General features: G+C 66.2%; 57 protein-coding genes (2 of these 57 cut by a window edge). 37 read left to right on the top strand and 20 right to left on the bottom strand.

Features of this window, described 5'->3' with window-relative positions; translation table 11 throughout:
• The 5 genes from clpS to BoBH3_RS12325 all read left to right on the top strand — a co-directional run.
• A protein-coding gene (gene clpS / locus BoBH3_RS12345; RefSeq protein WP_262331197.1) for an ATP-dependent Clp protease adapter ClpS crosses the window boundary here: on the top strand, positions 1 to 93 show its final stretch. 249 nt of this gene lie to the left of the window's left edge; 93 of the gene's 342 nt are visible here — the last part of the coding sequence; its start codon lies beyond the left edge, outside the window; its stop codon occupies positions 91 to 93.
• Positions 94 to 138: 45 nt separating this feature from the next.
• Complete coding sequence (gene clpA, locus BoBH3_RS12340) at positions 139 to 2,679, top strand: ATP-dependent Clp protease ATP-binding subunit ClpA (RefSeq protein ID WP_262331078.1); 2,541 nt, start codon at positions 139 to 141, stop codon at positions 2,677 to 2,679.
• Between the two features lie 4 nt (positions 2,680 to 2,683).
• Entirely contained in the window at positions 2,684 to 2,971 is a 288-nt protein-coding gene (locus BoBH3_RS12335) for a hypothetical protein (RefSeq protein WP_262331077.1), read from the top strand.
• Between the two features lie 167 nt (positions 2,972 to 3,138).
• Positions 3,139 to 3,864, top strand: a complete 726-nt coding sequence (locus tag BoBH3_RS12330) for an AzlC family ABC transporter permease (protein ID WP_262331076.1) — start codon at positions 3,139 to 3,141, stop codon at positions 3,862 to 3,864.
• Positions 3,861 to 4,220, top strand: a complete 360-nt coding sequence (locus tag BoBH3_RS12325) for an AzlD domain-containing protein (protein WP_262331075.1) — start codon at positions 3,861 to 3,863, stop codon at positions 4,218 to 4,220. The genes BoBH3_RS12330 and BoBH3_RS12325 overlap by 4 nt, the downstream gene beginning before the upstream one ends.
• Here BoBH3_RS12325 and BoBH3_RS12320 read toward each other — a convergent pair.
• The 5 genes from BoBH3_RS12320 to BoBH3_RS12300 all read right to left on the bottom strand — a co-directional run bounded on the left by BoBH3_RS12320 (position 4,217) and on the right by BoBH3_RS12300 (position 7,958).
• Entirely contained in the window at positions 4,217 to 4,645 is a 429-nt protein-coding gene (locus BoBH3_RS12320) for an HIT family protein (protein ID WP_262331074.1), read from the bottom strand. The two genes, BoBH3_RS12325 and BoBH3_RS12320, sit on opposite strands and share 4 nt — an antisense overlap.
• A gap of 83 nt (positions 4,646 to 4,728) precedes the next feature.
• The gene (locus BoBH3_RS12315; RefSeq protein ID WP_262331073.1) at positions 4,729 to 5,499 is read right to left on the bottom strand and encodes a 2'-5' RNA ligase family protein; all 771 of its coding nucleotides are present in this window, start codon (positions 5,497 to 5,499) and stop codon (positions 4,729 to 4,731) included.
• On the bottom strand, positions 5,492 to 6,730 hold the full coding sequence (locus BoBH3_RS12310; protein WP_262331072.1) for a GNAT family N-acetyltransferase: 1,239 nt from the start codon (positions 6,728 to 6,730) through the stop codon (positions 5,492 to 5,494). Before BoBH3_RS12310 ends, BoBH3_RS12315 begins: the two co-directional genes overlap by 8 nt.
• Positions 6,727 to 7,485: a glycerophosphodiester phosphodiesterase family protein gene (locus BoBH3_RS12305; protein ID WP_262331071.1), complete on the bottom strand. Its 759-nt coding sequence runs from the start codon at positions 7,483 to 7,485 to the stop codon at positions 6,727 to 6,729. The genes BoBH3_RS12310 and BoBH3_RS12305 overlap by 4 nt, the downstream gene beginning before the upstream one ends.
• Positions 7,485 to 7,958 carry a RidA family protein gene (locus tag BoBH3_RS12300; RefSeq protein ID WP_262331070.1) on the bottom strand — a complete coding sequence of 158 codons (474 nt, stop codon included), beginning with the start codon at positions 7,956 to 7,958 and terminating at the stop codon, positions 7,485 to 7,487. The genes BoBH3_RS12305 and BoBH3_RS12300 overlap by 1 nt, the downstream gene beginning before the upstream one ends.
• Positions 7,959 to 8,174: 216 nt before the next feature.
• Between BoBH3_RS12300 and BoBH3_RS12295 the strand changes: the two genes are divergently transcribed.
• Positions 8,175 to 9,029, top strand: a complete 855-nt coding sequence (locus tag BoBH3_RS12295) for a cell envelope integrity EipB family protein (protein WP_262331069.1) — start codon at positions 8,175 to 8,177, stop codon at positions 9,027 to 9,029.
• On the opposite strand, the gene BoBH3_RS12290 is transcribed toward BoBH3_RS12295, so the two are convergent.
• Positions 8,986 to 10,320 (bottom strand): DNA polymerase IV, encoded by a 1,335-nt coding sequence (locus BoBH3_RS12290; protein ID WP_262331196.1) that lies wholly within the window; start codon positions 10,318 to 10,320, stop codon positions 8,986 to 8,988. The two genes, BoBH3_RS12295 and BoBH3_RS12290, sit on opposite strands and share 44 nt — an antisense overlap.
• Positions 10,321 to 10,331: 11 nt before the next feature.
• On the bottom strand, positions 10,332 to 10,622 hold the full coding sequence (locus BoBH3_RS12285; RefSeq protein WP_262331068.1) for a DUF3572 domain-containing protein: 291 nt from the start codon (positions 10,620 to 10,622) through the stop codon (positions 10,332 to 10,334).
• A 134-nt stretch (positions 10,623 to 10,756) separates the two neighbouring features.
• Between BoBH3_RS12285 and BoBH3_RS12280 the strand changes: the two genes are divergently transcribed.
• Together BoBH3_RS12280 and BoBH3_RS12275 are read left to right on the top strand one after the other, a co-directional pair.
• Complete coding sequence (locus BoBH3_RS12280) at positions 10,757 to 11,128, top strand: response regulator (RefSeq protein WP_262331067.1); 372 nt, start codon at positions 10,757 to 10,759, stop codon at positions 11,126 to 11,128.
• An 18-nt stretch (positions 11,129 to 11,146) separates the two neighbouring features.
• Positions 11,147 to 12,523, top strand: a complete 1,377-nt coding sequence (locus BoBH3_RS12275) for a PleD family two-component system response regulator (RefSeq protein ID WP_262331066.1) — start codon at positions 11,147 to 11,149, stop codon at positions 12,521 to 12,523.
• A gap of 335 nt (positions 12,524 to 12,858) precedes the next feature.
• Here the strand turns inward: BoBH3_RS12275 and BoBH3_RS12270 are convergent, their stop codons facing one another.
• The 5 genes from BoBH3_RS12270 to rnr form a co-directional block, all read right to left on the bottom strand.
• A complete protein-coding gene (locus BoBH3_RS12270; RefSeq protein WP_262331065.1) occupies positions 12,859 to 13,014 on the bottom strand; it encodes a hypothetical protein in 156 nt (51 codons plus the stop codon).
• A 196-nt stretch (positions 13,015 to 13,210) separates the two neighbouring features.
• Complete coding sequence (gene rpmG, locus BoBH3_RS12265) at positions 13,211 to 13,378, bottom strand: 50S ribosomal protein L33 (protein ID WP_038367996.1); 168 nt, start codon at positions 13,376 to 13,378, stop codon at positions 13,211 to 13,213.
• Between the two features lie 139 nt (positions 13,379 to 13,517).
• Positions 13,518 to 14,252 carry an NUDIX hydrolase gene (locus tag BoBH3_RS12260; RefSeq protein WP_262331064.1) on the bottom strand — a complete coding sequence of 245 codons (735 nt, stop codon included), beginning with the start codon at positions 14,250 to 14,252 and terminating at the stop codon, positions 13,518 to 13,520.
• Complete coding sequence (locus BoBH3_RS12255) at positions 14,249 to 14,695, bottom strand: DUF983 domain-containing protein (RefSeq protein WP_262331063.1); 447 nt, start codon at positions 14,693 to 14,695, stop codon at positions 14,249 to 14,251. Before BoBH3_RS12255 ends, BoBH3_RS12260 begins: the two co-directional genes overlap by 4 nt.
• Positions 14,695 to 17,091: a ribonuclease R gene (gene rnr, locus BoBH3_RS12250; RefSeq protein ID WP_262331195.1), complete on the bottom strand. Its 2,397-nt coding sequence runs from the start codon at positions 17,089 to 17,091 to the stop codon at positions 14,695 to 14,697. The genes BoBH3_RS12255 and rnr overlap by 1 nt, the downstream gene beginning before the upstream one ends.
• A 656-nt stretch (positions 17,092 to 17,747) precedes the next feature.
• Between rnr and urtA the strand changes: the two genes are divergently transcribed.
• The 5 genes from urtA (at position 17,748) to urtE (ending at position 23,447) form a co-directional block, all read left to right on the top strand.
• Positions 17,748 to 19,034: an urea ABC transporter substrate-binding protein gene (gene urtA / locus BoBH3_RS12245; RefSeq protein ID WP_410050587.1), complete on the top strand. Its 1,287-nt coding sequence runs from the start codon at positions 17,748 to 17,750 to the stop codon at positions 19,032 to 19,034.
• 148 nt (positions 19,035 to 19,182) lie between these two features.
• Positions 19,183 to 20,784, top strand: a complete 1,602-nt coding sequence (urtB, locus tag BoBH3_RS12240) for an urea ABC transporter permease subunit UrtB (protein ID WP_262331061.1) — start codon at positions 19,183 to 19,185, stop codon at positions 20,782 to 20,784.
• On the top strand, positions 20,781 to 21,920 hold the full coding sequence (gene urtC / locus BoBH3_RS12235; RefSeq protein WP_262331060.1) for an urea ABC transporter permease subunit UrtC: 1,140 nt from the start codon (positions 20,781 to 20,783) through the stop codon (positions 21,918 to 21,920). Before urtB ends, urtC begins: the two co-directional genes overlap by 4 nt.
• Before the next feature lie 5 nt (positions 21,921 to 21,925).
• Entirely contained in the window at positions 21,926 to 22,690 is a 765-nt protein-coding gene (urtD, locus tag BoBH3_RS12230; protein ID WP_262331059.1) for an urea ABC transporter ATP-binding protein UrtD, read from the top strand.
• Between the two features lie 61 nt (positions 22,691 to 22,751).
• The gene (gene urtE, locus BoBH3_RS12225) at positions 22,752 to 23,447 is read left to right on the top strand and encodes an urea ABC transporter ATP-binding subunit UrtE (protein WP_262331058.1); all 696 of its coding nucleotides are present in this window, start codon (positions 22,752 to 22,754) and stop codon (positions 23,445 to 23,447) included.
• Positions 23,448 to 23,555: 108 nt separating this feature from the next.
• Here the strand turns inward: urtE and BoBH3_RS12220 are convergent, their stop codons facing one another.
• Positions 23,556 to 24,020, bottom strand: coding sequence for an Lrp/AsnC family transcriptional regulator (locus tag BoBH3_RS12220; RefSeq protein ID WP_262331057.1), 465 nt, complete (start codon positions 24,018 to 24,020; stop codon positions 23,556 to 23,558).
• A 158-nt stretch (positions 24,021 to 24,178) separates the two neighbouring features.
• Here BoBH3_RS12220 and BoBH3_RS12215 point away from each other — a divergent pair, with 158 nt between their 5' ends.
• From BoBH3_RS12215 to BoBH3_RS12200, 4 genes are all read left to right on the top strand, one after another.
• Positions 24,179 to 25,189 (top strand): 1-aminocyclopropane-1-carboxylate deaminase, encoded by a 1,011-nt coding sequence (locus tag BoBH3_RS12215; protein ID WP_262331056.1) that lies wholly within the window; start codon positions 24,179 to 24,181, stop codon positions 25,187 to 25,189.
• Between the two features lie 6 nt (positions 25,190 to 25,195).
• The gene (locus tag BoBH3_RS12210) at positions 25,196 to 25,501 is read left to right on the top strand and encodes a hypothetical protein (RefSeq protein ID WP_262331055.1); all 306 of its coding nucleotides are present in this window, start codon (positions 25,196 to 25,198) and stop codon (positions 25,499 to 25,501) included.
• A gap of 97 nt (positions 25,502 to 25,598) precedes the next feature.
• Positions 25,599 to 26,585, top strand: coding sequence for a phosphogluconate dehydrogenase (NAD(+)-dependent, decarboxylating) (gene gnd, locus BoBH3_RS12205; protein ID WP_410050586.1), 987 nt, complete (start codon positions 25,599 to 25,601; stop codon positions 26,583 to 26,585).
• Between the two features lie 3 nt (positions 26,586 to 26,588).
• Positions 26,589 to 27,113: a gluconokinase gene (locus BoBH3_RS12200; RefSeq protein WP_316045098.1), complete on the top strand. Its 525-nt coding sequence runs from the start codon at positions 26,589 to 26,591 to the stop codon at positions 27,111 to 27,113.
• Positions 27,114 to 27,161: 48 nt separating this feature from the next.
• Here BoBH3_RS12200 and BoBH3_RS12195 read toward each other — a convergent pair whose 3' ends face one another.
• From BoBH3_RS12195 to BoBH3_RS12165, 7 genes are all read right to left on the bottom strand, one after another.
• On the bottom strand, positions 27,162 to 28,583 hold the full coding sequence (locus BoBH3_RS12195; RefSeq protein WP_262331053.1) for an amidase: 1,422 nt from the start codon (positions 28,581 to 28,583) through the stop codon (positions 27,162 to 27,164).
• Complete coding sequence (locus BoBH3_RS12190; RefSeq protein WP_262331052.1) at positions 28,580 to 29,323, bottom strand: aspartate/glutamate racemase family protein; 744 nt, start codon at positions 29,321 to 29,323, stop codon at positions 28,580 to 28,582. The genes BoBH3_RS12195 and BoBH3_RS12190 overlap by 4 nt, the downstream gene beginning before the upstream one ends.
• 83 nt (positions 29,324 to 29,406) lie before the next feature.
• Complete coding sequence (locus BoBH3_RS12185) at positions 29,407 to 30,333, bottom strand: allantoinase PuuE (protein ID WP_262331051.1); 927 nt, start codon at positions 30,331 to 30,333, stop codon at positions 29,407 to 29,409.
• Position 30,334: 1 nt separating this feature from the next.
• Positions 30,335 to 31,135 (bottom strand): ABC transporter permease, encoded by an 801-nt coding sequence (locus BoBH3_RS12180; protein ID WP_262331050.1) that lies wholly within the window; start codon positions 31,133 to 31,135, stop codon positions 30,335 to 30,337.
• Entirely contained in the window at positions 31,132 to 31,962 is an 831-nt protein-coding gene (locus tag BoBH3_RS12175) for an ABC transporter permease (protein ID WP_262331049.1), read from the bottom strand. The genes BoBH3_RS12180 and BoBH3_RS12175 overlap by 4 nt, the downstream gene beginning before the upstream one ends.
• Positions 31,959 to 33,035: an ABC transporter ATP-binding protein gene (locus tag BoBH3_RS12170; RefSeq protein ID WP_262331048.1), complete on the bottom strand. Its 1,077-nt coding sequence runs from the start codon at positions 33,033 to 33,035 to the stop codon at positions 31,959 to 31,961. The genes BoBH3_RS12175 and BoBH3_RS12170 overlap by 4 nt, the downstream gene beginning before the upstream one ends.
• 199 nt (positions 33,036 to 33,234) lie before the next feature.
• On the bottom strand, positions 33,235 to 34,284 hold the full coding sequence (locus BoBH3_RS12165; protein ID WP_262331047.1) for an ABC transporter substrate-binding protein: 1,050 nt from the start codon (positions 34,282 to 34,284) through the stop codon (positions 33,235 to 33,237).
• Positions 34,285 to 34,558: 274 nt separating this feature from the next.
• On the opposite strand from BoBH3_RS12165, the gene BoBH3_RS12160 reads away from it, so the two are divergent.
• The 20 genes from BoBH3_RS12160 to BoBH3_RS12065 all read left to right on the top strand — a co-directional run.
• The gene (locus BoBH3_RS12160) at positions 34,559 to 35,269 is read left to right on the top strand and encodes a GntR family transcriptional regulator (RefSeq protein WP_262331046.1); all 711 of its coding nucleotides are present in this window, start codon (positions 34,559 to 34,561) and stop codon (positions 35,267 to 35,269) included.
• Positions 35,270 to 35,313: 44 nt separating this feature from the next.
• Positions 35,314 to 36,723, top strand: coding sequence for a dihydropyrimidinase (hydA, locus tag BoBH3_RS12155; RefSeq protein WP_262331045.1), 1,410 nt, complete (start codon positions 35,314 to 35,316; stop codon positions 36,721 to 36,723).
• Between the two features lie 275 nt (positions 36,724 to 36,998).
• The gene (locus BoBH3_RS12150; RefSeq protein WP_410050585.1) at positions 36,999 to 37,379 is read left to right on the top strand and encodes an NADH-quinone oxidoreductase subunit A; all 381 of its coding nucleotides are present in this window, start codon (positions 36,999 to 37,001) and stop codon (positions 37,377 to 37,379) included.
• An 84-nt stretch (positions 37,380 to 37,463) separates the two neighbouring features.
• A complete protein-coding gene (locus BoBH3_RS12145) occupies positions 37,464 to 38,048 on the top strand; it encodes a NuoB/complex I 20 kDa subunit family protein (RefSeq protein WP_262331044.1) in 585 nt (194 codons plus the stop codon).
• Between the two features lie 42 nt (positions 38,049 to 38,090).
• Complete coding sequence (locus BoBH3_RS12140; RefSeq protein ID WP_262331043.1) at positions 38,091 to 38,696, top strand: NADH-quinone oxidoreductase subunit C; 606 nt, start codon at positions 38,091 to 38,093, stop codon at positions 38,694 to 38,696.
• 12 nt (positions 38,697 to 38,708) lie between these two features.
• Positions 38,709 to 39,899: an NADH-quinone oxidoreductase subunit D gene (locus BoBH3_RS12135; RefSeq protein WP_262331042.1), complete on the top strand. Its 1,191-nt coding sequence runs from the start codon at positions 38,709 to 38,711 to the stop codon at positions 39,897 to 39,899.
• Positions 39,899 to 40,411, top strand: a complete 513-nt coding sequence (locus BoBH3_RS12130; RefSeq protein ID WP_262331041.1) for a hypothetical protein — start codon at positions 39,899 to 39,901, stop codon at positions 40,409 to 40,411. Before BoBH3_RS12135 ends, BoBH3_RS12130 begins: the two co-directional genes overlap by 1 nt.
• Positions 40,412 to 40,425: 14 nt before the next feature.
• Complete coding sequence (nuoE, locus tag BoBH3_RS12125; protein ID WP_262331040.1) at positions 40,426 to 41,355, top strand: NADH-quinone oxidoreductase subunit NuoE; 930 nt, start codon at positions 40,426 to 40,428, stop codon at positions 41,353 to 41,355.
• Positions 41,356 to 41,366: 11 nt separating this feature from the next.
• Positions 41,367 to 42,671, top strand: coding sequence for an NADH-quinone oxidoreductase subunit NuoF (gene nuoF / locus BoBH3_RS12120; protein ID WP_262331039.1), 1,305 nt, complete (start codon positions 41,367 to 41,369; stop codon positions 42,669 to 42,671).
• A gap of 4 nt (positions 42,672 to 42,675) precedes the next feature.
• On the top strand, positions 42,676 to 44,739 hold the full coding sequence (gene nuoG / locus BoBH3_RS12115; protein WP_262331038.1) for an NADH-quinone oxidoreductase subunit NuoG: 2,064 nt from the start codon (positions 42,676 to 42,678) through the stop codon (positions 44,737 to 44,739).
• 6 nt (positions 44,740 to 44,745) lie between these two features.
• Positions 44,746 to 45,798 (top strand): NADH-quinone oxidoreductase subunit NuoH, encoded by a 1,053-nt coding sequence (gene nuoH / locus BoBH3_RS12110; protein ID WP_262331037.1) that lies wholly within the window; start codon positions 44,746 to 44,748, stop codon positions 45,796 to 45,798.
• Positions 45,795 to 46,031, top strand: coding sequence for a hypothetical protein (locus BoBH3_RS12105; protein WP_262331036.1), 237 nt, complete (start codon positions 45,795 to 45,797; stop codon positions 46,029 to 46,031). Before nuoH ends, BoBH3_RS12105 begins: the two co-directional genes overlap by 4 nt.
• Positions 46,032 to 46,050: 19 nt before the next feature.
• Positions 46,051 to 46,539, top strand: a complete 489-nt coding sequence (gene nuoI, locus BoBH3_RS12100; protein ID WP_262331035.1) for an NADH-quinone oxidoreductase subunit NuoI — start codon at positions 46,051 to 46,053, stop codon at positions 46,537 to 46,539.
• Between the two features lie 138 nt (positions 46,540 to 46,677).
• Positions 46,678 to 47,301: an NADH-quinone oxidoreductase subunit J gene (locus BoBH3_RS12095; protein WP_262331034.1), complete on the top strand. Its 624-nt coding sequence runs from the start codon at positions 46,678 to 46,680 to the stop codon at positions 47,299 to 47,301.
• Positions 47,301 to 47,609, top strand: a complete 309-nt coding sequence (gene nuoK / locus BoBH3_RS12090; protein WP_262331033.1) for an NADH-quinone oxidoreductase subunit NuoK — start codon at positions 47,301 to 47,303, stop codon at positions 47,607 to 47,609. The genes BoBH3_RS12095 and nuoK overlap by 1 nt, the downstream gene beginning before the upstream one ends.
• 29 nt (positions 47,610 to 47,638) lie before the next feature.
• Positions 47,639 to 49,672, top strand: coding sequence for an NADH-quinone oxidoreductase subunit L (nuoL, locus tag BoBH3_RS12085; protein ID WP_262331032.1), 2,034 nt, complete (start codon positions 47,639 to 47,641; stop codon positions 49,670 to 49,672).
• 4 nt (positions 49,673 to 49,676) lie between these two features.
• Positions 49,677 to 51,188, top strand: a complete 1,512-nt coding sequence (locus BoBH3_RS12080; protein ID WP_262331192.1) for an NADH-quinone oxidoreductase subunit M — start codon at positions 49,677 to 49,679, stop codon at positions 51,186 to 51,188.
• A gap of 9 nt (positions 51,189 to 51,197) precedes the next feature.
• Positions 51,198 to 52,625: an NADH-quinone oxidoreductase subunit NuoN gene (gene nuoN, locus BoBH3_RS12075; protein ID WP_262331031.1), complete on the top strand. Its 1,428-nt coding sequence runs from the start codon at positions 51,198 to 51,200 to the stop codon at positions 52,623 to 52,625.
• 104 nt (positions 52,626 to 52,729) lie between these two features.
• Positions 52,730 to 53,485: a biotin--[acetyl-CoA-carboxylase] ligase gene (locus BoBH3_RS12070; protein WP_262331030.1), complete on the top strand. Its 756-nt coding sequence runs from the start codon at positions 52,730 to 52,732 to the stop codon at positions 53,483 to 53,485.
• A gap of 199 nt (positions 53,486 to 53,684) precedes the next feature.
• Positions 53,685 to 54,804, top strand: the 5' portion of a protein-coding gene (locus BoBH3_RS12065; RefSeq protein ID WP_262331029.1) for a ribonuclease J. It continues 551 nt past the right edge of the window; the window shows 1,120 of its 1,671 coding nt (coding positions 1-1,120); its start codon is at positions 53,685 to 53,687; the stop codon falls past the right edge of the window.

Here is a 54,804-nt window from a genome sequence, read left to right as displayed (position 1 = left end):
ACCTACGAGGTCGCCGAGACCAAGGTCACGCTCGTCATGGATCTGGCACGCAAGCACATGCACCCGCTGCAATGCGTGATGGAGAAGAAGTAGCCTTGGGCCAAACAGCACACTCCCGAAACAGATAGGAGCGCTCCCTTGCCGAGTTTCTCGCGCAGTCTCGAACAGGCGCTTCACCGGGCTCTGGCCCTCGCCAATGAGCGCCGTCACGAATACGCCACCCTCGAACACCTGCTGCTCGCCCTGGTCGACGATCAGGACGCGGCGGCGGTGATGCGCGCCTGCAGCGTCGATCTCGACCTACTGCGGCGCAACCTCGTCGATTATATCGACTCCGAGCTGACCAACCTCGTCACCGACGGGCGCGACGATTCGAAGCCCACCGCCGGCTTCCAGCGGGTGATCCAGCGCGCGGTCATCCACGTCCAGTCGTCCGGTCGCGAGGAAGTGACCGGGGCCAACGTGCTCGTCGCGATGTTCGCCGAGCGCGAGAGCCACGCCGCCTATTTCCTGCAGGAGCAGGACATGACCCGCTACGACGCGGTCAACTACATCAGCCACGGCATCGCGAAGCGCCCCGGCTCGGCCGAGAGTCGCCCTGTCCGCGGCTCCGAAGAGGAGGGCGAGCCCCAGCGCGAGCAGCGCTCCGAACAGGGCAGCGATCCGGACAAGGACAAGAAGAAGAAGGAAAGCGCGCTCGAGGCTTACTGCGTCAACCTCAACCGCAAGGCGAGGGATGGGCGTATCGATCCGCTGATCGGCCGCGAGGCCGAGGTGCAGCGCACGATCCAGATCCTCTGCCGCCGTCAGAAGAACAACCCCCTTCTGGTGGGCGATCCCGGCGTCGGCAAGACGGCGATCGCGGAGGGCCTCGCCCTCAAGATCATCCGCGGCGAGGTGCCGGAGGTGCTGCACGACGCCACCGTCTTCTCCCTCGACATGGGCACGCTTCTCGCCGGCACCCGCTATCGCGGCGACTTCGAAGAGCGCCTCAAGCAGGTGATGAAGGAGATCGAGCAGCACCCCAAGGCGATCATGTTCATCGACGAGATCCATACGGTGATCGGCGCCGGCGCGACCTCGGGCGGCGCGATGGATGCCTCGAACCTGCTCAAGCCGGCGCTCGCCTCGGGCACGCTGCGCTGCATCGGCTCGACCACCTACAAGGAATACCGCCAGTATTTCGAGAAGGATCGGGCGCTGGTGCGCCGCTTCCAGAAGATCGACGTCAACGAGCCGTCGGTTCCGGACACGATCGAGATCCTCAAGGGCCTCAAGCCCTATTTCGAGGAGTTCCACAAGCTGCGCTACACCAACGATGCCATCAAGGCGGCGGTGGAACTCTCGGCGCGCTACATCCATGACCGCAAGCTGCCGGACAAGGCGATCGACGTCATCGACGAGACCGGCGCCTCGCAGATGCTGGTGGCCGAGAACAAGCGCAAGAAGACCATCGGCGTGAAGGAGATCGAGGCCGCGATCGCGACCATGGCGCGCATCCCGGCCAAGACCGTCTCCAAGGACGACGCCGAGGTGCTGCGCAACCTCGAGAACACCCTGAAGCGCACTGTCTACGGGCAGGAGAAGGCGATCGAGGCGCTGTCCTCCTCGATCAAGCTCGCCCGGGCCGGCCTGCGCGACGGCGAGAAGCCGATCGGCTGTTATCTCTTCGCTGGCCCGACTGGCGTCGGCAAGACTGAGGTCGCGCGCCAGCTTGCCTCTTCGCTCGGCGTCGAGCTGATCCGCTTCGACATGTCGGAATACATGGAGCGCCACACCGTCTCGCGGCTGATCGGCGCCCCTCCGGGCTATGTCGGCTTCGACCAGGGCGGGCTGCTGACCGACCAGATCGACCAGCATCCCCACAGCGTGCTGCTGCTCGACGAGATCGAGAAGGCTCATCCCGACCTGTTCAACATCCTCCTGCAGGTGATGGACCACGGCAAGCTGACCGACAACAACGGCAAGCAGGTCGATTTCAGGAACGTCATCCTGATCATGACCACCAACGCGGGAGCTGCCGACATGGCGCGCAACGCTTATGGCTTCACGCGCCAGAAGCGCGAAGGCGACGATGCCGAGGCGATCAACAAGCTCTTCGCGCCGGAGTTCCGCAACCGTCTCGATTCGGTGATCTCCTTCGGCCATCTGCCGAAGACGGTGGTGGCGCGCGTCGTCGACAAGTTCGTGCTCCAGCTCGAGGCGCAGCTCGCCGACCGCAACGTCACCATCGAGCTCTCGGAAGAGGCGCGCGAATGGCTGGTCGAGAACGGCTATGACGAGGCGATGGGCGCGCGGCCCATGGCGCGGCTGATCCAGCAGACGATCAAGACGCCGCTCGCCGACGAGGTGCTCTTCGGGCGCCTCAAGAACGGCGGCGCGGTCAAGGTCGTGGTGGTCCAGTCCGAGACGGGCATCAAGGTGCTCGGCCTCGAATTCCCGGACGGGCCGGTCAAGCCCAAGCCCGAGAAGGATGTCGCGGCAGCCACCGCCAAGCGTCAGCCGAAGACGCGCGCTAAGGCTGCTGCCGACGGCAAGCCGGCCAAGACCTCGCCGCGGCGCGGCCCCAAGGGGCGCTCCGCGGGTGGCGGGGGGCCGGACGACGGCCCGGCTGAGCCGCCGAAGGCCGCCGGCCGGGCTGTTCGCACCGTGCCGAAGGTTCCGCTGACAAAGGCCTGAGATCGTGCTGTTCAAACGGAAAACCGCCAGCCTCGCGGCCGAGACGGCAGAGACTGCGCCTCAGGCGCAGGCTCCCGTTCGGCCGCCGAAGGAAAAGCTGGGCTGGTTCGAAAGGCGCGACCGTCGGCGCCGGCGGCGCAAGATTTTCGAGGAAGTGCTGGGCTGGATTCTGGTTCCGGCCTTTATCTACCTGATCTATCTCGGCGTGCAGGCGGTCGGCGGCATCCCGAAGGAGCTGATCGATTTCGCCAACGAGCTGATCGCCTTGGCGATGAAGGGCGGCAAGGGCTGAGTCTCGCCGCCTCGGCGCGCCCGACCCTGGCCCTGCGGGCCGTGCAGGTCCGCTCATCCACCGCAGGTCTTGGCGAGCGTTGCGTCGCCGGGCCATAGGTCGGTGCGGTTCGCCTGTCGTCTCCGGACCGCCCAGCCGTTCCCGGGACTGCCCTTGTCGATGACCCCATGAGCGTATCCGCCGACTGGAGCTGGCCGCGTGTGGCGCTGGCGGGCGCACGCGATGCCCTGCGCCTGCCGGCCTGGATTGTGGGTTTGGGCCTGATCGGCATCGGTTCGCTCGCGCGCGACGTCGGCTACCCGGTCGATGTCGCGGTCCTTTCGACCATTCTGGTTTGGGCCGGTCCTTCGCAGGTTCTGTTCTTCGCTTCGATCGCCGCCGGTGCCGCCTGGAGCGCGATCGCCATTGCGGTCGGTTTCGCCTCGCTGCGCTTCCTGCCGATGACGATGGCGATCATGCCGCTGCTGCGCCGCCCGGGCCAGAGCGTCTGGCTGCAGATCTGGCTCGCCCATTACGTCGCCGTGACCGCCTGGACAGAGGGCTTGCGCCGCCTGCCGGGCATCCCGCCGCATCAGCGCGCGGTCTATTTTCTCGGCTTCGCCAACACCTGCATGGTGGTGAGTTCGATCGGCACCTTCAGCGGCTACTACCTGCTGGGCGCCCTGCCGACGCCCCTGGCCGCGGGACTGCTCTGCCTCACCCCGATCTTCTTTCTCGTCTCGCTCACCGCGGGCCTGCGCCACGTCGCTGACGTCGTGGCCGTTGGGCTGGGGCTTGCGCTGGCGCCGATCTGCGAACGCTTCATCGGCGGCGGCTTCGATCTCATCGTGTCCGGCCTGATGGCAGGCAGCATCGCCTTCCTGATCGGCCGCAGGCGCAAGGCCGCCACATGACCCAGCCCATCGCCATGCTCGACGGGCCGCTCTGGCCCTATCTCGCCCTGGTCCTCTTCGCGTTTCTGCCGACGGAGATCTGGCGCTGGCTTGCGGTCGGCTTCGCCCGCGGGCTCGATGCCGATTCGCCGCTGCTGGAATGGGTGAGGATGGTCGCGACGGCACTGCTCGCCGGCATCGTCGCCAAGCTGATCGTCTCGCCGCCCGGCGTGCTCGCCGCAGCCCCGTTGCTGGTCAGAGTCGCGGCAATTGCAGCGGCTGCCACCGTCATGGCGCTCACCCGTCGGCGGATGATGCTTGCCGTCGTCACGGGGGAGGTGGTGCTGGTCGGCGGCGTCTGGCTGTTCGGCGGTTAGAGCGCTTTCAACGCCTCGCGAATTTTCTCGGCATTGTTCGCTAGCACCTCGGTCTTCTCCATCGCGCCGGTATGAGGCCGCAGCGCCACGCCCTCGAAGCGCGGCATGACATGGACGTGCATGTGGAACACGACCTGTCCGCCGGCCGCCTCGTTGAACTGCTGGACGGTGACGCCTTCGGCTGCGAAGGCGGCCTTCACCGCGCGCGCGAGCTTCTGCGTGGTCAGCGCTACGGCCTTGAGCGCATCTGCCGGCGCGTCGAGCAGGTTGCGGCAGGGCGTCTTGGGAACCACCAGCACATGCCCGTCGGCGCGCGGCATGATGTCCATGATCGCGACCGTCTCGGCATCCTCGTAGACGGTGTGGGAGGGCAGTTCGCCCCGCAGGATCTTGGCGAAGACGTTGGACGGGTCATAGGCGGTCATGGCGGTTCCGGCTCTGGCTTGGAACGGGAGGTGCAAACTGTGGCGGGCTCGCCAAGGCGTCAAGGCTGCCGTCCGCCCGGCGGTCAGCTTCGGGCGCCGAGCGGCAGTACGGCCTCGACATGGGCGTCGAGAACGAGGTCGTCGCTGGCGCCCATGAGCTGGAGCTGGCTTGCCGTGAAGCGCAGGAGCGGCCGGTTCCACCAGCGCGAGACGATCTCCGCCAGCGCAGCGGTCTCGGCGGCATCGAGATCGTCTTTCAGATTGTAGAGGCCCACCAGCCAGAGATCGCCGGGCGCTCGCCCGAAAGCGGCCTGCACGGCCTGCAGCCTGTTCGAACCGTCGCGCTTCTCGGGGTAGGCTGCGAGATAGAGCCGGCCGCGATTGACGTTGCCGGAGAGCAGCCCGCGCAGCTCGACGGCGAACGGCTCGATCCTGCCGAGCGCCTCGCGCGCCTCCGGTGCGATGGCAGGCGGCTCGCCGAGGCCGAGCGAACCGCAGACGGTCGCATGCAGCCGGTCGCTGCGCCGGGGCAGGATCTCCCAGGCGATCTTGGTCGCGAAGGGCGCAGCCTTGAGCTCCTCCTCCAGCGCGACGAAGGCCGGCGAAGCTCGCAAAGCCTCGTCCTCGACCGGCAGCACCAGCGAGAACACCCGCGCATGCCGCCCCATCTCGTAGAAGCCATCCTCCCGTCGCGCGATCAGGCGCGGGTGCTCGGGAGCGACCAGCGGCAGATGCGCCAACCGGTAACTGTCGTCGAGCAGGAGCGGCGTGGAGAAATCGGTCAGGCTGCGGCGATAGCCCAGTTCCGAATCCGCGCAGAAGACGGGCAGGGTGAATGCGGCTGTGTCATTCATCGGAGGCATTCTCTTTTCGGAACGGCCCTTCGGCCTCGAGCGCCGCCTGCGCATGCGCGATCTGCTCGCGCTCCTGCGCGATATAGGCCGCGACGGGCCTGCGCAGGCCCGGATCGGCGATATGGTGCAGCGAGCGGGTGATCACTGGCCTGTATCCGCGCGCGATCTTGTGCTCGCCCTGCGCGCCGGCCTCGACCCGGGCGAGACCGTGCGCGATCGCGTAGTCGATGGCCTGGTGGTAGCAGAGCTCGAAATGCAGGAAGGGGTGATCCTCGATGCAGCCCCAGTTCCGACCATAGAGCGTGTTGGCGCCGCGGAAATTGATCGCGCCCGCGATATAGCGGCCGGCGCGCTTCGCCATCATCAGCACGATGCGCTCGCCCATCGCTTCGCCGACCCGCGAGAAAAAGGCGCGGTTGAGATAGGGGCGGCCCCATTTGCGCGAGCCCGTATCCTCATAAAACGAGTGAAAATCGTTCCAGACCGCCTCGGTCAGGTCCCGGCCCGACAGCGCCTCGATGGTGATCCCGGCCGAGACCGCCTCGCGCCGCTCGCGCTTCAGCGCCTTGCGCTTGCGCGATGCCAGCGTGCCGAGGAAGTCGTCATAGGAGCCGAAGCCCTCGTTGCGCCAATGGAACTGCAGGTCGTTGCGTTCCAGGTATCCGGCTTCCTTCAGCGCCGCCACGTCCGGCTCCTGCGCGAAGGTGACGTGGACAGAGGAGGATTGCGTTTGCCCGCGCAGCGCCTCCAGCCCGCCGATCAGGGTCCGGCGGGCCTCCTCCGCGCGGGGGCCGTCGGCGACCAGCAGGCGTGGGCCCGTCGCGGGCGTGAAGGGCGCGCAGACCTGTATCTTGGGATAGTAGCGCCCGCCGGCGCGCTCATAGGCATCGGCCCAGCCATGGTCGAAGACATATTCGCCCTGGCTGTGGCTCTTGAGGAAGCTCGGAGCGGCCGCGAGCAATGTGCCAGCCTCGTCCTCGACGACCAGATAGGCCGGCGACCAGCCGCTGCGCCCGCCGATGCAGCGGCTTTCCTCCAGCGCCGTCAGGAATTCGTGGGAAACGAACGGGTTATCCCGGTCGATTCCATGATCGGTCGAAGCGGCGCAGGACGTCGAGACGGCCTCCGCGAGCGCATGGGGATTGGCGCAGGCGTTCCATGAGCCTGCGGGGACGGCCTTGAGCGAGGACGCGACGCGAAGGGTAAGGTCGCCGCTTCCCCCTTCGCTCAAGGACGGAAGCCCTCGAAGACCATCTGGTCGGCGAATGTCTCCGCCTTCTCCCGCTCTTCCGGCGTGCGCACCGTCCAGCTCATCAGAGGCAGCCCGACCGCGTTGCGGCAGAGATAGGGCGCGGCGCTGTCGAGATCCGCGACCTTCCAGGAAATGAAGTCCGGCCGGCTTTCGGTGAAGTGCAGCAGATTGGCCAGCGCATGCTTCCGTTCCGGCGAAAGTCGCTCGTAATCGCCGTAATCATAAGCGTTCATCGCGACGATGCCGCGAGGAATTTCCGGCGCGATCTCGCGCAGGGCCGTCACGATCTCGGGATCGAAAGACTTGATCACGATCGGATGGCTCTTGTAGCCGGCGAGCACCTCGACGGTGCGCCTGGTGAGGGCGAGATCGCCGTCGAAGCGGCTCTTGATCTCGATGACGAGCGGTACGCGCCCGCCGATCAGGTCGAGGAAGGCCGGTAGCGTCGGGATTCCATCGCTGCTTCCCTTCAAGCTGATCTCGGCGAGTTCTGCGGCCTTGCGTTCGATGACGCGGCCCTTCTCGCCGGTCAGCCGGTCGAGCACGAAATCGTGGAACACGACCGCCTGTCCGTCGGCGCTGAGCTGCACGTCGCACTCGATACCGAAGTTTCCAGCAATAGCGGCCTCAGCCGCCGAGGCGCTGTTCTCGATCACGCCTGCCGTGAGGTCGTGCAGGCCGCGGTGGGCGATCGGACGGGCGACGAGCCAGCCGAGGTCAGGCCTGGCCGCCATCAGGCGATCTCGAACATGGCTTCGACCTCGACCGCCGCATCCGCGGGCAGCTCTGCGACGCCGACCGTCGAGCGGGCATGGCGCCCCTTGTCGCCGAGGACCTCGACCATCAGGTCGGAGGCGCCGTTCATGATGGCCGGCAGCGCCGAGAAATGCGGAGCGGCATTGATGAAGCCGCCGAGGCGAACGCAGCGCACGATGCGCCCGAGATCGCCGCCGAGAGCCGCCTTGGCCTGCGCCAGCACGTTGATGGCGCAGAGTCGTGCGGCTTCCAGCCCCGCCTCGTTGAAGATTTCGGCGCCGAGCTTGCCCTTGTGGGAATCGGAAAGCTTGCCGTCCAGGCCGAAGCAGATCTGCCCCGAGATGACCAGCAGATTGCCGGTGATGACATAGGGCACATAGTTGGCGACCGGCGCGGCCGGGCTCGGCAGGGTGATTCCGAGTTCCTTGAGCTTGGCTTCGACGGCGTTCATGGCGTGGCTCCGCGCGTGGGAGGGGGCTTATGGTTCGACCTTTCATGGCCGAACCCCGGACGCGCCGCAAGCAGGGCGGCAAGGACGCGCCCATGCCGCGCGGGCAGGGCCGATGTCACCGGCCGATGTCATGCACAATCCTGGCCTGTCGCCATGTTTGCGCCATCGCTGCAATGCACCTAGATTTCGCGTGACATCCAAAAGGCAGTGCGGCGCATGAGCGGATACGGATCGAAGCTCCCGAAGAGAATGGGCCTGCTCGGCATCGCGGCGCTGTTGCTGGCGCCGGGACTGGCCCAGGGCGCAGGCGCGCAGGAGGCGACCGGCCGCGTCGTTCTCGCCCCGCATCGAGCCGTCTATGATCTCGTCCTCGACGGCGGCAAGCCGTCCGGCAACATCGAGAGCGCGCGCGGTCGCATCGCTTTCGAGTTCACGGGCGACGCCTGCGAGGGCTATGCCCTGTCCTTCCGGCAGGTCACGCAGCTCGGCACCGAGGCGGGTCCACGCGTCATCGACGCCCGCACCACCAGCTTCGAGGCCGGCGACGGCGCAAGCTACCGCTTCAAGACCGAGAGTTCCGCCGGCGGCGCCAGCCCGGACACGGTCGACGGTACGGCCGAGAAGAGCGGCGGCGGCTATGAAGTGAAGTTGCGCCAGCCCAAGCCCGAGACCCATCGTGAGGCGATCGACGCGCTCTTCCCGAATGCGCAGATGAAAGCGGTGATCCAGGCCGCCCGCGCCGGCAAGAGCACGCTGAACGTGCGCCTCTATGATGGCGCCAGCAGCGGCAAGGAGGTGTACGACACGCTCTCGGTTATCGGGAAGCGCATCGAGAGCGCGCCCTCCGAGAAACCGCTGCAGCGCCCGGAATTCGAGAAGGCCGCCCGCTGGCCCGTGACGATCTCCTATTTCAAGGTCGGCTCGGGCGAATCGACGCCGTCCTACACCATCTCCTTCGAGCTTTACGAGAACGGCATTACCGGCGCGATCCGGCTCGACTACGGCAATTTCGCGCTGCGCGGCACGCTCACCCGTCTGGATCTCCTTCCTCAGGAATCTTGCGCGAAATAGCGGGGCCGGAAGCCCGGCGCGGCGGCAGGCGCAGGCTCAGGCCCTTGCCGATGGCGTCATCGCCGAAGCGCGCGCGGAGCTTGTCGAGCGCGCCTTCCATCGCCTTCAGCTTCGGCGTCTCGGTGTCGGCGAGATCGCCATGGTCGGCCTCGCCCGGCGGGCTGAAATCGCTCATACCGATGCCGATCAGCCGGTAGCGCGGCCCGTTGCTCTCCCGCTTGAGCAGATCACGCCCGGCGGTGAAGAGGCGCGCGGCGAGCTGCGTCGGCTCCGGCAGGCGCGTCGCGCGGGTGATGCTGTGAAAATCGGCCGTCTTGAGCTTCAGCGTCACGGTCCGGCCGGCGAGCTCGGCCGCCTTCAATCGCTTCGATGTCTTTTCGCAAAGCCGCCAGAGGATTGGCTCCAGTTCTTCGAAGGCCGAAAGATCGATATCGAGCGTCGTTTCGCTGGAGACGCTCTTGGTTTCCCGTTCCGGAGTGACCTTGCGCGAGTCGATGCCGTTGGCGAGGTTCTTGAGTCGCGGCCCGTCCTTGCCGGCGAGGCGGAAGAGCTTCTCGACCGGCGCCTCGCGCAGATCGCCGATCAGCCTGAAACCAGCCTCCGCCAGCTTGCCGACGCTGGCCGGCCCCATGCCGGGAATGAGCCCGACCGGCTTGTCTGAGAGGAAGTCGACGGCCTCGGCCTTGCCGATGATCGAGAAGCCCCGCGGCTTGTCGAGGTCGGAGGCGACTTTCGCCAGGAACTTGGCATAGGACAAGCCCACCGAGACCGTGATGCCGAGCTCGCTTTCGACGCGCTTTGCGAAGCGCGCCAGCGTCAGCGCGGGGCTCGCATGGTGCAGCAGCTCCGTCCCGGAGAGGTCGAGGAAGGCCTCGTCGATCGAGAGGGGCTCGACCAGCGGCGTCAGCTCCCGCATCATCTGCCGGACCTCGCGGCCGACCTTGGCGTATTTCGCCATCTCCGGCTTGACGACGATGGCCTCGGGGCAGGCCTTCAGCGCCTTGAACATCGGCATGGCCGAGCGCACGCCATAGGTGCGGGCGATATAGCAGCAGGTCGAGACGACGCCGCGCTTGCCGCCGCCGACGATCACCGGCTTGTCCTGCAGGCTCGGGTCGTCACGCTTCTCGATCGTGGCGTAGAAGGCGTCGCAGTCGATATGGGCGAGGCTCAGGGTGTTGAGCTCGGCATGGCGTATCAGGCGCGGAGAGCCGCAGGCCGGGCAGCGCCTGAGCGATCCTGCCGCTTCGTGATCCGTCAGGCAGTCGCGGCACAGGCCGCGTAACGCCATGCTCAGCGATGTCACGGGAAGTCGTCCGGCTCCGGTCCGGCGAGAAGCCGGCGCGCCTCGCCGATGATTTCGGGATTTAGCCTTAAATTTTCGGCAAATTCGAGCAGAAGCGAATCGCTTCCCGCGATATGGTCGAGCACGGCGCCGAGAAACCCGGGTTCGCTCGCAGCAGAACGCAGATTTTCAGGCCCCAGCCCGGTGGTGCTGAGGAAAGGCTCGATTCGCTCGGGTTCCGCGGCCAGGAAGCCCAGCGCGCGGAGCGCCAGCGTTTCGGCCTCTTCGAGGGTCAGTCGTAGCGCCATGGGCCCTTGTTCCGCGTATCCGGTTTGCGTTTCGTCAACAGCTTGCGTGCTACTTAAATTATCGAACGACGTCGCCATTTTGGGAAGGCCGCTGGCTACCCGGCGGACGCTCCCGGCGCAAATGTAAGGGCGGCTTGATGAAGACGGTTCTGATCGTCGAGGACAACGAGCTCAACATGAAGCTCTTCAACGATCTTCTCGAGGCGCATGGCTATGCGACCCTGAAGACCTCGGACGGCATCGAGGCCATCGAACTGGCGCGGACCCATCATCCGGCGCTGATCCTGATGGATATCCAGCTCCCCGAGGTCTCCGGCCTCGAGGTCACGAAATGGATCAAGGAGGATGAGGACCTGAAGGCGATCCCGGTCGTCGCGGTCACCGCCTTCGCGATGAAGGGCGACGAGGAGCGGATTCGGGAGGGCGGCTGCGAAGCCTATCTTTCCAAGCCCATCTCGGTCGCGAAATTCCTGGAGACGGTTCGCGCCTACGCCGGCGCCGCCTGAACTGCCTGAAGGCCTGCCATGTCCGCCCGAATCCTCGTCGTCGACGACATCGCCGCGAATGTGAAGCTTCTCGAAGCGAAGCTTGCAGCCGAGTATTTCGACGTTGTGACGGCGCAGAACGGGCCTGAGGCGATCGCGATCTGCGAGCGTGGAGACGCCGACATCGTCCTGCTCGACGTGATGATGCCGGGCATGAACGGATTCGACGTCTGCCGCCGGCTCAAGAGCACGCCGGCCACCGCCCACATCCCCGTCGTCATGGTCACGGCGCTCGATCAGCCGCGGGACCGCCTGCAGGGGCTCGATGCTGGCGCCGACGACTTCCTGACCAAGCCGCTCGACGATGTCGCGCTCTTCGCCCGCGTGCGCAGCCTCGCGCGGTTGAAGACGGTGACGGACGAGCTGCGCAGCCGCGCCGTCGCTTCGACGCGGCTCGGCATCGCCGATCCGCTCGCCGCCGCCGCCGCCGAGGATGGGCTCAACGGGCGCCTCTTGCTGGTCGAGGATCGGCCGACGGTCATCGAAAGGCTTCAGAGCGCCCTGTCCGCCTTCCATCAGGTCGATGTCGAGGGCGACGCCCAGCACGCTCTGCTCCGGGCCGGGGAGGGCAGCTTCGACAGCGTCATCATCAGCCTGGACCTGGAGGGCCAGGACGGGCTTCGCCTGTGCAGCCAGCTCCGCTCGCTGCAGGCCACCCGCAACGTGCCCGTGCTGCTGATGGGCGAGACGGAGGATCGCGCCCGAATCCTGCGAGGGCTCGAGATCGGCGCGCATGACTTCCTGATGCGCCCGGTCGACCGCAACGAGCTTCTCGCCCGCGTCCGGACCCAGGTGCGCCGTAAGCGATTCACCGAGCGGCTCCGCGACAGCGTCCAGTCCTCGATGGAAATGGCGGTGATGGACCAGCTCACGGGGCTGCATAACCGGCGTTTCATGGACAACCGGCTCGCCGCAATGTTCGACGAGTCCGCCCTGCGCGCTCGCTCGCTCTCGGTCCTGATGCTCGATGTCGATCACTTCAAGGCTGTCAACGACAGCTGGGGCCACGATGCGGGCGACGAAGTGCTGCGCGAATTCGCCGACCGCGTGCGCGCCTGCACCCGCGGCATCGATCTCGTCGCGCGTGTAGGCGGGGAGGAAATCGTGGTGCTGCTGCCCGACACGGGCCGCGATGCCGCCTATCACGTTGCCGAGCGCATTCGTGAGAAGGTGGAGAGCCAGCCTTTCGCGATCCAGAACCGCACCCGCGACATCAAGGTTACGGTCTCGGTCGGCGTCGCGCATCGCCGCGCCGGCGATCTCTCCTCGGCAGATATGATGAAGCGCGCCGACGATGCGCTTTACCGGGCCAAGGCCGGCGGCCGAAATCGCGTCATCGTCGCGAGCGCCGCGTAGGCGAGAGCCGACCATTTCGAAATAGGAGCTCGACAGTTCGGTTTTCGCGGCAGGGCCCCGAAAACGACCTGCATGGTCCCGGCAGCATGCTACTCAACCCGCCCGTTTAACCTTTCCAGGTAGGGTTAACGATCGATGAACATTGGGGAATCGGTCGGATTTGATTGATTTGGATACGTTGCATTGTAAGTGTTTTGCAACGCAGCGATCCATTGGATCGCGCCCCGAAGCCCCTCGGGTGCTCAGGTCCGCCGCATCTCCTGGGAAACCGAAGGGCAGGCCGGTCGGTAACGGATTTTCTGGCCTCATCAGAACCGTTGCCGGCCGGCCACCCCTTACTGCCCGAGATAGCCTGCGACCGCCGTCGGCAGCCAGTATCCGGCCGCCGCGAAGCCGAAGAGCAGAATCAGCAGGCCTGCCGCGGCGCCGAGCCGCGTCGTCACGAAGCGCGAGGAATCGACCTCGACCAGAAGCTTCAACAGCCAACGCATCTTGCGGCTCGGACCTCGATGGGAGGGAAGGGCGACATTTCGCCCGCGCTTTCACGATGGAGTCAATGATCTTTCATGGCAGGTGGTTCCGGAGGCGGCCACTGGTTGCGGCTCCCCAGAACGAAAAAGCCGCCCGGTGGGGCGGCTCTTCGAAATCAGGCCATGTCGCAGGCGCTCAGGCGCCGTCGAAGGCAGATCACTTGATCTTGGTTTCCTTGAACTCGACGTGCTTGCGCGCGACGGGGTCGTACTTCTTCTTCGACATCTTCTCGGTCATCGTGCGCGAGTTCTTCTTCGTCACGTAGAAGAAGCCAGTGTCGGCGGTCGAAAGCAGTTTGATCTTGATCGTCACGGCCTTGGCCATGGGTCTATCCTCGAACCATGCGGGCCGTTGGCCCTCGGAAAAGAAAATGGCCGGGCGCGGCCCGGCGAAACCAGTGGCGCGGGAATGCCGCAAAGGGCCGGCGAAGTCAAGGAGCAATGACGATCCCGTGACGGGAGCGTCAGAGTTCCTCGCGTACGAAGTGGCCGCGCCGCTCCCAATAGAACGGCACTGGCAGATAAGGAGCGAAGCCGGCGGCGATCCGTGCCTCGACCTCCTGGATGATCACCTTGGTGATGGTCGGCAGGTCGAGCTCCCTCGCTTCGTCGAAATCGACCCAGACCAGATCGATCAGCTCCGAATCGGGGCCGGTCACACCCTCGACCTTGCCGCCGAGCGCCGAGGCGTCGATGGTGAAGAAGCGGGTGTCGAAACGCTTCGGCCGGCGCGGCGGCGTGATGGCGCGGGCGACGAAGCTGACGGCCGAGAGATCGGGGAACACGCCCTGCGCCGCGAAATCCCGCCAGGTGCCCTCCGGCGGGTTCTCCGGCTGGCCGAACTCGGCCGAGCCGAAGAGCAGCCCCGTCTCCTCGAAGGTCTCGCGGATCGCGGCGAGCGCGAGCGCGCGGGCCTTGCCGGCGCTCGGCCTGATCATGCGCTTGCCGAGCCTGTCCTCGCAGATCTGCGGCAGGGCGCCGGTCGCGGCCATGTGACGGTCGCCGGCGTCGATGCGCCCGCCGGGAAAGACGTATTTGCCCGGCATGAACTTGTGGCTGGGATGGCGCTTGCCCATGAGCACTTTGGGCCGGGCGCCGCTGCGATCCAGGATCAGCATGGTCGCGGCGTCCTTCGGCCGCAGATTGACCGTCGTGCGGGTCCGTTCGGCCTGGGTCAGGGTCACGGTATGGTCGGTCATGGTCGCGGTCCCGGTGAGGGCAGGGGCTGGCGTTCCGGCCGGTCGGGCTCGCCGCCGAAGCCGTGCATGCGCATCGCCCATTGCAGGCCGACAACGCCGCCCTTGGCGGGTTGCATCAGGAGAACGGACAAGATCAGCGTCAGCGCCGGCCACACCGCCATGTTCAGCCCCATCGACCAGTCACCGTATTTCTCGACGAGCAGGATGCCGCCGACGACGATATGGCCGACGATGGTGATGACGATATAGGGCGGCAGGTCGTCGGCGCGCTGGTGATGCAGCTCCTCGCCGCAGACCTCGCAGGTTTCGACCGGCTTCAGGAACGCGCGGAACAGCCGGCCACGACCACAGTGAGGACAACGGCCCCGGATGCCATGCGCGACGGCCTGGCGCCAGTCGCGCCCCTCGGCATGGCTCGCGGCGCTGTGGATCTGGAGGCCCATCAGCGCCTCTTGCCAGGGCCTGCGCGCCCGGTCTTGCCCTTGCGGTCGAAGGCGGCCGGCCGGCTCGCGCCGAACGGGGCGCCGCCGCGGCGCTTGGAAGAGCGGCTTGTCGTGGCCACCTGCCGTCCGGCGGAGAGCAACTCGAAGCGCAGTGCGCCCGCGACGGGCGCCGCCTCGACGAGCTTCACATGGACCTTGTCGCCGAGCCGCCAGCTTTCGCCTGTGCGCTCGCCGATCAGGGCGTGGGCCGCCTCGTCATAGCGATAATAATCACCGCCCAGCGTCGAGGCGGGGATGAAGCCATCCGCGCCCGTGCCGTCCAGCTTCACGAAGAGGCCGGCGCGGTGAACCCCGCCGATGCGCCCGTCGAAGCTCGATCCGATCTGGTCGGCGAGGAAATGTGCGATCAGCCGGTCGGTCGTCTCGCGCTCGGCCGCCATGGCGCGCCGCTCCGCCGCCGAAATCCGGGTCGCGACCTCGCGCAAGGCTTCCAGCGTCGTGTTCTTCGGCAGGCCATCCTCGCCGAATTTCTGCGTGGCGATCAGCGCACGATGGACGACGAGATCGGCATAACGGCGGATCGGCGAGGTGAAATGCGCATAGCGGCGCAGATTGAGGCCGAAATGCCCGTAGTTCTCTGCGACATATTCGGCCTGCGCCTGCGTGCGCAGCACCACTTCGTTGATCAGGGTCTCGTTCTCGGAACCTTTGATCATCGCCAGGATCCGGTTGAACAGCACCGGCCTCAGCACGCCGTCCTTCGGCAGCTTGATCCCGATCGAAGCCAGAACCTCGCCGAGCGCGCGCATCTTCTCCAGAGAGGGTTCGTCATGGCAGCGATAGATCAGCAGGCTGCCGGCCTTCTCCAGTGTCTCCGCCGCCGCGACGTTGGCGAGGATCATGAATTCCTCGATCAGCCGGTGCGCCGCCAGCCGCTCCGGCACCGTCACCCGCTCGACAGCGCCGTCCGGCTTCAGGATCAGCTTGCGCTCCGGCAGGTCGAGTTCCAGCGGCTGGCGCTGGTCGCGGGCGCGCGCTGCTACCCCATAGGCCGCCCAGAGCGGCATCAGGATGCTTTCGCGGATCGGCCCGGTCTTCTCGTCCGGACTGCCGTCGATGGCCGATTGCGCCTGCTGGTAGGAGAGCTTGGCGGCCGAGCGCATCAGCACGCGATGGAAGGAATGACCCTTCTTCGAGCCGTCCGCCTTGAGCACGAGCCTGACCGCCAGCGCTGGCCGATCTTCGTTCTCGCGAAGGGAGCACAGGTCGTTCGAGATGCGCTCCGGCAGCATCGGCACGACGCGGTCCGGGAAATAGACCGAGTTTCCGCGCTCCAGCGCCTCGCGGTCGAGCGCGGAGCCCGTCTGCACGTAACCTGCGACATCGGCGATGGCGACGGTGACGACGAAACCGCCCGGATTGTCGGGATTCTCATCCGGCGCGGCATGGACCGCATCGTCATGGTCCTTGGCGTCGGCGGGATCGATGGTGATGAGCGGCAGCTCCCGCCAGTCCTCGCGCCCCTTCACGCTCGCGAGCGGAGCTTCGGCGGCTTCCTTCAGTGCGGCGGGCGGAAACTCATGCGGAATCCCATGGGCGTGGATCGCGATCAGGCTGACGGCGCGCTCGGACTTGATCGAGCCGAGCCGCTCGCGCACCTGTGCCTCCGGCGGCCCGAACCGGCTCTCGCGGCGCAGCGAGACGGACACAAGGTCTCCGTCCTGCGCCTCGCCGGTGCTGCCCTTCGGGATCAGCGCCTCGCGCCCCTGCGCCTTCTTGTCGATCGGCACCAGCCGGCCCGAGCCGTCGGGGAGGGCGCGGAAGATGCCGAGCACGGCCGCCTTCCCCTTGCCCATCACCTTGAGCACGCGCCCGGAATAGGCGAAGCCCTCGACGCCCCGGAGCCGCGTCAGCTTCAGGAGCACCTGGTCGCCGACACCGGGAGCAGGCGCGGCCGCGGTCTTCCGCGAGCGCAAGGCGCGCTGCCGTTCGATCAGGATCTGCGGAGCGGCCCCCTGCTCGTCGTCCCATTCCAGCGGCTGGGCGATCAGGTCGCCCTCGCGGTCGCGGCGCTTGATTTCGGAGAGTAGGACGGGCGGCAGGGCGTTTCGCGGGTGGACCGGCCGCACGGAGCCGTCGCTGCCGGTCTCGCCCTCTGCCTCAAGTTCCCGCAACAGGCGCTTCAGCCAGATTTTGCCGCCTTGGTCGAGCCCGAAGGCCTTGGCGATCTCGCGGCGGCCGACCTCGCGGCCGCCGGCGCGTTCTTCCTCGATGAAGTCGAGGATGGCTTGCCGGCTGGGCTCAGGAACGGACACGGCCGGCGCTCTTGGGGCAAAGGTCGGGACAACGGGACACGGCGTCTGTCTGCCATGCCTTGCGCGCCGGCGCCAGAGCATCGGACCGAAAAGTGGAATCCACTTTTCGGACGAATCCGATGCCCTGACAAAGAGATAGATCATCGTTATCGCGTCCGATAGGACGCGCGATGATCTAGCATTCGCGAGATCAAAAGAAGAAGGGCCGCCCTTTCGGGCAGCCCTTCCATTGTCGAACCGCGACCCGGCGAACCGAGCCAAAGGTGCGAAAACTCACGCGGAACGCGAACCCCAGCAAGAGGAAGTCCAGGTCCGCCCGCCTTGCACCAGCGGTTGATGACAATGAGACACTGGATCACCTCCTTTCAGTTGTTACCGACAAGGGAGAGGCTAAGGCGATTCTGCCGGGGGCGTAAACGCCAAAAAAATCGCTGTCCCAAAGCGCGAGAAGCCTTGTGGCGCCGGCAAAAAATGACGCAATCGCGGTCATGACTAAAAAATAGGCGGAAAATCTGATGAATTGGCGGGCAATTGCAGGCGTTTCGCTCGGATGATTGCGCTGGAAGCCGCGAGATTCGCAAAAAATGTCAGGGACGGCCTGCTGGCGACAGAGTTTTGCGTGGTTGATGCCGCTTCCGATCGCGTTGGCATGCGGTTTGCGAAAGTTGCCGCTGGGTCAGCAAAGGCCCGCCGGCGTCGAGGGGCGTCGCGCAACAAACATCCTTCGGGAGATGTCCGTGAACAGCAATCGTCGCGAATTCCTCGGCACCGCTCTGGCTGGCGCCGCTTTCCTCGGATCCTCCTATCTGCCGGCGGCGGCGCAGCAGGAGACCATCAAGGTCGGCATCCTTCATTCGCTCTCGGGAACGATGGCGATCTCCGAGACGACGCTGAAGGACGTCATGCTCATGCTCATCGAGGAGCAGAACAAGAAGGGCGGCGTCCTCGGCAAGAAGCTCGAGGCCGTCGTGGTCGATCCCGCCTCGAACTGGCCGCTCTTCGCCGAGAAGGCGCGCGAGCTGATCACCAAGGACAAGGTTTCGGCCGTGTTCGGCTGCTGGACCTCCGTCTCGCGCAAGTCCGTGCTGCCGGTCTTCAAGGAGCTGAACTCGATCCTGTTCTACCCCGTCCAGTACGAGGGCGAGGAGAGCGAGCGCAACGTGTTCTACACCGGCGCCGCCCCGAACCAGCAGGCCATTCCGGCGGTCGACTACCTCGCCAAGGAGGAGAAGGTTCAGCGCTGGGTGCTCGCCGGCACGGACTATGTCTATCCGCGCACGACCAACAAGATCCTCGAGGCCTACCTCCTGTCGAAGGGCGTGGCCAAGGAAGACATCATGATCAACTACACGCCGTTCGGTCACTCCGACTGGCAGACGATCGTGTCCGACATCAAGAAGTTCGGCTCGGCCGGCAAGAAGACCGCCGTGGTCTCGACCATCAACGGCGATGCCAACGTGCCGTTCTACAAGGAACTTGGCAACCAGGGCATCAAGGCGACCGACATCCCGGTCGTGGCCTTCTCGGTCGGTGAGGAAGAGCTCGCCGGCATCGACACCAAGCCGCTCCTCGGCCACCTCGCCGCCTGGAACTACTTCCAGTCGGTGAAGACGCCGGAGAACGAGGCCTTCATCAAGCAGTGGAAGGCCTTCAAGAAGAACGACAAGGCCGTCACCAATGACCCGATGGAAGCCCATGTCATCGGCTTCAACATGTGGGTGAAGGCGGCGGAGAAGGCGAAGAGCGTCGATCCGGACAAGGTGATCGACGCGCTGCCGGGCATCGAGGCGCCGAACCTGACCGGCGGCATCTCGAAGATGCTCCCGAACCACCACATCACCAAGCCGGTTCTGATCGGCGAGATCAAGGCCGACGGCCAGTTCGACGTGGTGTCGAAGACCGGTCTCGTCGCGGGCGATGCCTGGTCGAAGGAACTGCCGGACTCCAAGGATCTGGTCGGCGACTGGGTCGACAAGAAGTGCGGCAACTTCAACACCAAGACCAACAAGTGCGGCGGCGCTTGAGTCTTTGAGGGGGAGGGGCGGCACGGGAAAGATCCCGGCCGCCCCTCGTTTTCGCCTTCGCTTTGCCCGGTGTGCACGGCCAGGAGCGGAATGGCGGTTCCCCGCGCTTCTTCTCTTCAAGTCTTGCTTCACGATGAGAAGCCATTTGATGTCTCTCCTTTATCGCCTGCTGCATGCGGTGGTGATCGTCGTCGCGCTGGTCGCCGCTTCGGTCGCTTCCTTCGCGCAGAATGCCGACGAGGCCTTCACCCGGCTTGGCGCCGACAGCTATTCGGATACCTCCCGGGCTATCGAGATCCTCATCACGACGGCTCATCCCAATGCTGCCCTGATCGTCGAGGCGCTGGGCGATGGCCGGCTTTTGGCCGGGCCGGGCGGCGTCGTGGTGAAGACGACAGCCGGAGGTTTCGTCGATGCCCGCACCGGGCAGGCGCTGCCGGCCGCGCCGGACGGCCTGAACCCCGTGCGCCAGAACAATTCCGTCCGCCGCGCCGTTCAGGCCGCGCTTGGCGGCCTCGGCCTTCTTAATCCCGATCCGGGCAAGCGCGTCACGGCGGCCGAAGCCGTCTTCAAGTCGCGTGACGCCAACCTGCTTCCCGTCGTCGAGGCAGCGATCGGCAAGGAGAAGGACCCGAAGGCGCTCGCGGCGCTGCGGCAGGCGCAGGCTGCGATCATCATCACCAAGCCGGACGCACAGTCGCTCGACCGCGTCGCCGCCGTCGAGGTGCTGCGCGAGCGCGGCGATCAGGATGCGCTGGCGACTTTGCGCGGGCTCTCAGGCGAAGTCTCGCCATCACTCAGGGATGCTCAGGCGAGGGCGATCGCCGATATCGAGGGCAAGCTGGCGCTGTGGCGTGTCGTGCAGAACCTCTGGTACGGGCTCTCGCTCGGCTCCGTGCTGCTGCTCGCCGCCATCGGGCTCGCCATCACCTTCGGCGTCATGGGCGTCATCAACATGGCTCATGGCGAGATGGTCATGCTCGGTGCCTACACCACCTTCGTCGTGCAGGAGATCATCCGCACCAAGGCGCCCTGGCTCTTCGACTGGTCGCTGGCGATCGCGCTTCCTGCAGCCTTCCTCGTCGCCGGCGCCGTCGGCGTGGCGATCGAGCGCGGCATCATCCGCTTCCTCTATGGGCGCCCGCTCGAGACGCTGCTCGCCACCTGGGGCATCAGCCTCATGCTGCAGCAGGCGGTCCGTACTGCCTTCGGGCCGACGAACCGTGAGGTCGGCGCGCCGTCCTTCATGTCCGGCGCCTTTGAACTCGGCGGTTTAGCGATCACCTATAACCGACTCTGGATCATCGTTTTTGCGGCTCTCGTCTTCGCCGCGCTGCTCGCCATCCTGAAGCTCACGCCGATGGGCCTGCAGATGCGCGCCGTCACGCAGAACCGGCGCATGGCTTCGGCCATGGGCATCCGCACGGGCCGCATCGACGCGCTGACCTTCGGGCTGGGTTCCGGCGTCGCGGGGCTTGCCGGCGTCGCGCTTTCGCAGATCGACAATGTCAGCCCCAATCTCGGCCAGAGCTACATCATCGACTCGTTCATGGTCGTGGTCTTCGGCGGCGTCGGCAATCTCTGGGGCACGCTGGTCGGCGCCATGACGCTCGGCGTCGCCAACAAGCTGCTCGAACCCTATGCCGGCGCGGTGCTCGGCAAGATCGCGCTGCTCGTCCTCATCATCCTCTTCATCCAGAAGCGTCCGCGCGGGCTGTTCGCGCTCAAGGGCCGGGCGGTGGAAGCATGATCACCCGCTTCCTCCTCCAGAACATGGACCGGCGCGCCGGCATTTTCCTCGCCGTCGTGCTCGGGCTTGCCCTGCTCGTGCCACTCTCGAACCTGCTTCTGCCGGTTGGCTCCTTCCTGCATGTCCCGACCTCGACGATGTCGCTCTGGGGTAAGTATCTCTGCTACGCGCTGCTGGCGATCTCGCTCGATCTCGTCTGGGGCTATTGCGGCATCCTCTCGCTCGGCCACGGCGCCTTCTTCGCCCTTGGCGGCTACGCGATGGGCATGTACCTGATGCGGCAGATCGGCACGCGTGGCGTCTACGGCAACCCGATCCTGCCGGACTTCATGGTCTTCCTGAACTGGCAGGAATTGCCCTGGTACTGGTGGGGGTTCTCGTCCTTCCCCTTCGCCATGCTGATGGTGCTGGCGGTTCCCGGCCTGCTCGCCTTCGTCTTCGGCTGGTTCGCCTTCCGCTCGCGCGTCACCGGCGTCTATCTCTCGATCATCACCCAGGCGCTGACCTATGCGCTGCTGCTTGCCTTTTTCCGCAACGACATGGGCTTCGGCGGCAATAACGGCCTCACCGATTTCAAGGACATTGTCGGCTTCAACGTGCAGGCGCAGGGCACGCGCGCGGCGCTCTTCGCCATGACCTGCGTGATGCTGGCTGCCGGCTTCCTGATCGCGCGCGGCATCGTCGTCTCGAAGCTCGGCAAGGTGGTGATCGCGATCCGCGACGCGGAATCGCGCACGCGCTTCCTCGGCTACCGGGTCGACCGCTTCAAGCTCTTCGTCTTCACCGTCTCCGCCTGCATGGCGGGCGTGGCCGGCGCGCTCTACGTGCCGCAGGTCGGCATCATCAATCCCAGCGAATTCGCCCCGGCGAACTCCATCGAGACGGTCATCTGGGTCGCGGTCGGCGGGCGCGGTACGCTGGTCGGCGCGGCGCTGGGCGCTGTCGTGGTCAACTGGGCCAAGACCATGTTCACCTCGGGCTTCATGGCGCCCTACTGGCTCTTCGCGCTGGGCGGCCTTTTCGTGGTGGTGACGCTCTTCCTGCCCAAGGGCATCGTCGGCACGTTCGAGGCGCTCTGGGAGCGCCGGCGCAAGCCCGCTCCGACCCCGGCCGCCGAGCCGGCCCCGGCGGAGTGACGGCGATGAATGCTCCCGTAACCGGCCAGCTCACCTCCTCGCTGCTCTATCTCGACGGCGTCAGCGTCTCCTTCGATGGCTTCAAGGCCATCCGCAACCTGTCGCTGACCATCGAGCCGGGCGAGATGCGCGCCATCATCGGCCCCAACGGCGCCGGCAAGACCACCATGATGGACATCATCACCGGCAAGACGAAGCCGGATGTCGGCACGGTCATGTTCGGCGGCTCGGTCGACCTCACCAGGCTCGACGAGGCGGCGATCGCCAATCTCGGCATCGGCCGCAAGTTCCAGAAGCCGACCGTCTTCGACTTCCACACGATCGAGGACAACATCCTGCTGGCGCTGAAGTCGAAGCGCACCGTCGGCAAGACGCTGTTCTGGAAGACCGAAGTGCCTCAGCAGAGGCGCATCGACGACATCCTCGGCATCGTGAAGCTTGCCGACAAGCGCGACAGGCTCGCGGGCTCGCTCTCGCATGGCCAGAAGCAGTGGCTCGAGATCGGCATGCTGCTGGCGCAGGACCCGAAGCTTCTGCTCGTCGACGAGCCCGCCGCCGGCATGACCGACGGCGAGACGGCGCAGACGGCCGTGCTGCTGAAGGAGATCGCGCAAGACCATTCGGTGATTGTGGTCGAGCACGACATGGGCTTCATCCGCGAACTCGGCGTGAAGGTCACGGTGCTGCATGAAGGCTCGGTGCTGGCCGAAGGCCCGCTGGACCAGGTCAGCGCCAATGAGCGCGTCGTCGAAGTATATTTGGGGCGCTGAGCATGATCCGGAAAAGTGGGAACCGGTTTTCCGATCTGATCATGCGGTGGAAGAACGTCGCATGCTGACCGTCGACGCCATCGACCTCCATTACGGCGCCGCCCAGGCGCTGCGCCGTGTCTCCGTCACGGCCGAGACCGGCAAGGTCACCTGCGTGATGGGCCGCAACGGCGTCGGCAAGACCTCGCTGATGCGCGCCATCGTCGGTCATCAGCCGATCTCTGCCGGCCATATCCGCTTCGACGGCGAGGACATCTCTGGCCTGCGCAGCGAGGATCGCGCCCGCGCCGGCATCGCCTATGTGCCGCAGGGGCGGGAGATCTTCCCGCTGCTGACGGTGAGGGAAAATCTGGAGACGGGTTTCGCGCCGCTGAAGCGCAAGGAGCGCTACGTCCCGGATGAACTCTTCGACCTATTCCCCGTGCTGAAGTCCATGCTGGGCCGGCGCGGCGGAGACCTCTCGGGTGGCCAGCAGCAGCAACTCGCGATTGCGCGGGCGCTGGTCACCCGACCCAGGCTGCTGGTGCTGGACGAGCCGACCGAGGGCATCCAGCCCTCGATCATCAAGGATATCGGCCGCGCCATCGACTATCTGCGCCAGAAGGGCGGCATGGCGATCGTGCTGGTCGAGCAGTATTTCGACTTCGCCCGCGATCTCGCCGACACGATGTTCGTGATGGACCGCGGCGAGGTCGTGCTCTCGGGGCCGATGGCCGAGCTCGACGGCAATCAGGTGCAGCGGCTGATTCAGGTGTGAGGAGGGTTCGTCATGCTCGGGCTTGACCCGAGCATCTCAGGACGAGAAGGCGCTGGTTGAAGAGATGCTCGGGTCAAGCCCGAGCATGACGGCGCTCGAACGGCTCCCTCAAAACACCAGCGGCGCGTTGTCCACGACCTCCTTCATCACGAAGAACGTGCGCGTCTGGCGCACGCCCGGCAGGGCGATCAGCCGGTCGGCATGAAGCTTGTTGAAGTCGGCCATGTCGCGCACGCGGATCTTCAGGATGTAGTCGAAATCGCCGGCGACGATATGGCAGTCGAGGACCAGCTTCATCTCGCGGATTGCGGCCTCGAAGGCGCCGAAGCTTTCTGGCGTCGAGCGGTCGAGCACCACGCCGACGAAGGCGAGCGTGCCCATCTCGACCTTGTGCGGCGCGATCTGTGCCCGCACGCCGGTGACATAGCCTTCGGCGAAAAGGCGCTGGATGCGGCGGTGGCAGGTGGCCGGGCTGGTGTTGCATCGCTTGGCGATCTCGGCGTTGCCGAGCCGCCCGTCGGACTGCAGCAGGCGCAGAATTTTGACGTCGGTCCGATCCAGTTCAGCGCTCATGAAAGAACCTTTCATTTCAGCGCTATTCTATGGTCGCAGAACAACCTGACAAGCCAATCGATGTAGCTTGAAGAGAAATATAGCGCCTCACTTCGGAAGGACGTTTCAGCCCTGTTTCGCTAGCTTTTCGGCCATTCAATCGATGGAGGAAAGCCGCCATGCTGAGCAAATTCGAACGCTATCCGCTGACTTTCGGGCCGAGCCCGATCGAGAAGCTGCCGCGCCTTTCCGCCCATCTCGGCGGCGGCGTGGAACTCTATGCCAAGCGCGAGGATTGCAATTCCGGTCTCGCCTTCGGCGGCAACAAGCTGAGGAAGCTCGAATACATCGTGCCGGATGCGATCGCTTCGGGCGCCGACACGCTGGTCTCGATCGGCGGCGTCCAGTCGAACCACACCCGCATGGTTGCCGCGACAGCCGCCAAGATCGGCATGAAGTGCCGCCTCGTGCAGGAGAGCTGGGTGCCGCATGACGATGCGGTCTATGACCGCGTCGGCAACATCCTGATGTCCCGCGTCATGGGTGCCCATGTCGAGCTGGTCGACGAAGGCTTCGACATCGGCATCCGCGCCAGCTGGGAGAAGGCGCTGGAGGATGTGAAGGCCAAGGGCGGCAAGCCGTATCCCATCCCGGCTGGCGCCTCGGTCCACAAGTTCGGCGGCCTCGGCTATGTCGGCTTCGCCGAGGAGGTGAGGGCGCAGGAGGCGGAGCTCGGCTTCAACTTCGATTACATCGTCGTCTGCACCGTTACGGGCTCGACCCATGCCGGAATGGTCGTCGGCTTTGCGAAGGACGGCCGCCAGCGCAACGTCATCGGCATCGACGCCTCCTTCACCCCGGCGCAGACGAAGGCGCAGGTGCTCGACATCGCCCAGAAGACCTCGGCGCTGGTCGGCGGCAAGGACATCGTGGCCGACGATATCGTCCTGAACGAGGATTACGCCTATCCGGTCTATGGCGTGCCCTCGAAGGAGACGATTGAGGCCATCCGCCTCTCTGCCCGGCTTGAAGGCATGATGACGGACCCCGTCTATGAGGGGAAATCCATGCAGGGCATGATCGATCTGGTGCGGAAGGGCTTTTTCCCGGCCGGCTCCAAGGTGCTCTACGCGCATCTCGGCGGCGTGCCGGCGATCAACGGCTACAGCTACACCTTCCGCAACGGCTGAGCCGCCATGGAAGCGCTGCTCCTTCTCGAATACGACGCGCGAGCAGAAGGCACCCGGCAGGCCCTGCTCGGCCGGGTCGAGCGGCTCGCGCTCGCCTCGCAAGGCCGGCTGCGCTTTGTCGCGACCGAGCGCGAAGGGCAAGACCTGCCCCTCCGCGAGATCATGGCCTTGGAGCTGTCGAAGCCGGCAGGGCTGGCAGCGTTGCTCTCGTTCTGGCAAGCGGATGCATCGTTCCCTCCTGGCGTGGAGATCAGGACGCTGAAGCTCGAGGCGGTCCGGGTAAGGGAGCCGGCTTTGCCGCTTTTCCCGTGAGCACGATCAGGCAGCGGGACCGCAACCCGCTTGCCCCGTCTGCTGCCTCCATGCTTCAAGCAGGCGCAAAGCCGGCTTCTCGGCGGGAGTATTGCAGATGCAGCTTGGAGTGATCGGCCTCGGCCGGATGGGGGGCAATATCGTGCGCCGGCTGATGCGGGCCGGGCATGAATGCGTCGTCTATGATCGCGATCCGAAGCCGGGCCAGGCGCTCGCCGCCGATGGGGCGAAGCTCGCCAGCGATCTCAAGGACATGGTCGCGAAGCTGCAGGCGCCGCGCGCGATCTGGGTGATGCTGCCGGCCGGCAAGATCACCGAAGCCACGCTCACCGAACTCGCCGGCCTCGTCGCCCCCGGGGACACGCTGATCGACGGCGGCAACGCCTTCTGGAAGGACGATGTCCGCCGCGGCCGGGAGCTGGGCGCGAAGGGCATCCACTATATGGATATCGGCACCTCCGGCGGCGTGCACGGGCTGGAACGCGGCTATTGCCTGATGGTTGGCGGCGACAAGGAGGCCTTCGATCGGCTGGAGCCGATCCTCAAGGTGCTCGCGCCGGGCAAGGGCGACATCGAACCGACGAAGCATCGCGAGGGCCGCAACCCCACGTCGGAGCAGGGCTATCTGCATTGCGGCCCGACCGGCGCCGGCCATTTCGTCAAGATGGTCCACAACGGCATCGAATACGGCATGATGCAGGCCTTCGCCGAAGGCTTCGATCTGCTGCGCAACGCTTCCGCCAAGGAAGGCCTGCCGGCCGATTACGGCTTCGATTTCGACGTTGCCGAGATCGCCGAGGTCTGGCGCCGCGGTTCGGTCGTCACCTCCTGGCTGCTCGATCTGACCGCCGAGGCGCTGGCCGCCGACGAGGAGTTGTCCTCCTACACCGGCAACGTCTCGGATTCGGGCGAGGGCCGCTGGACGGTCGATGCCGCCGTCGAGACTGCGACGCCGGCCGAGGTGCTGACTTCGGCGCTCTTCGCTCGCTTCCGCTCGCGCGTCGATCACACCTTCGGCGAGAAGATCCTGTCCGCCATGCGCGCCGGCTTCGGCGGCCATGTCGAACCGAAAAAGCAGGGCTGAGACGTGGCGAGCGAAACCAAAGGCGGTCGCCCGGCCGTCGTCGTCGTCATGGGCGTGGCCAGCTCCGGCAAGACCTCGCTCGGCGAGCGTCTGGCGGCTCGCCTCGGCTGGCCCTTCCGCGATGCCGATTCCTTCCATCCGCCGGAGAACGTCGCCAAGATGGCCGGCGGCACGCCGCTGACCGATGAAGACCGCAAGCCCTGGCTGGCGGCCATCGCCGCCTGGATCGACGACCTGCGGGCCAAGGGCGAGCACGGCATCGTCACCTGCTCGGCGCTGAGGCGCGCCTATCGCGAGGTGATCGTCGGAAATCGCCCGGATGTGGCGCTGGTCTATCTGCGTGGCACGCGCGAGCTGATCGGCCGGCGCATGGCCGCCCGCCAGCACCATTTCATGCCGCCGGCCCTGCTCGACAGCCAGTTTGCCACCCTGGAGGAACCCGGCCCGGACGAGCGGCCGCTCGTCGTCTCGGTCGAGGAGAGCAAGGACGCGATCGTGCAGGAAGTCGTGGAGCGGCTGGGGCTTTAAGGGCAGGCTGCCACGCCGTCATTCCGCGAAAATCAGCACGCTCCAGAGCTAGGAAAACGAGCGCATCAGCGGCGACACGGCTCCGGCAAAGGCTGGGGCGCTGCGTTCGATCTCGCGGGAGAGTGCGAGCAGCCACCCGTCCCGTCCTGCCGGCGCGATGAGTTGGAAGCCGGTCGGCAGGTCGTCCACCTCTCCCCAGGGCAGGGCGATGGCGGGCAGGCCCGCGGCGTTGACGAAGCCGGTGAAGATCGCATGCCCGCGCGGCCCGGCCGGGCGGCCATCGATGATCGGCGGGTGGCTCTCTTCGGCTGGCCAAGGCAGGGCAGCCGTCGCCGGCATCAGCAGCGCGTCGTAGCGGGCGAAGAGCCCATCCAGCTTTCGCTTGAGCGCCTCGATCTCGATCAGGATCTCGAAGAGCGCTCCGCCGCCGGCCGCCGCGCCGCTGCGATAATTCTCCTGCGCCGCCGCCATGCAGAGCGTCATGTCGGGCTTCTCGCCCTCGGGATAGCCGAGCGCCGACCAGCAGGCGGGGTTGTCGATCATCCAGGCGAGGCCGATGGCATAGAGCCGCATCCAGATCGGGTTCAGTCGCTCGGCGAAATCGGCATGCCCGATCTCTTCGACCTCGTGACCCATGCCGGCGAGATGCTCGGCCGCATGGTGGACACGGGCAGTGATGCCGGGATCGACCGGATGATCGGCGAAGCCCGGAACGAACAGGATGCGCGCCTTTTCCGGCACTGCCTCGGTGATGGCGTGTCCTGCCAGCACCTCCGTCAGGGCGATGGCATCTGCGACATTGCGGGCGATGCTTCCGGTGACCTCATAGCCGAGGAAGATCTCGGGCAGCCCGCCGCCGCGCGGCACGAGTCCGGTGGAGGGCTTGAAGCCGACGAGCCCGCAATGCGAGGCAGGCCTGCGGGTCGAGCCGCCGCCATCCGTGCCGAGCGCCAGCGGCGTATAGCCAGCCGCGACGGAGGCGACGGCGCCACCTGAAGAGCCGCCGGGCGTCAGAGCCGTATTCCAGGGATTGCGCGTCGTGCCGGTCGCGAGGGTCGAGGTGAAGCCCTGCATCGCGAATTCGGAAAGCGTCGTCTTGCCGGTGATGACGGCCCCGGTCGCCCGCAGCGCCGCGACCGGGATCTCGTCCTGGGTCGGTACGACATGGCGCAGCAGACGGCTGCCCCAGCCGGTCGGCAGGCCGGCGACATGCATGTTGTCTTTGATGCTGATAGGCACGCCGTCCAGCGGGCCGAGCGCCGCGCCTTGGGCATAGCGCCGGGCGCTGGCCTGGGCTGCCGCGAGCGCGCCCGTGTTGTCGAGCGCGACCATGGCGTTCAGCGCCGGCTCGCAGGCGTTCGCGCGCGCCAGGCAGGCTTCCGTCGCATCGACAGGTGTGAACCGGCCCGTGCGATAGCCTTGCACGAGCTCCGCCGCGTCGAGTTGCCAGAGCTGGTCCGTGGCTGTCATCGATGCTCGATCCGGGCGGCAAGGCTCGAAGCCAATCCCATCGTCGGCTTGGCAGGCGGGCGGCGGAAAGTCCCGGCGCTCGCCTTGCGCGGCTTCAGCGCGACCAGCGCCTCGGCCTGCTTCAGGGCGGCGCCCATCTGGTCGACGACCGGGACGGGGATGCGGTCCGCGACTTTGACGGCAAGCCCCGCCAGCGGTGCCCCGCCGAGGATGACGCAATCGGCCTCGTCCTCCACCACGGCCCGGCGGGCGAGTTCGACGATCACCGCCTCCTTCTCCTCCTGCACGTCGGCGATGTCGGCGAAGCCCTCGTCCAGCATGCGGATGCCGGCACAGCGGCCTTCCAGCCCATGCATCGCCACGCATTCCTCGTACCAGGGGCCGAGCGCGCGGGCGAAGGTGACGATGGCGAAGCGCTTGCCCAGCATGCAGGCGGTCAGCATGGCGGCCTCGGCCATGCCCACGATCGGGATATCGAACAGCTCGCGCGCGCCCATCAGGCCGGGGTCGCCGAAGGCGGCGATGATCGCGGCATCGACCTTGTCATGCTGCTCGGCCAGCATCTCGAGCGCGATGGCGCCGCCGATCTGCGCCTCGGCGCGGCTGGCGATATAGGGCACGCCGCGCGGCGCCGTCAGCGGGACGATCTCGGTGCCCGGCGCCGCGACGGCCTGAGCCGCCGCGAGCAGGCGCTGGGTGATCGCCTCGGTGGTGTTGGGGTTGAGCAGCAGGATGCGCATGGCGTTTCTTTGTGGTGTCCGCTTCGCTCGAAAATACTTGGGATGGCATCGACCTGAGTGAAACGCTCAGATCGGAACACGCGCTAGCGCCCGCCGATCAGTTCTTCGCGCCCGATCGCCTTGAGCCAGTGACGGGCGATCTCGTCGCGCCGCGCGAACCAGACGCCCGGCTTCGATGCAACATGCGCCAGGAAGCGCTCCAGCCCGCCGATGCGCCCTGGCTTGCCGATGATGCGCAGATGCAGGCCGACCGTCATCATCCGCGGCTCGCTTCCGCCCTCGTCATAGAGCCGGTCGAAGGCGTCGATGCAGTAGCGGGCGAAATCGTCGCCGAAGACGAAGCCGCCGCCGCGCGTGAAGCGCATGTCGTTCGTGTCGAACGAATACGGCACCACCAGATGGTCGCGGCCATCGACATCGACCAGATAGGGAAGGTCGTCGTTATAGGCGTTGGAATCGTAGAAGAACCCACCCTGCTCGATCAGCAGCCGGCGCGTGTTCGGCGAGGTGGCCGAGCGGGTGTGCCAGCCGCGCGGCGGCGTGCCGGCCGTCCGCGTGATCGCCTCGACCGTCCTCGCTATGGCGAGCCGCTCCTCGTCGATCGTCATGTTGGCGTGGCGCTCCCAGCGCCAGCCATGCGCCGCGATCTCGTGCCCATCCGCGACCGCTTCCTGGACCAGCCAGGGCGAGATCATCAGCGAGCGCCCAATGGCGTTCACCGTGCCCTTGGCGCCATGGGCCTTCAGCGCCTGGCGGATGCGCCGCCAGCCGGCGCGCGTGCCGTATTCGAAATGCGACTCCATGCAGAGGTCGCGGACGCCGGGGATTTCCTCGACGACCTCGTAGATGGACTCGTTCTTCTCGTCGCCCTGGCCGATGGAGAGCTCCCCGCCCTCCTCGACATTGATGACGAGGTTGACGGCGAGCCGGGCCTCGTTCGGCCACCGCACGGCCGGAGGGTTGCTGCCATAGCCGCGGAAATCGCGGTCGGTGGAATAATCGGGCAGCATCTCAGATATCCGCCATGCGCCGGAGGCCGACGAGCCGGTCGCCGATCACCAGCACGCCGATGGAGAGCAGGATCAGCAGCGTCGAGATCGCGGCGATGGTGGGGTCGGGGCTTTCCTCGACATATTGCAGCATTTGGATCGGCAAGGTCTTCGTCCAGGCGTCAGTGAAGAAGATCGAGATCGGATAGTTATCCATCGAGGCGAGAAAGGCGAACATGCCCGAGGTCAGGAAGGCCGGCGCCAGCGAGGGCACCAGTACCTTCATCACGGCCTTGGGATAGGTCAGGCCAAGCGTGCGCGCCGCGTCGATCAGCGTGAAATCGAAGAGCGAGAGCGAGGCGAAGACGGTTCGCACCACATAGGGAAGCGTGATGACGACATGGGCGAGGATCAGACTGAGCCAGACGTCACGCAGGCCGGCGGCGCGGAAGCTCTCCAGCATGGCGATGCCGATGACGAGGCCGGGCAGCATCAGTGGCGAGACGAGGAAGGTGACGACCGCCTCCCGCCCGCGGAAGCGGCCACGCAGCAGGCCGATGGCGCAGAGCGTGCCGAGCACCAGCGCGATCGCCGTCGAGAGCACGGCGAGCTTCACCGAGGCGAAGACGGGCGGCCAGAGATCGCGCGAGCGCATCAGCGCCTCGTACCAGCGCAGCGACCAGCTCGGCGCCGGCAGGGTGAAGACGGCGCTGGAGCCGAAGGAGACTGCGACCGTCACCACCAGCGGCGTCATCAGGAAGGCGACGGTGACGAAGGCGAGGATGCCGGTCAGCCAGCCTGCGACTTTCTCGACGGTGGTCATGAAGCGCCTCCCAGTCGGCGCGAGAGCCAGGAACTCGCGACCACGATGGCGACGGTGAGCGCCAGCAGCACCACCGCCGTGGTCGAGCCGAGCTGCTCGTTGCGCATGAACAGGAAGGAGCGGCCGGTCAGCGTCGCCAATGTCTGGAAGCGGTCGCCGATAACCAGGCTCGGGATCACGTACATCGAGGCCGCCATCGAGAAGACGAAGGCGATGCCGGTGACGATGCCGGGAAGCGAGAGCGGCAGCGCGACCTTGAAGAAGCGATAGACCGGCGAGGCGCCGAGCGTCGCCGCCGCCTCGCCGAGCCGTGGATCGACGAGCTTAAGGACGGAGTAGATCGGCAGGATCATGAAGGGCACGAAGATGTTGGCCGCGCCGATGACGAGGCCCGTCTCAGTGAAGAGTAGGCGCTGCGGCTCGGACCATAGCCCGATGCCGGTCATGATCTGCGAGACGATGCCGTCGCGCCGGAGCACGATCTGCCAGGCGAAGGCCTTGACCACGACGCCGACCGAGAGCGGCAGGATGATAGCGACCAGGATCGCGGCCTGCACGAGCCCGCCGGCGCGCGCCAGCACCAGCGCCGTCGGATAGCCGATGACGAGGCAGACCAGCGTGACCAGCGCCGCGCTGCGCAGCGTATTGCCGAGGACGATCCAGCTGAACGGGTCAGCGAAGAAGCTGCCGAAGGACGCGAGTCCCCCGGCGCCGAACAGGCTGCGCCCGAGCAGGAAAAGGAGCGGCAGCCCGTAGACGATGGCGAGGTAGAGGACGGCCGGCGCCGCCAGCAGCAGGACCGGGTCGAGGCGTCGCGCCGCGCTCATGCCGCGGCCTCCTCGGCCGGGGCCGGGTAGAGCAGCGTGTCGGCTTCGCGCCAGCCGAGCGAAAGCGTGCTGCCGGGCGCGAGGCCGGCCGGGGCTTCATGCGCCTCGACCATCAGGCGCCCGCCCTCCGGCGCCTCGAAATGGAGCTGGACGCGCGCGCCCTGGAAGACGGCGTCCGTCAGCTTCGCCTGGATGACGTTCTCTCCGCTGCCGCCGAGCATGATGCGCTCCGGCCGAACGCCGACGAGCACCTTGCTGCCGGGGATGAAGTTGCCCGGCGCGCGGACGGTGCCGGCCGGCGTCTCGACCGCGACGGTGCCCTGGTCTTCGGAGACGACAGTGCCGGGAAGGCGGCTCGACAGCCCGACGAAGTCGAGCGCGAAGGGCGTCGTCGGGCGATGATAGATCTCGGCCGGGGTATCGAGCTGCTCGATCCGGCCGCGATACATCACCGCGATCCGGTCGGACATGGTCAGCGCCTCGTCCTGGTCATGGGTGACGAAGATCGCCGTCGTGCCGACCTCGCGCAGGATACGGCGCAGGTCGATCTGCATCGCCTCGCGCAGCTTGCGGTCGAGCGCCGAGAAGGGCTCGTCGAGCAGCAGGAGCTTCGGCCCGACCGCGAGTGCGCGCGCGACCGCCACACGTTGCTGCTGGCCGCCGGAGAGCGCCTTGATCGAGCGGTCAGCGAAGGCGCTCATCTGCACCAGCGAAAGGAAGCGCGACACGGTCGGCGCGATCGTGTCTTTCGGCGCGCCGCGTGCCTTCAGCCCGAAGGCCACGTTCTCTGCCACCGTCAGATGCGGGAAGAGCGCGTAGTTCTGGAAGACGACGCCGATGTCGCGCCGATGCGGCGGGCGCCGCGTGATCTCCTCGCCGTCGAGCACGACCTTGCCGGTGTCGGGCGTCATAAGCCCGGCGACGATGCGCAGCAGCGTGGTCTTGCCGCAGCCCGAGGGGCCGAGCAGCGAGATGAACTCGGCCTGGCCGACGGCGAGATCGACGCCGTCGAGGACGGTGGCCGAGCCGAAGCTCTTGCTGGCGCCGGTGATGTCGAGGAAGGCAGCGGTCATGCGGTCTCCGGGCGTCGCGGAACGATCGTGTCGAGCCCTCGTCCTGTGGAGGCCCGCAGGGCCGTCTCGAAGGCGGTCCAGATGTCTCCGGAGCCTCCTGGAACATCCTTCGAGACGCCAATCCCTGTGGAATGGCTCCTCAGGATGGGGCTTCGAGAGCGGGCCTCTGGCAGGACGAGGGCTGATGAGTGGCCGGCCGTTAGATCGCCATGTCGCGATCCCAGCGCTTGATCCAGTCGTTGCGCTGGGCGGCGACGTTGGCCCAGTCGATCTGGTGGATCTTGACGTCGGCGCCCAGGCCCTCCGGCTTCGGCACGGCCTTGTTGGTGGCGAGCGAGAAGGTCGGGCCGGCGAGCTTGCTCTGCAGCTCCGCGCCGAGCATCTCGTTGACATAGGCGAAGGCGAGCTCGGACTGCGGCGCGCCCTTGATGACCGCGATGCCGGACGGCATGGCGAAGACGCCTTCCTTCGGCGCGACGAGGTCGATGGGGGCGCCGGCCGCCTTGCGCTCCAGCGCATAGGAGGACATCGCCGGTCCGATCATATAGGCCTCGCCCTGCTCGAGCAGGTTATAGGCCTGCGGCTGCTGGGTGTAGATCGTCAGCAGGTTGGGCTTCAGTGCGGCGAGCTTCTTGAAGCCGGCGTCGGTGTCCTTCTGCACCGCCTCCAGCGTGCCGCCCGCCAGCAGGCCGGCGACGAAGAGCGCGGGCAGCCCCTCGGTGTTCTGCAGGGACGGGATGATGATGCGGCCCTTGTATTTCGGGTCGAACATCTCGGCCCAGGACGAGGGCGGGGTCTTCATCGCGGTCTTGCTGTAGGCGACGCCGAGCCAGGGCTGCAGGTAGTTTGCCCACATCGCGTCCATATGGGTCGAGCCCGGCAGGAGGTTGGCGAGGTTCGGCGCCTTGGCAGGGGTGAGCGGATCGAGCAGGCCTTCCTTCACCGCCAGGATCATCACCGGATCGTCCATCTGGACGACCGACATGTACTGACTGCCCTTGTTCTTCTGCATCTTCTCGAGGTTCACCAGGGAGCGCGTGCCCTCGAAGATCACCTTGCAGTTGTATTTCTTCTCGAACATCGGGACGACGGTCGACTCGACCCAGGGCTTGTGGCCGGCTGCGCCGCCGACGACGAGTTCCTTCGTCTGGGCGCGCAGGATCGAGGGGCTCGCGACCAGTGTGGCGGCGGCTGCGCCCCCGGCGAGCAGCGAGCGACGGGTCAGCCTGGCTTGAGCGAAAGCGTCCATGGGGCGAGGTCCTTTGCTATGTGACGAAAGGTCTTTTCACCTTCAGCAATGGCCGTGCCAACCGCGCAGAGTAGCCGGATAAAGCAATTTAAATCATATTTATCAATGCGATGAGCTAATTATTGTCAGGTTATTCCTGACAACTAGAGCGAGAGTGGGAGCGAATTTTTGTGCACAATCTTGTTTTGATTGTGCTCTTTATGGTGGCGCGGCTGGCTAGAGAACGTGCAGGCGGGCCGTTGGCGCCTGGAGCCGGAACGGCGATAATCGACGCATGAGGGAAGACGAGATCTACGCGGTCCTGTCGCGTGTGCTGCGTACCGGCGATCTGCCGGGCGGTATCAAGCTTGGCGAGCACCGTCTCGCCGAGATCTTCGGCGTCAGCCGCGAGCGCACCCGCAAGGTGCTGCACCGGCTGGGGCATGAGCGGCTGCTGGAGATCGTCAAGAACCGCGGGGCTTTCACCATCGCGCCCGACCTGCGCGAAGGGCATATGGTCTACGAGGCGCGGCGCATCCTGGAGAGCGGCATGGCCGCCCATCTCGCCGACAGCCTGACGCAGGCGCAGATCGAGAGGCTGCGCGAGCATGTCGACGCCGAGGCCGAGGCGCTGCGGCAGGGCGACCAGCCGACCTGGCAGAAGCTGTCGGCCGAATTCCATTACCTGCTCGCCGAGATGACGGAGAACCCGCTGGTCCAGCGTCAGGCGCAGGAGCTGATCAGCCGCACGCTGATGCTGGTCAAGCGCTACGAGACCAATGCGGGCTCCGCCTGCGGCTGCGACGAGCATCGCGCCATCTTCCGTGCGCTCTCAATGCGCGAGCGCGGGAAGGCCGTCAAGGCGATGGCAACCCATCTCTCCCTTGTCGAGACGCGGTTGCGGCCGATCCTCTGCGAGGATGCCGGGCCGTCGCTGGAAGAGGTGCTGCGCAAGGAGATCGACGCTCGGCGCGGCGTCGATGCCGGGCTCGTCGCCGCGTCCTGATTTGCCCCCCATTCCGCCGCTGTTCCGACGCCCTTAGGATTCGCATGAGCTACGACCTGATCATCGCCAACGGCACGGTCGCGACGGCGACCGACACCTTCTCCTGCGACATCGGCATCCGCGACGGGCGCATCGTCGCGCTCGGCCACGGGCTGGGCGGCGCGACCGAGACGATCGATGCAAGCGGCAGGCTGGTGCTGCCCGGCGGCATCGACAGCCATGTCCACATCTCGCAGCCGAGCGGGGAGGGCATCGTCATGGCCGATGATTTCGAGAGCGGCACGCGCTCGGCGGCCTTCGGCGGCAACACCACGGTGATGCCGTTCTGCATGCAGGAGAAGGGCGTAAGCCTGCGCGAGACGGTGAAGGCCTATCACGGCCTTGCCGACGGCAAATGCCACACCGACGTGTCTTTCCACCTCGTCCTCTCGGATCCGACGGAACAGGTGCTCGGGCAGGACCTGCCGGCACTGATCGCGGACGGCTACACCTCCTTCAAGGTCTTCATGACCTATGAGGGGCTGGCGCTCGCCGACTACGAGATGCTGCAGGTGATGAGCGTCGCGCGCGAGACCGGCGCGCTCGTCATGGTCCATGCCGAGAACTACGACGCCATCCGCTTCCTGACCGACCGGCTGGAGCGCGGCGGCAGCATCGCCCCCAAATTCCACGGCACTTCGCGGCCGATCCCCGTCGAGCGCGAGGCGACGCATCGGGCGATCTCGTTGGCCGAGCTGATCGACGTGCCGGTGATGATCGTCCACGTCTCGAACCGGGAGGCGATGGAAGAGATCGCGCGCGCCCGCTCGCGCGGCCTTAAGGTTTATGGCGAGACCTGCCCGCAATATCTCGTGCTCACCGAGAAGGACATGGACGGGCTCAATATGGAGGGCGCGAAATATGTCTGCTCGCCGCCCCCGCGCGATACCGCCAGCCAGCAGGCCTGCTGGGAGGGGCTGCAGAGCGGGGTCTTCCAGACCTTCTCCTCCGATCATTGCCCGTTCCGCTACGACGACCCGGCCGGCAAGCTCAATCCGAAGGGGCGAACCTCCTTCCGCTGGGTGCCGAACGGCATCCCCGGCGTCGAGACGCGCCTGCCGATCCTGTTCTCCGAAGGGGTGGGGAAGGGGCGCATCAGCCTGAACCAGTTCGTGGCGCTGTCCGCGACCAACCACGCCCAGGCCTACGGGCTGACCAGCAAGGGCTCGATCGCCATCGGCATGGATGCCGACATCGCGATCTGGGACCCGGAGCGCGAGCTCGCGATCAGCCAGAGCCTGCTGCATCACGGCAGCGACTACACGCCTTATGAGGGCATCCGGGTGAAGGGCTGGCCGGTCACCACCATCGTGCGCGGGCGCGTCGTGGTGCGCGACGGCGTCCTCGAAGGAGCGCCGGGCGAGGGGCGACACATCGCGCGTGAGCGCTCCCGATGGGCGCTGCAGCCCGCCTGATCAGGGCTCGCCCGCCATGCCCCGGCATGGCAAACGATTCGGAGAGTGAATGGATTGCTGCCGTCCCCGGAATTCCAAAACGGAGGCGTTTGCTCACGATTCCGGCCCCCAGCCCCAGCGACGCTTGCTCCGAGCTGTCGAAATCCGCCGCACTGCACTGTATTCAACCCCATCGCGCGATTGTGCAGCGCGGCGGAGTCTTGCTTCATTCTAATCGAGGGTCTAAGCGACTGGGACAGCGCGCCGTCCCGCGGCCGCCTGAAGTGAGTTAGATCATGCAAGCTGTCCCGGTGTCGTCGATCCTGAACGACTATCTGCCGCTGGTGCTGTTTATCGCCGTCTCGGCGGTCATTGGCCTCGCCCTGCTGATCGCCCCCTTCGCGATCGCCTATTCCAAGCCGGATGCCGAGAAGCTCTCCGCCTATGAATGCGGCTTCAACGCCTTCGACGATGCCCGCATGAAGTTCGACGTCCGATTCTATCTGGTCGCGATCCTCTTCATCATCTTCGATCTCGAGGTCGCCTTCCTGTTCCCCTGGGCCGTCGCCTTCGGCAGCCTCGGCTGGTATGGTTTCTGGTCGATGATGGTTTTTCTCGGCGTGCTGACCGTGGGCTTCGTCTACGAGTGGCGCAAAGGCGCGCTGGAGTGGGACTAGGCCGATCGGGCCGCGATCCGGTTTTTCGCGTTTTCGTCCGATAGGCCAAGAGTTTCACGCCAAGAGCTTCACGAGGTTTAGAGCATGGCAATCACAGCGATCGATCGCGGCGACCCGCTCGTCGCGCCGGCACCGAAGGGGCTGCTCGGCCCCGATGGGCAGCCGCTCGGCACGCGTGATCCGTTCTTCGTCGAGATCAACAACGAGCTGGCCGACAAGGGCTTCCTCGTCACCGCCACGGATGATCTGGTCAACTGGGCCCGTACCGGCTCGCTGATGTGGATGACGTTCGGCCTGGCCTGCTGCGCCGTCGAGATGATGCAGCTCTCGATGCCGCGCTACGATGTCGAGCGCTTCGGCTTCGCGCCCCGCGCCAGCCCGCGCCAGTCGGATGTGATGATCGTCGCCGGCACGCTGACCAACAAGATGGCCCCGGCGCTCCGCAAGGTCTACGACCAGATGCCGGAGCCGCGCTACGTCATCTCGATGGGCTCCTGCGCCAATGGCGGCGGCTATTATCACTACAGCTACTCGGTGGTTCGCGGCTGCGACCGCATCGTCCCGATCGACATTTATGTCCCGGGCTGCCCACCGACGGCGGAGGCGCTGCTCTACGGCGTGCTGCTGCTGCAGAAGAAGATCCGGCGCACCGGCACGATCGAGCGCTGAGCGCTACCGTCGGTCGATGTCGCAGGCGATGAAGGTGAGACGATGAGCGAAGCGCTCGTACAACTCGGCGAAGAGATCAAGGCCGCGCTGCCCGGCGCGGTGACGGAGGCGGTCGTCGCCTTCGAGGAGCTGACGATCCATGCCGAGGCGGCTTCGATCGTCACGGTGCTGAAGACGCTCTACGAGGATCAGCGCTTCCGCTTCGTCAATTTCACCGACCTTGCGGGCGCCGACTATCCCGGCCGCGAGAAGCGCTTCGACGTGGTCTACCACATGCTGGCGCCGCACCATAACCGGCGCATCCGCGTGAAGGTGCAGACCGACGAGGCGACCCCGGTCCCCTCCGTCATCGAGGTCTTCCCCGCGGCGAACTGGTTCGAGCGCGAGGCCTACGATTTCTACGGCATCCTGTTCTCCGGCCACCCGGATCTGCGCCGCATCCTCACCGACTACGGCTTCGAGGGCTATCCGCTGCGCAAGGACTTCCCGCTGACCGGCTTCGTCGAGGTCCGCTATGACGACGAGCAGAAGCGCGTCGTCTACGAGCCGGTGAAGCTGAACCAGGAATTCCGCAACTTCGATTTCCTCTCGCCCTGGGAAGGCACGGATTACGTGCTGCCCGGTGACGAGAAGGCGAAGACGGCCTGATCGGAGCCGGACATGACTGAGCACAACATCCGGAACTTCTCGATCAACTTCGGCCCGCAGCACCCTGCTGCGCATGGCGTTCTCAGGTTGGTTCTCGAACTCGACGGCGAGGTGGTCGAGCGCGTCGATCCGCATATCGGCCTGCTGCATCGCGGCACCGAGAAGCTGATCGAGGCCAAGACCTATCTCCAGGCCGTGCCCTATTTCGATCGGCTCGACTATGTCGCGCCGATGAATCAGGAGCATGCCTACGCTCTGGCGATCGAGCGCCTCGCCGGCGTGACGGTGCCGCGCCGCGGCCAGCTCATCCGCGTGCTCTATTCCGAAATCGGCCGCATCCTCTCGCATCTGCTGAACGTCACCACGCAGGCGATGGACGTCGGCGCGCTGACGCCTCCGCTCTGGGGTTTCGAAGAGCGCGAGAAGCTGATGATCTTCTACGAGCGGGCCTGCGGCGCGCGCATGCACGCGGCCTATGTCCGGCCCGGCGGCGTGCATCAGGACCTGCCCGTCTCGCTGATCCACGACATCGCCGAATGGTGCGATCCGTTCCTGAAGGTCTGCGACGACCTCGAAGGGCTGCTCAGCGACAACCGCATCTTCAAGCAGCGCAACGTCGATATCGGCGTGGTCGATCTCGAGACCTGCTGGAAATGGGGCTTCTCGGGCGTGATGGTGCGCGGCTCCGGCGCGCCATGGGACCTGCGCAAGTCGCAGCCCTACGAGTGCTACGAGGAGATGGAATTCGACATCCCCGTCGGCAAGAACGGCGACTGCTTCGATCGCTACCACATCCGCATGGAAGAGATGCGCCAGTCGGTGCGCATCATGAAGCAGTGCTGCGAGAAGCTGCTGGCAGCCGATGGCGGCGGGCCGGTCTCCTCGCTCGACGGCAAGATGGTGCCGCCCAAGCGCGGCGAGATGAAGCGCTCGATGGAAGCGCTGATCCACCACTTCAAGCTCTACACCGAGGGCTACAAGGTGCCGGCCGGCGAGGTCTATGCCGCGGTCGAGGCGCCGAAGGGCGAATTCGGCGTCTATCTGGTCTCGGACGGCACCAACAAGCCTTATCGCTGCAAGATCAAGGCCCCGGGCTTCGCCCATCTGCAGGCCATGGATTTCATGTGCCGCAAGCACATGCTCGCCGACGTCTCCGCGATCCTCGGCTCCCTCGACATCGTGTTCGGGGAGGTCGATCGCTGATGGAGCACGTCGGGCGCCTCTCGCATCGAGCTGTTCCGCTGGCCGTCTCGGTCGCGGTCATGGCTGGCTTCGCCGGGACTTCCCCGACGCGGGCCGAGCCCGCTCGTGCCGATGGGCGCTCCGAGCTCAGCCAGCGCATACAGCGGCTCAAGGCCAGCCAGCGCGATCATCGCGAGCTGGAAGCGAGCGGTTTTCGCTACGTGGGCACCGACGGTCATTCGCCGTATGTCTACTATGTCTATCGCCATGCCGACGGTCGCGAGTATCACTGCGCACAGAAGGCTTGGAGCACCGGCGCTTGCTTCCCCAACAGCCAGCGCGATCCGCGGGTTCTGCCACGACATGTGCGCATCCCGGATCTGCAGCGTGCCGGTTATCGCTATTCGGGAATTCGTCAGGCAGATGGAAAGCTTTGGCATGCCTATGACAAGGGCTGTGCCCAGCCGGCTTATCTCTGCCCGAATGAAGGTTTCGCCGGCTGCCGCGTGGTCCGCGCGGCCGGGCAATGTTGAAACGAGATTGAACGATGTCTGTCCGTCGTCTTGCACCTGATCCGGTTCAGCCCGCCTCCTTCGCCTTCACCGCGGCGAACGAGAACTGGATCGACCAGCAGATCGCCAAGTATCCGGAAGGCCGGCAGGCCTCGGCCGTCATTCCGCTGCTGTGGAAGGCGCAGGAGCAGGAGGGCTGGGTCTCGCGCGCCGTGATCGAGACCGTCGCCAGGCGTCTCGGCATGGCGCCGATGCGGGTGATGGAGGTCGCGACCTTCTACACCATGTTCAACCTGCAGCCGGTCGGCGAGTATTTCGTCCAGCTCTGCGGCACCACGCCCTGCGCGCTGCGCGGCGCCGAGGCGCTGAAGAAGGTCTGTGCCGAGGTCATCGGCCCGCAATCGACCGTCACCGCCGATGGCAAGCTCTCCTGGCTCGAGGTCGAATGCCTCGGCGCCTGCTGCAACGCTCCGATGGCGCAGATCAATGTCGACTATTACGAGGACCTGACGCCGGACAATTTCCGCCAGCTCCTCGACGATCTGCGCAACGGCCGCCCGACCAAGCCCGGCCCGCAGAACAGCCGCACCGGCTCGGAACCGGAAGGCGGTGGCGAGACGCTGACGGACAAGGCCCTCTATGACGGCTCGATGATCGGCGCCGGCGACTGGCAGAAGCGGGTCCTTGAGCAGCGCAAGGCTGCCGCCGAAGCCGCTGCCGCCAAGGCCGCCGCGGAAGCCGAGGCCAAGAAGGCTGCGGAGGCCGAGGCGAACAAGGCGGAGGCCACGCCGGCTGCCGTCGCTGCCAAGCCTGCGAGCGAGACGGCGGCTGCCGGCCGCCCGAAGCCCTCGGAGCCCGCCCAGCCGACGAGCGCCGCCCAGGATACGCCGGCCGCCCAAGGCAAGCCCAAGGCGACCCGTTCGCGCGCCAAGCCCGCCAAGGGCGGCGACAAGCCGGCAGAGTGAGGCACTAGGACATGCTGGCAGATCGCGACCGCATCTTCACCAACCTCTACGGCCTTCATGACCGCACCCTGCAGGGCGCGATCAAGCGCGGCCATTGGGACGGCACAAAGTTCATCCTGGAGCAGGGCCGCGACTGGATCGTCGACGAGATGAAGAAGTCCGGCCTGCGCGGCCGCGGCGGCGCCGGCTTCCCGACGGGTCTCAAATGGTCGTTCATGCCCAAGCAGAGCGACGGGCGCCCGCATTATCTCGTCGTCAACGCCGACGAGTCGGAGCCGGGCACCTGCAAGGACCGCGAGATCATGCGCAACGACCCGCATACGCTGGTCGAGGGCTGCCTGATCGCCTCCTTCGCCATGGGCGCGCATGCGGCCTATATCTATATCCGCGGCGAATACATCCGTGAGCGCGAGGCGCTGCAGCGCGCCGTCGACGAGGCCTATGCGGCCAGGCTGATCGGCAAGGACAACGTCCACGGCTATCCCTTCGACCTTTATGTGCATCACGGCGCCGGCGCCTATATCTGCGGCGAAGAGACGGCGCTGCTCGAGAGCCTCGAGGGCAAGAAGGGCATGCCGCGGCTGAAGCCGCCTTTCCCGGCCAATATGGGCCTCTATGGCTGCCCGACCACGGTGAATAACGTGGAGTCGATCGCGGTCGCGCCGACCATCCTGCGCCGCGGCGCCGCCTGGTTCTCCTCGATCGGCACGCCGAACAATGTCGGCACCAAACTCTTCTGCGTCTCGGGCCATGTGAACAAGCCCTGCAACGTCGAGGAGGCCATGGGCCTGACCTTCCGCGAGCTGATCGACCGTCATTGCGGTGGCATCCGCGGCGGCTGGGACAACCTCAAGGCCGTCATCCCCGGCGGCTCGTCGGTCCGCATGGTGCCGGCCGAGCAGATCATCGACACGCCGATGGATTTCGACTCGCTCTCGAAGCTGCGCTCCGGCCTCGGCACCGCGGCAGTCATCGTGATGGACAAGTCGACCGACGTGATCCGCGCCATTGCCCGCCTCAGCCACTTCTACAAGCATGAGAGCTGCGGCCAGTGCACGCCGTGCCGCGAAGGCACGGGCTGGATGTGGCGCGTCATGGAGCGCATGGCCGAGGGCCGCGCCCAGAAGCGCGAGATCGACATGCTGCTCGACGTCACCAAGCAGATCGAGGGCCACACGATCTGCGCGCTCGGCGACGCTGCGGCCTGGCCGATCCAGGGCCTGATCGCGCATTTCCGTCACGAGATCGAGCAGCGCATCGACGACTATGCCGCCAACCCGCACAGCGAGCCTGTGCGGCTGATGGCGGCGGAGTGAGACCATGACCAAACTCGTCATCGACGGCATCGAAGTCGACGTCCCGGCCGAATACACTGTCCTGCAGGCCTGCGAGGCTGCCGGCGCCGAAGTGCCGCGCTTCTGCTTCCATGAGCGCCTCTCGATCGCCGGCAACTGCCGCATGTGCCTCGTCGAGGTGAAGGGCGGGCCGCCGAAGCCGCAGGCCTCCTGCGCCATTGGCGTGCGCGACCTGCGCCCCGGCCCGAATGGCGAGCCGCCGGTCGTCATGACCAAGTCGCCGATGGTCAAGAAGGCCCGCGAAGGGGTGATGGAGTTCCTGCTCATCAACCACCCGCTGGACTGCCCGATCTGCGACCAGGGCGGCGAGTGCGACCTGCAGGACCAGGCCATGGCCTATGGCGTGGACACCTCGCGCTATGCCGAGAACAAGCGCGCGGTCGAGGACAAGTATATCGGCCCGCTGGTCAAGACCTCGATGACGCGCTGCATCCAGTGCACGCGTTGCGTCCGCTTCACCACCGAGGTCGCCGGCGCCTCTGACCTCGGTGCCATCGGCCGCGGCGAGGACATGGAGATCACGACCTATCTCGAGCAGGCGATGTCGTCGGAGCTGCAGGGCAACGTCGTCGATCTCTGCCCGGTCGGCGCGCTGACCTCGAAGCCCTATCAGAACAAGGCCCGGCCCTGGGAGCTCTCCAAGACCGAGAGCATCGACGTGATGGACGCCGTCGGCTCGGCGATCCGCGTCGATTCCCGCGGCAAGGAAGTGATGCGCATCCTGCCCCGCCTTAACGAGGCGGTGAACGAGGAGTGGATCTCCGACAAGACCCGCCACGTCGCCGACGGCCTGCGCACCCAGCGCCTCGACCGGCCCTATCTGCGCGAGAACGGCCGTCTGCGCCCCGCGAGCTGGAACGAGGCCTTCGCCGCCATCGCCGCCAAGGTGAAGGGTGCCAAGGCTGAGAAGATCGGCGCCATCGCCGGTGATCTCGCCGCCGTCGAGGAGATGTTCGCGCTCAAGAGCCTGATCGCCTCGCTCGGCAGCGCCAATCTCGACGCACGGCAGGATGGGACGAAGCTCGATCCGAAGCTCGGCCGCGCGTCCTACGTCCTCAACGCCGGCATCGCCGGTATCGAGGAGGCGACCTCGCTGCTGATCGTCGGCTCCAATCCGCGTCGCGAAGCGCCGATCCTGAACGCCCGCATTCGCAAGCGCTGGCTGCGCGGCGACATCAAGATCAGCGTCATCGGCGAGAAGGCGGACCTGACCTACACCTACGACTATCTCGGCGCGGGCCCGGAAACGCTGGCCGATGTCGTGAAGTCGGCCGCTGCCGCCGGTGGCAAGCCGATGGTGCTGGTGGGGCAGGGCGCTCTCGCCCGCGAGGACGGCGCGGCCGTGCTCTCGCTCGCCGCCAAGGCGGCGCAGGCGCTCGGCGCCGTCGCCGAGGGCTGGAACGGCTTCGGCGTCATCCACACCGCCGCCTCACGCGTCGGTGCGCTCGATCTCGGCTTCGTGCCGGGAGAGGGCGGTCTCGACGTTGCTGGCATGCTGCAGCCGGGCGCGCTCGACGTGCTCTTCCTGCTCGGTGCCGACGAGGTCGAAGTGCCGGAAGGCGCCTTCGTCGTCTATCAGGGCACCCATGGCGACAAGGGCGCGCACCGCGCCGATGTCATTCTGCCGGGTGCGGCCTATACCGAGAAATCGGGCACCTATGTGAACACCGAAGGCCGCGTGCAGATGGCCGACCGCGCCACCTTCCCGCCGGGCGACGCGCGCGAGGACTGGGCGATCCTGCGTGCGCTGTCCGCCGCGCTCGGCAAGACGCTGCCCTTCGACTCGCTGGCCGGCCTGCGCAAGGCGCTCTACGAGGCGCATCCGCACTTCGCCGCGCTCGACACGCTGTCGGAGAACGATGCCGCCGCCATCGGCAAGCTCGCCGGCCTCGGCGGCAAGACCGGCAAGGCGGGTTTTGTCTCGACGGTGAGCGATTTCTATCAGACCAACCCGATCGCGCGCGCCTCCGCCGTGATGGCGGAATGCTCGGCGCTGGCCTCCGGCCGGCACCAGCAGGCGGCGGAGTAAGCGGCCATGAACTGGGACCTCGTCCTCGATCTCGCGATCATCCTCGGCAAGAGCCTGCTGCTGCTGGTCTGCCTGCTCGTCTTCATCGCCTATATCCTGCTCGCCGACCGCAAGGTCTGGGCGGCGGTGCAGCTTCGCCGCGGCCCGAACGTCGTCGGTCCCTGGGGCCTGTTCCAGAGCTTCGCGGACCTGATCAAGTTCGCGCTCAAGGAGCCGATCATCCCGTCCGGCGCCAACAAGGGCATCTTCCTGCTGGCGCCGTTCATCTCCTGCCTGCTGGCGCTCGGCGCTTGGGCGGTGATCCCGGTGGCGGAAGGCTGGGCGATCGCCGACATCAATGTCGGCGTGCTCTACATCCTCGCGATCTCCTCGCTGGGCGTCTACGGCATCATCATGGCCGGCTGGGCCTCGAACTCGAAGTACCCCTTCATGAGCGCGCTGCGCTCGGCGGCGCAGATGGTGTCCTACGAAGTCTCGATCGGCTTCGTCATCATCACCGTGCTGCTCTGCGTCGGCTCGCTCAATCTGTCGGCCGTCGTCGAGGCGCAGCAGACCCGCGGCCTTGCCCATGCGCTTGGCGTGCCGTGGCTCTCGATCCTGAACTGGTACTTCATCCCGCTCTTCCCGATGTTCGTGGTCTTCTTCATCTCGGCGCTGGCCGAGACGAACCGGCCGCCCTTCGATCTGGCTGAAGCCGAGTCGGAGCTCGTGGCGGGCTTCATGGTCGAGTATTCCTCGACGCCGTACCTGCTGTTCATGCTCGGCGAATACGTGGCGATCATGACCATGTGCTCGCTGACCACGATCCTTTTCCTCGGCGGCTGGGCGCCCCCGGTCGCGCTGCCGCCTTTCACCTGGCTGCCCGGCGTGTTCTGGTTCGCGCTCAAGGTCTGCTTCGTGTTCTTCATGTTCGCGCTGGTGAAGGCCTTCGTGCCGCGCTACCGCTACGACCAGCTGATGCGCCTGGGCTGGAAGGTCTTCCTGCCGCTCTCGCTCGCCTGCGTGGTGATCGTGGCGCTGGTGCTGCAGATCACGGGCTGGGGGCCGGTGAACGGATGAGTTGGGCCGGCCCGCTCGGCGCCCTGATCGGCTTCGGGCTCGGCCTGCTGGAATACCGGCTGATCTCGGCCGTGGTGATCGGGGCGCTGAGGCGCACGGATCGCTCGGAGACGCAGGCCGAGAAAGATGATTACGAGCGCCGCATCCGCATCCTGCGGGCGGTGCTGGTTGTGATGACGATCGGCTTCATGCCGATCCTGGGTTTCGTGATCGGTCGGACGCTGTTCGACTGAGGATGGAAGGACGAAGGCGATGTCACCCGCGCAAGCCGCAAGGGGCCTGCTGCTGAAGGAGTTCGTCGGGGCCATCGGGCTCTCGATGCGCTACTTCTTCAAGCCGAAGGCGACGCTGAACTACCCCTTCGAGAAGGGGCAGCTCTCGCCGCGTTTCCGCGGCGAGCATGCGCTGCGGCGTTATCCGAACGGCGAGGAGCGCTGCATCGCCTGCAAGCTCTGCGAGGCGATCTGCCCGGCGCAGGCCATCACCATCGAGGCCGGCCCGCGCCGCAACGACGGCACGCGCCGCACTACCCGCTACGACATCGACATGACCAAGTGCATCTACTGCGGCTTCTGCCAGGAGGCCTGCCCGGTCGATGCCATCGTCGAAGGGCCGAATTTCGAATTCGCGACCGAAACCCGCGAGGAGCTGTTCTACGACAAGGACAAGCTGCTCGCGAACGGCGCGCGCTGGGAACGCGAGATCGCGCGCAACATCGCGATGGACGCGCCTTACCGTTGAGATCGCGGCGCCTGCCACGCGGTTGTCGTGTCCGGCGGGCCTGATTATAGACGCTCCAAATTGCTTCGGGCTCCCTGAGTCCCGGAGCACGAACCAAACGAGGACCGCTTCAAAAAGGGGCGGGAAGGGCTGGCCGAGATGAATGCCGCAGCGGCTTTCTTCTATCTCTTCGCAGGAGTGACCTTGGCGTCCGCCTTCATGGTGGTGACGTCGCGCAACCCTGTGCATTCGGTGCTCTATCTGATCCTGGCCTTCGTCAACGCGGCCGGGCTCTTCATGCTGCTCGGCGCCGAGTTCCTCGCGATGCTGCTGGTCGTGGTCTATGTCGGCGCGGTCGCAGTGCTCTTCCTCTTCGTGGTGATGATGCTCGACGTCGATTTCGCCGAGTTCCGCCAGGGCTTCCTGAATTACCTGCCGATCGGCGCGCTGATCGGCTTCATCTTCGCCGTCGAGCTGCTGCTGGTCGTCGGCGCCTGGGTCATCGATCCGCAGATCGTCAAGGCGCCGGTCGCGGCCATTCCGAGCAACATCACCAACACCGAGGCGCTCGGCCGCGTGCTCTACACGCAGTACATCTACTACTTCCAGGCGGCCGGCCTCGTGCTGCTCGTCGCCATGATCGGCGCCATCGTGCTGACGCTGCGCGAGCGGACCGGCATCAAGCGCCAGCATGTTCCGACCCAGAACGCCCGCACCAAGGACGCGGCGATGGAGGTCAAGCAGGTACCCTCGCGCGCCGGCGTTCCGGAGGAGATGGCGTGATGACGATCGGACTGGGCCATTATCTCGCCGTCAGCGCCATCCTGTTCACGCTCGGCGTGCTCGGCATCTTCATCAACCGCAAGAACGTCATCGTCATCCTGATGTCGGTCGAGCTCATCCTGCTCTCGGTCAACATCAACTTCGTCGCGTTCTCCAGCTTCATGAACGACATCGTCGGCCAGGTCTTCGCGCTCCTGGTGCTGACGGTGGCGGCGGCCGAGGCCGCCATCGGCCTCGCCATCCTCGTCGTCTACTTCCGCAACCGCGGCTCGATCGCGGTCGAAGACATCAACATGATGAAAGGCTGAGCGCGCCCACGCGCCTGGACCTCACGCCCATGTATCACGCGATCGTCTTCCTCCCCCTGATCGGCTTCCTGATCGCCGGCCTGTTCGGCCGGCTGATCGGCGCGCGCGGCTCCGAGATCGTCACGACCTCGCTGCTCTTCGTCTCGGCCGTCCTCTCCTGGGTCGCCTTGTTCCAGGTCGGCTTCGGCCATGGCACCACGCGCGTGCAGATCGCGAGCTGGATCGCCTCGGGCGAATTGCAGGTCGACTGGGCCTTCCGCATCGACACGCTGACGGCGGTGATGCTGGTGGTGGTCAACACCGTCTCCTCGCTCGTGCACCTCTATTCGATCGGCTACATGCACGAGGATCCGCACCGGCCGCGCTTCTTCGCCTATCTGTCGCTCTTCACCTTCGCGATGCTGATGCTGATCACGTCGGACAATCTCGTCCAGATGTTCTTCGGCTGGGAAGGCGTGGGCCTGGCCTCCTATCTGCTGATCGGCTTCTGGTATCAGAAGCCCTCGGCCAATGCGGCGGCGATGAAGGCCTTCATCGTCAATCGCGTCGGCGATTTCGGCTTCTCGCTCGGCATCTTCCTCGTCTTCGTTCTGTTCGGCTCGGTCACCTTCGACGCGATCTTCCCGCGCGCCGGCGAACTGGTGAACCAGAGCTTCCACTTCCTCGGCTATGACTGGAATGCGCTGACGCTGACCTGTTTGCTGCTGTTCATGGGCGCCATGGGCAAGTCGGCGCAGTTCCTGCTGCACACCTGGCTGCCGGACGCGATGGAAGGCCCGACCCCGGTCTCCGCGCTCATCCATGCCGCGACCATGGTCACCGCCGGCGTCTTCATGCTGGCGCGTCTGTCGCCGGTCTTCGAATATGCGCCGGTCGCGCTCACGGTCGTCGTCGTCATCGGCGCCACCACCGCCTTCTTCGCGGCGACGGTCGGCCTCGTGCAGAACGACATCAAGCGCGTCATCGCCTATTCGACCTGCTCGCAGCTCGGCTACATGTTCGTCGCGCTCGGCGTCGGCAACTACGGCGCCGGCATCTTCCACCTGTTCACCCACGCCTTCTTCAAGGCGCTGCTGTTCCTCGGCGCCGGCTCCGTCATCCACGCGATGCACCACGAGCAGGACATGCGGAACATGGGTGGGCTGCGTAAGCACATCCCGCTGACGGCGGCGGCCATGACCATCGGCACGCTGGCGCTGACCGGCTTCCCGGGCTTCGCCGGCTACTTCTCGAAGGACGCGATCATCGAGAGCGCCTACGCCTCGGTGGCGCATGGCGGCTTCGCCTCGTCCTATGCCTTCGTGCTGCTGGTCGTTGCCGCCTGCATGACCTCGTTCTACTCCTGGCGCCTCTATTTCATGACCTTCGAGGGCGCGCCGCGCTGGGGCCATGATTCACACGGTCATGGTTCGCATGGTCACGACGACCATGCCCATGCCGCTCACGGCCATGACGACCACGCGCACGGCCATGACGATCACGGCCACGGCCATGATCACACGCCGCATGAGAGCCCGTGGGTGATGCTGATCCCGCTCGTCGTGCTCTCGATCGGCGCGATCTTCGCGGGCTATGCCTTCAAGGAATACTTCATCGGCCACGACTTCGAGCATTTCTGGAAGTCGGCGCTGTTCATGGGCAAGGACAACCACATCCTGCACGCCATGCACGAGGTGCCGAAATGGGTCGTCTGGTCGCCCTTCGTGGCGATGGTGATCGGTTTCGTGCTGGCCTACCTGATGTATGTCCGCTGGCCGGAGGTTCCGGGCAAGCTCGCGGCCGCGAACCCGGCGCTCTATCAGTTCCTGCTCAACAAGTGGTACTTCGACGAGCTCTACGACTTCCTGTTCGTGCGCCCGTCGAAGTGGCTCGGCCGCTTCCTCTGGAAGAAGGGCGATGGCTTCGTCATCGACGGCTTTGGGCCGGATGGCGTCTCGGCCCGGGTGGTCGACGTGACCAACCGGGTGGTCCGGCTGCAGACCGGCTATCTCTATCACTATGCCTTCGCGATGCTGATCGGCGTTGCCGGGCTCGTGACCTGGTATCTTGTGACCCGCGGGTGAGATGATGTTCGGTTTCGGTATCCTCGCCGGTCTCCTGATCCTGCCGCTGGTCGGCGCTGCCTTCATCCTGGCGCAGCGCGGCGATCAGGCCTCGGTCGACTCCAACGCCCGCTGGGCGGCGCTGATCACGACGGTGCTGACCTTCGTGCTTGCCTGCTTCGCCTGGGGCCGTTTCGACCCCGCCAATCCCGGCTTCCAGATGGTCGAGACCCACGCCTGGGTCTCCGAGGCCATCAAGTTCAAGCTCGGCGTCGACGGTTTCTCTTTCCCGTTCATCGTGCTGACGGCCTTCCTGATGCCGTTCTGCATCCTCGCCTCATGGACCTCGGTCGAGAAGCGCGTGCCGGAATACATGGTCGCCTTCCTGGTGCTGGAGACGCTGATGATCGGCGTCTTCGCATCGCTCGACCTCGTGCTGTTCTACCTGTTCTTCGAGGCCGGCCTGATCCCGATGTTCCTGATCATCGGCATCTGGGGCGGCAAGCGGCGCGTCTACGCCTCCTACAAGTTCTTCCTCTACACGCTGCTCGGCTCGGTGCTGATGCTGCTCGCCGTGATGGCGATGTACTGGAACGCCGGCACGACCGACATTCCGACGCTGCTGGCCCACAAGTTCCCGTCCGAGATGCAGAAGTGGCTCTGGGTCGCGTTCTTCGCCTCCTTCGCGGTGAAGATGCCGATGTGGCCGGTCCATACCTGGCTTCCTGATGCGCACGTCGAGGCGCCGACCGCCGGCTCCGTCATCCTGGCGGCCATCCTGCTGAAGATGGGCGGCTACGGCTTCATCCGCTTCTCGATCCCGATGTTCCCGGAGGCGTCCGAGTACTTCGCGCCGCTGGTCTTCGCGCTCTCCGTCATCGCCATCGTCTACACCTCGCTGGTGGCGCTGATGCAGGAGGACATCAAGAAGCTGATTGCCTACTCCTCCGTCGCCCATATGGGCTTCGTCACCATGGGCCTCTTCACCCTGACGCCGCAGGGCGTTCAGGGCGCGATGTTCCAGATGATGAGCCATGGCCTCGTCTCCGGCGCGCTCTTCCTCTGCGTCGGCGTGATCTATGACCGCATGCACACCCGTGAGATCGCCGCCTATGGCGGGCTCGTGAACCGCATGCCGATCTACGCCGTGATCTTCATGGTCTTCACCATGGCCAATGTCGGCCTGCCGGGCACGGCCGGCTTCGTCGGCGAGTTCCTGACGCTGCTCGGCGCCTTCCGCGCCAATCCCTGGGTGGCCTTCATCGCCACCTCCGGCGTCATCCTCTCGGCGGCCTATGCGCTCTGGCTCTATCGCCGCGTCGTCTTCGGCGAGCTGGTCAAGCCCGAGCTCAAGGACATCAAGGACCTCAACGGCCGCGAGATTGCGATCCTCGTGCCGCTCGTCCTGCTGACGATCTGGTACGGCGTGCAGCCGCACACGATCCTCGACGCCTTCGCGGCGCCGACCGAAGCGCTGATCAAGAACTATCAGGCCGCTCTCACCGCCGCGAAGACGGCGGTGGCGGCCGTGCAGTAAGGTTTCGTCATGGCTCTGCCCGCTCTCGGCCCGGCCCTGCCGGAAATCGTCCTGGCGCTCGGCGCCATCGCCATGGTGCTGATCGGCGCCGTGCAGGGCGAGCGTTCAACCCGACTGCTGGAGGGGCTGACACTGCTGCTCCTGGTGGTTGCGCTGGTCCTCACTGTTTCAGGCACCGGCACCCTCGTCACCTTCAACAACGGCTTCATCGTCGACGGCTTCGCCCGCTTCATGAAGGTGCTGACGCTGATCGGCGCGGGCGCCGCCATCCTGCTTTCCGCCGATACGCTCCGGCGCGAGGGCTCGATGCGTTTCGAGTTCCCGATCCTCGTCGTGCTGTCGACCATCGGCATGATGATGATGATCTCGGCCAATGATCTCATCAGCCTCTATGTCGGCCTCGAACTGCAGTCGCTGGCACTCTACGTCGTTGCCGCTTTTGACCGTGACAACGCCAAGTCCACCGAGGCGGGCCTCAAGTACTTCGTGCTCGGCGCGCTGTCCTCCGGCATGCTGCTTTATGGCGGCTCGCTGGTCTATGGCTTCACGGGCACCGTCACCTTCCCCGGCATCGCCGCGGCGACGGCCGGCGGCCATGCCGGCCTCGGGCTCATCTTCGGCATCGTCTTCATCGCCGCCGGCCTCGCCTTCAAGATCTCGGCCGTGCCGTTCCATATGTGGACGCCGGACGTCTATGAGGGCGCGCCGACCCCGGTCGCGGCCTTCTTCGCCTCGGCGCCCAAGATGGCTGCCATGGCCATGGTCATCCGAGTCTTCGTCGGCGCGTTCCCGGGCGCGATCCATGACTGGCGCCAGATCATCGTCTTCATCTCGATCGCCTCCATGGCGCTCGGCGCCTTCGCCGCGATCGGCCAGCGCAACATCAAGCGCCTGCTCGCCTATTCCTCGATCGCCAACATGGGCTACGCGCTGGTCGGCCTCGCCGCCGGCACGGCCGATGGCGTCCAGGGCGTGATGACCTATATGGCGATCTATCTCGCCACGACGCTCGCCGCCTTCGCCTGCGTGCTGATGATGCGCCGCGACGGCAAGCTGGTCGAGGACATCTCGGAGCTGGCCGGGCTGTCCCGCACCAATGGGTGGATGGCCTTCGCGATGGCGATGATGATGTTCTCGCTCGCCGGCATCCCGCCGCTCGCCGGCTTCTGGGCGAAGTGGTACGTCTTCCTGGCCGCGATCAACGCCAAGCTCTACGTGCTCGCCGTCGTCGGCGTGCTGACCAGCGTTGTCGGCGCCTATTACTATCTCCGTCTGGTCAAGGTGATGTATTTCGACGAGCCGAAGCCGGCCTTCGAGAAGGCGGATTATGGCGTGCGCGCCGTCCTCCTGCTGTCGACCATCTTCGTGCTGGCGCTCTCGCTCGTGCCGGCGCCGCTGTTCGATTCGGCGGCCGCGGCGGCGAAGTCGCTGTTCTGAGCCTTCGTCATCGCGAGCGCAGCGAAGCAATCCAGGTGGAGATGGAACTCTGCCGCCCCTGGATTGCTTCGTCGTTTCGCTTCTCACAATGACGGGTCGGTGCCATGCTCGGTGAAGCCGCCCGCGCCGCGGGCTACCGGCTGATCGTCCGCGACGCGGTCGCTTCCACCATGGAGGAGGCCCGCCGCGCGCTCGACCAGGGCGAGCCGGGCAAGCTCTGGATCGTCGCCCGCAGTCAGGATGCGGGCCGGGGCCGGCATGGCCGGCAATGGGGCTCGCCGCCCGGCAATCTCTACGCCAGCCTTCTGCTGAAGGACCCCTGCGAGCCGGTGGTCGCCCCGCAGCTCGGCTTCGTCGCGGGTTTGGCTCTGCACGATGCGGCCTCCCGGGTGCTCGGGCCTGCCGGCGCCGGGCTGAAGCTGAAATGGCCGAACGACCTGCTGCTCGGCAACGCCAAGATCTCGGGGCTGCTGCTCGAGGGTGAGAGCCGGGCAGGGCGGCTCAACGTTATCCTCGGCTGCGGCGTCAACATCGCCTCCTGCCCTTCGGACACGCCCTATCCGGCGACCTTCCTCAAGGCTGCGTCGCCGCAGGCGAGCGTCGAGGCGATGCTGCTCGCGCTCAGCGATTCCTGGGCCAAGCGCTTCGAGATCTGGTCGCAGCCCGGCGGCTTCGGCCCGATCCGGGCGGCCTGGCTCGAGCGCGCCGCCTTCCTCGGCGAGACGATCACGATCCGCCTGCCGGAAGGGCCGCTTTCAGGCCGCTTCGCCGGGCTCGACCCGACCGGGCGCCTCGAGCTCGAAGCCGAGAACGGGCGCCGCCTGATCGACGCGGGCGATCTTTTCTTCGGGACAGGCTGACGCTGCAAGCGGCCTTGCTGGCCTGCCCAGCCGGGACCATGCTAAAGGGATATTTCCGGCCCAACACGGGCCATCCCGGATCTCAGCTCGGCTTTGCTCCATCCGGGATGGCGCGCGTTCCCGAAACATCTTTCAGGACGTTGCGACGGGGATGCGATGAGCGCGCCGCCGGCAGCATCCATGCCTTTCAGGATAACTCGTGACCCGCTCCAGCGATCAGCTTGTCTTCGTTCCCCTCGGTGGCCTCGGCGAGATCGGCATGAACGCCGCGCTCTACGGCTTCGGGCCCGAGGGGCGGCGAAAATGGATCCTGGTCGATTGCGGCATCTCCTTTGCCGGGCCCGAGGCTCCGGGCATCGATATCGTGCTGCCCGACCTGCGCTATATCATCGAGGAGCGCGCGAACCTGCTGGGCATCGTCATCACCCATGCCCATGAGGACCATATCGGCGCGCTCGCCGCGCTCTGGCCGTCCTTGCGCGCGCCGGTCTACTGCACGCGCTTCGCCGCAGGCCTCCTGGCCACCCGCCGTCTCGGGGAGCCGGGCGCGCCCAAGGTCGAGATCAACGGCGTGCCGCAGGGCGGGCGCATCACGCTCGGCCCCTTCGACATCGAGTTCGTGCCGGTCGCCCACTCCATCCCGGAATCGAACGCGCTTGCGATCCGCACGCCGGCCGGCCTCGTCGTCCATACCGGCGACTGGAAGATCGACCCCACGCCGCGTGTCGGCCTGCCCACCGACGAGAAGCGCCTGCGTGAGCTCGGCGACGAGGGCGTGCTCGCGATCGTCTGTGATTCGACCAACGTCATGCGCGACGGCACGAGCCCGAGCGAGGCCGACGTCGCCGCCAAGCTGAAGGAGCTGGTGGCCTCGGCGCCGGGCCGCGTCGCCGTGACCACTTTCGCTTCCAACGTCGCGCGGCTTCGCGCCGTGGCGGAGGCCGCGATGGCGAATGACCGCGATGTCGTGGTCGTGGGCCGCGCCATGGAGCGCGTCATCGATGTTGCGCGCGAATGCGGCTATCTCGACGGCATCCCGCCCTTCCGGCCTGTCGACGCCTATGGCTACCTGCCGCGCGACAAGGTCGTGGCGCTGCTCACCGGCAGCCAGGGCGAGCCGCGCGCGGCGCTTTCCCGCATTGCTGCGGACGATCACCCCGAGATCGCGCTGTCGCCGGGCGACCGCGTGATCTTCTCCTCGCGCACCATTCCCGGCAACGAGAAGTCGGTCGGCAACATCCACAACGCCCTGGCGCGGGACAATATCGAGATCATCACAGACCGCACCCATCTGGTCCATGTCTCCGGCCATCCGCGCC

This window comes from Allobosea sp. BH3 (assembly GCF_025499465.1).
Classification (GTDB): domain Bacteria; phylum Pseudomonadota; class Alphaproteobacteria; order Rhizobiales; family Beijerinckiaceae; genus Allobosea.
This window is presented reverse-complemented; position numbering and strand designations above follow the sequence as displayed.

Coding starts and splice junctions, on each gene's coding strand:
- BoBH3_RS12330 (WP_262331076.1), top strand. CDS start 3,139: ATGAGCGTATCCGCCGACTGGAGCTGGCCGCGTGTGGCGCTGGCGGGC.
- BoBH3_RS12325 (WP_262331075.1), top strand. CDS start 3,861: ATGACCCAGCCCATCGCCATGCTCGACGGGCCGCTCTGGCCCTATCTC.
- BoBH3_RS12320 (WP_262331074.1), bottom strand. CDS start 4,645: ATGACCGCCTATGACCCGTCCAACGTCTTCGCCAAGATCCTGCGGGGC.
- BoBH3_RS12315 (WP_262331073.1), bottom strand. CDS start 5,499: ATGAATGACACAGCCGCATTCACCCTGCCCGTCTTCTGCGCGGATTCG.
- BoBH3_RS12305 (WP_262331071.1), bottom strand. CDS start 7,485: ATGGCGGCCAGGCCTGACCTCGGCTGGCTCGTCGCCCGTCCGATCGCC.
- BoBH3_RS12300 (WP_262331070.1), bottom strand. CDS start 7,958: ATGAACGCCGTCGAAGCCAAGCTCAAGGAACTCGGAATCACCCTGCCG.
- BoBH3_RS12295 (WP_262331069.1), top strand. CDS start 8,175: ATGAGCGGATACGGATCGAAGCTCCCGAAGAGAATGGGCCTGCTCGGC.
- BoBH3_RS12290 (WP_262331196.1), bottom strand. CDS start 10,320: ATGGCGTTACGCGGCCTGTGCCGCGACTGCCTGACGGATCACGAAGCG.
- BoBH3_RS12285 (WP_262331068.1), bottom strand. CDS start 10,622: ATGGCGCTACGACTGACCCTCGAAGAGGCCGAAACGCTGGCGCTCCGC.
- BoBH3_RS12275 (WP_262331066.1), top strand. CDS start 11,147: ATGTCCGCCCGAATCCTCGTCGTCGACGACATCGCCGCGAATGTGAAG.
- BoBH3_RS12270 (WP_262331065.1), bottom strand. CDS start 13,014: ATGCGTTGGCTGTTGAAGCTTCTGGTCGAGGTCGATTCCTCGCGCTTC.
- rpmG (WP_038367996.1), bottom strand. CDS start 13,378: ATGGCCAAGGCCGTGACGATCAAGATCAAACTGCTTTCGACCGCCGAC.
- BoBH3_RS12260 (WP_262331064.1), bottom strand. CDS start 14,252: ATGACCGACCATACCGTGACCCTGACCCAGGCCGAACGGACCCGCACG.
- BoBH3_RS12255 (WP_262331063.1), bottom strand. CDS start 14,695: ATGGGCCTCCAGATCCACAGCGCCGCGAGCCATGCCGAGGGGCGCGAC.
- rnr (WP_262331195.1), bottom strand. CDS start 17,091: ATGCTCTGGCGCCGGCGCGCAAGGCATGGCAGACAGACGCCGTGTCCC.
- urtB (WP_262331061.1), top strand. CDS start 19,183: ATGTCTCTCCTTTATCGCCTGCTGCATGCGGTGGTGATCGTCGTCGCG.
- urtC (WP_262331060.1), top strand. CDS start 20,781: ATGATCACCCGCTTCCTCCTCCAGAACATGGACCGGCGCGCCGGCATT.
- urtD (WP_262331059.1), top strand. CDS start 21,926: ATGAATGCTCCCGTAACCGGCCAGCTCACCTCCTCGCTGCTCTATCTC.
- urtE (WP_262331058.1), top strand. CDS start 22,752: ATGCTGACCGTCGACGCCATCGACCTCCATTACGGCGCCGCCCAGGCG.
- BoBH3_RS12220 (WP_262331057.1), bottom strand. CDS start 24,020: ATGAGCGCTGAACTGGATCGGACCGACGTCAAAATTCTGCGCCTGCTG.
- BoBH3_RS12215 (WP_262331056.1), top strand. CDS start 24,179: ATGCTGAGCAAATTCGAACGCTATCCGCTGACTTTCGGGCCGAGCCCG.
- BoBH3_RS12210 (WP_262331055.1), top strand. CDS start 25,196: ATGGAAGCGCTGCTCCTTCTCGAATACGACGCGCGAGCAGAAGGCACC.
- gnd (WP_410050586.1), top strand. CDS start 25,599: ATGCAGCTTGGAGTGATCGGCCTCGGCCGGATGGGGGGCAATATCGTG.
- BoBH3_RS12195 (WP_262331053.1), bottom strand. CDS start 28,583: ATGACAGCCACGGACCAGCTCTGGCAACTCGACGCGGCGGAGCTCGTG.
- BoBH3_RS12190 (WP_262331052.1), bottom strand. CDS start 29,323: ATGCGCATCCTGCTGCTCAACCCCAACACCACCGAGGCGATCACCCAG.
- BoBH3_RS12185 (WP_262331051.1), bottom strand. CDS start 30,333: ATGCTGCCCGATTATTCCACCGACCGCGATTTCCGCGGCTATGGCAGC.
- BoBH3_RS12180 (WP_262331050.1), bottom strand. CDS start 31,135: ATGACCACCGTCGAGAAAGTCGCAGGCTGGCTGACCGGCATCCTCGCC.
- BoBH3_RS12175 (WP_262331049.1), bottom strand. CDS start 31,962: ATGAGCGCGGCGCGACGCCTCGACCCGGTCCTGCTGCTGGCGGCGCCG.
- BoBH3_RS12170 (WP_262331048.1), bottom strand. CDS start 33,035: ATGACCGCTGCCTTCCTCGACATCACCGGCGCCAGCAAGAGCTTCGGC.
- BoBH3_RS12165 (WP_262331047.1), bottom strand. CDS start 34,284: ATGGACGCTTTCGCTCAAGCCAGGCTGACCCGTCGCTCGCTGCTCGCC.
- BoBH3_RS12160 (WP_262331046.1), top strand. CDS start 34,559: ATGAGGGAAGACGAGATCTACGCGGTCCTGTCGCGTGTGCTGCGTACC.
- hydA (WP_262331045.1), top strand. CDS start 35,314: ATGAGCTACGACCTGATCATCGCCAACGGCACGGTCGCGACGGCGACC.
- BoBH3_RS12150 (WP_410050585.1), top strand. CDS start 36,999: ATGCAAGCTGTCCCGGTGTCGTCGATCCTGAACGACTATCTGCCGCTG.
- BoBH3_RS12145 (WP_262331044.1), top strand. CDS start 37,464: ATGGCAATCACAGCGATCGATCGCGGCGACCCGCTCGTCGCGCCGGCA.
- BoBH3_RS12140 (WP_262331043.1), top strand. CDS start 38,091: ATGAGCGAAGCGCTCGTACAACTCGGCGAAGAGATCAAGGCCGCGCTG.
- BoBH3_RS12135 (WP_262331042.1), top strand. CDS start 38,709: ATGACTGAGCACAACATCCGGAACTTCTCGATCAACTTCGGCCCGCAG.
- BoBH3_RS12130 (WP_262331041.1), top strand. CDS start 39,899: ATGGAGCACGTCGGGCGCCTCTCGCATCGAGCTGTTCCGCTGGCCGTC.
- nuoE (WP_262331040.1), top strand. CDS start 40,426: ATGTCTGTCCGTCGTCTTGCACCTGATCCGGTTCAGCCCGCCTCCTTC.
- nuoF (WP_262331039.1), top strand. CDS start 41,367: ATGCTGGCAGATCGCGACCGCATCTTCACCAACCTCTACGGCCTTCAT.
- nuoG (WP_262331038.1), top strand. CDS start 42,676: ATGACCAAACTCGTCATCGACGGCATCGAAGTCGACGTCCCGGCCGAA.
- nuoH (WP_262331037.1), top strand. CDS start 44,746: ATGAACTGGGACCTCGTCCTCGATCTCGCGATCATCCTCGGCAAGAGC.
- BoBH3_RS12105 (WP_262331036.1), top strand. CDS start 45,795: ATGAGTTGGGCCGGCCCGCTCGGCGCCCTGATCGGCTTCGGGCTCGGC.
- nuoI (WP_262331035.1), top strand. CDS start 46,051: ATGTCACCCGCGCAAGCCGCAAGGGGCCTGCTGCTGAAGGAGTTCGTC.
- BoBH3_RS12095 (WP_262331034.1), top strand. CDS start 46,678: ATGAATGCCGCAGCGGCTTTCTTCTATCTCTTCGCAGGAGTGACCTTG.
- nuoK (WP_262331033.1), top strand. CDS start 47,301: ATGACGATCGGACTGGGCCATTATCTCGCCGTCAGCGCCATCCTGTTC.
- nuoL (WP_262331032.1), top strand. CDS start 47,639: ATGTATCACGCGATCGTCTTCCTCCCCCTGATCGGCTTCCTGATCGCC.
- BoBH3_RS12080 (WP_262331192.1), top strand. CDS start 49,677: ATGTTCGGTTTCGGTATCCTCGCCGGTCTCCTGATCCTGCCGCTGGTC.
- nuoN (WP_262331031.1), top strand. CDS start 51,198: ATGGCTCTGCCCGCTCTCGGCCCGGCCCTGCCGGAAATCGTCCTGGCG.
- BoBH3_RS12070 (WP_262331030.1), top strand. CDS start 52,730: ATGCTCGGTGAAGCCGCCCGCGCCGCGGGCTACCGGCTGATCGTCCGC.